This window comes from Trichococcus sp. TS_SC_9, from assembly GCF_056156325.1.
Map to the genome: position 1 here is coordinate 1,140,686 of NZ_CM149591.1, position 55,896 is coordinate 1,196,581.

General features: G+C 41.9%; 65 protein-coding genes and 1 pseudogene (2 of these 66 only partly in view). 49 read left to right on the forward strand and 17 right to left on the reverse strand.

What is annotated here, in order from left to right:
* The 9 genes from AC0J5I_RS05300 to AC0J5I_RS05340 form a co-directional block, all read left to right on the forward strand.
* Positions 1-557: the 3' portion of an ATP-binding cassette domain-containing protein gene (locus tag AC0J5I_RS05300; protein ID WP_475304418.1), read on the forward strand. Its footprint begins 301 nt before the window's first position; only the last 557 of its 858 coding nucleotides appear in the window; its start codon lies off the left edge, out of view; the stop codon is at positions 555-557.
* Position 558: 1 nt separating this feature from the next.
* Entirely contained in the window at positions 559-1,290 is a 732-nt protein-coding gene (locus AC0J5I_RS05305) for a hypothetical protein (RefSeq protein ID WP_475304419.1), read from the forward strand.
* A 387-nt stretch (positions 1,291-1,677) separates the two neighbouring features.
* Entirely contained in the window at positions 1,678-2,523 is an 846-nt protein-coding gene (locus AC0J5I_RS05310) for an FTR1 family iron permease (RefSeq protein ID WP_475304420.1), read from the forward strand.
* Positions 2,524-2,922: 399 nt separating this feature from the next.
* The gene (locus tag AC0J5I_RS05315; RefSeq protein ID WP_475304421.1) at positions 2,923-4,224 is read left to right on the forward strand and encodes an RNA-guided endonuclease TnpB family protein; all 1,302 of its coding nucleotides are present in this window, start codon (positions 2,923-2,925) and stop codon (positions 4,222-4,224) included.
* 244 nt (positions 4,225-4,468) lie between these two features.
* The gene (locus AC0J5I_RS05320; protein WP_475304422.1) at positions 4,469-4,711 is read left to right on the forward strand and encodes an SHOCT domain-containing protein; all 243 of its coding nucleotides are present in this window, start codon (positions 4,469-4,471) and stop codon (positions 4,709-4,711) included.
* A gap of 41 nt (positions 4,712-4,752) precedes the next feature.
* Positions 4,753-5,451: a triose-phosphate isomerase gene (locus tag AC0J5I_RS05325; RefSeq protein WP_475304423.1), complete on the forward strand. Its 699-nt coding sequence runs from the start codon at positions 4,753-4,755 to the stop codon at positions 5,449-5,451.
* Positions 5,452-5,776: 325 nt separating this feature from the next.
* Entirely contained in the window at positions 5,777-6,520 is a 744-nt protein-coding gene (locus AC0J5I_RS05330; RefSeq protein ID WP_475304424.1) for a MurR/RpiR family transcriptional regulator, read from the forward strand.
* A 40-nt stretch (positions 6,521-6,560) separates the two neighbouring features.
* Positions 6,561-7,541, forward strand: a complete 981-nt coding sequence (locus tag AC0J5I_RS05335) for an SDR family oxidoreductase (RefSeq protein ID WP_475304425.1) — start codon at positions 6,561-6,563, stop codon at positions 7,539-7,541.
* Positions 7,542-7,601: 60 nt separating this feature from the next.
* On the forward strand, positions 7,602-8,915 hold the full coding sequence (locus AC0J5I_RS05340; RefSeq protein ID WP_475304426.1) for a GntP family permease: 1,314 nt from the start codon (positions 7,602-7,604) through the stop codon (positions 8,913-8,915).
* A gap of 275 nt (positions 8,916-9,190) precedes the next feature.
* On the opposite strand, the gene AC0J5I_RS05345 is transcribed toward AC0J5I_RS05340, so the two are convergent.
* The 3 genes from AC0J5I_RS05345 to AC0J5I_RS05355 form a co-directional block, all read right to left on the reverse strand.
* Entirely contained in the window at positions 9,191-9,598 is a 408-nt protein-coding gene (locus tag AC0J5I_RS05345; RefSeq protein WP_475304427.1) for a hypothetical protein, read from the reverse strand.
* Positions 9,599-9,779: 181 nt separating this feature from the next.
* Positions 9,780-10,337 carry a 2'-5' RNA ligase family protein gene (locus AC0J5I_RS05350; RefSeq protein WP_475304428.1) on the reverse strand — a complete coding sequence of 186 codons (558 nt, stop codon included), beginning with the start codon at positions 10,335-10,337 and terminating at the stop codon, positions 9,780-9,782.
* A 491-nt stretch (positions 10,338-10,828) separates the two neighbouring features.
* Positions 10,829-10,993: a terminase gpP N-terminus-related DNA-binding protein gene (locus AC0J5I_RS05355; protein WP_475304429.1), complete on the reverse strand. Its 165-nt coding sequence runs from the start codon at positions 10,991-10,993 to the stop codon at positions 10,829-10,831.
* Between the two features lie 216 nt (positions 10,994-11,209).
* Here AC0J5I_RS05355 and AC0J5I_RS05360 point away from each other — a divergent pair, with 216 nt between their 5' ends.
* The 3 genes from AC0J5I_RS05360 (at position 11,210) to AC0J5I_RS05370 (ending at position 13,077) form a co-directional block, all read left to right on the forward strand.
* Positions 11,210-11,683: an RNA polymerase sigma factor gene (locus AC0J5I_RS05360; RefSeq protein ID WP_475304430.1), complete on the forward strand. Its 474-nt coding sequence runs from the start codon at positions 11,210-11,212 to the stop codon at positions 11,681-11,683.
* Complete coding sequence (locus AC0J5I_RS05365) at positions 11,680-12,114, forward strand: DUF3955 domain-containing protein (RefSeq protein ID WP_475304431.1); 435 nt, start codon at positions 11,680-11,682, stop codon at positions 12,112-12,114. Before AC0J5I_RS05360 ends, AC0J5I_RS05365 begins: the two co-directional genes overlap by 4 nt.
* Before the next feature lie 510 nt (positions 12,115-12,624).
* A complete protein-coding gene (locus tag AC0J5I_RS05370; RefSeq protein ID WP_475304432.1) occupies positions 12,625-13,077 on the forward strand; it encodes an HIT family protein in 453 nt (150 codons plus the stop codon).
* Positions 13,078-14,621: 1,544 nt separating this feature from the next.
* Here the strand turns inward: AC0J5I_RS05370 and AC0J5I_RS05375 are convergent.
* Together AC0J5I_RS05375 and AC0J5I_RS05380 are read right to left on the reverse strand one after the other, a co-directional pair.
* The gene (locus AC0J5I_RS05375; RefSeq protein ID WP_475304433.1) at positions 14,622-15,374 is read right to left on the reverse strand and encodes a hypothetical protein; all 753 of its coding nucleotides are present in this window, start codon (positions 15,372-15,374) and stop codon (positions 14,622-14,624) included.
* 339 nt (positions 15,375-15,713) lie between these two features.
* A complete protein-coding gene (locus AC0J5I_RS05380) occupies positions 15,714-16,004 on the reverse strand; it encodes a hypothetical protein (RefSeq protein WP_475304434.1) in 291 nt (96 codons plus the stop codon).
* A 246-nt stretch (positions 16,005-16,250) separates the two neighbouring features.
* Here AC0J5I_RS05380 and AC0J5I_RS05385 point away from each other — a divergent pair, with 246 nt between their 5' ends.
* Positions 16,251-16,334, forward strand: a complete 84-nt coding sequence (locus AC0J5I_RS05385; RefSeq protein ID WP_475305565.1) for a hypothetical protein — start codon at positions 16,251-16,253, stop codon at positions 16,332-16,334.
* Positions 16,335-16,654: 320 nt separating this feature from the next.
* A complete protein-coding gene (locus tag AC0J5I_RS05390) occupies positions 16,655-16,864 on the forward strand; it encodes a hypothetical protein (protein WP_475304435.1) in 210 nt (69 codons plus the stop codon).
* 460 nt (positions 16,865-17,324) lie between these two features.
* Here AC0J5I_RS05390 and AC0J5I_RS05395 read toward each other — a convergent pair whose 3' ends face one another.
* Both AC0J5I_RS05395 and AC0J5I_RS05400 read right to left on the reverse strand, forming a co-directional pair.
* Positions 17,325-17,672 carry a DUF1648 domain-containing protein gene (locus AC0J5I_RS05395; protein ID WP_475304436.1) on the reverse strand — a complete coding sequence of 116 codons (348 nt, stop codon included), beginning with the start codon at positions 17,670-17,672 and terminating at the stop codon, positions 17,325-17,327.
* Positions 17,673-18,136: 464 nt separating this feature from the next.
* Positions 18,137-18,361, reverse strand: a complete 225-nt coding sequence (locus tag AC0J5I_RS05400; RefSeq protein WP_475304437.1) for a hypothetical protein — start codon at positions 18,359-18,361, stop codon at positions 18,137-18,139.
* Between the two features lie 899 nt (positions 18,362-19,260).
* On the opposite strand from AC0J5I_RS05400, the gene AC0J5I_RS05405 reads away from it, so the two are divergent.
* From AC0J5I_RS05405 to AC0J5I_RS05425, 5 genes are all read left to right on the forward strand, one after another.
* Positions 19,261-19,527: a hypothetical protein gene (locus AC0J5I_RS05405; protein WP_475304438.1), complete on the forward strand. Its 267-nt coding sequence runs from the start codon at positions 19,261-19,263 to the stop codon at positions 19,525-19,527.
* A 182-nt stretch (positions 19,528-19,709) separates the two neighbouring features.
* A complete protein-coding gene (locus AC0J5I_RS05410) occupies positions 19,710-20,276 on the forward strand; it encodes a hypothetical protein (RefSeq protein ID WP_475304439.1) in 567 nt (188 codons plus the stop codon).
* 65 nt (positions 20,277-20,341) lie between these two features.
* A complete protein-coding gene (locus tag AC0J5I_RS05415) occupies positions 20,342-21,229 on the forward strand; it encodes an alpha/beta fold hydrolase (RefSeq protein WP_475304440.1) in 888 nt (295 codons plus the stop codon).
* A 78-nt stretch (positions 21,230-21,307) separates the two neighbouring features.
* Complete coding sequence (locus AC0J5I_RS05420; protein WP_475304441.1) at positions 21,308-21,841, forward strand: hypothetical protein; 534 nt, start codon at positions 21,308-21,310, stop codon at positions 21,839-21,841.
* Between the two features lie 67 nt (positions 21,842-21,908).
* Positions 21,909-22,478: a GNAT family N-acetyltransferase gene (locus AC0J5I_RS05425; protein WP_475304442.1), complete on the forward strand. Its 570-nt coding sequence runs from the start codon at positions 21,909-21,911 to the stop codon at positions 22,476-22,478.
* Positions 22,479-22,706: 228 nt separating this feature from the next.
* Here the strand turns inward: AC0J5I_RS05425 and AC0J5I_RS05430 are convergent, their stop codons facing one another.
* The 3 genes and pseudogenes from AC0J5I_RS05430 to AC0J5I_RS05440 form a co-directional block, all read right to left on the reverse strand.
* Positions 22,707-23,057 carry a DUF2178 domain-containing protein gene (locus tag AC0J5I_RS05430; protein ID WP_475304443.1) on the reverse strand — a complete coding sequence of 117 codons (351 nt, stop codon included), beginning with the start codon at positions 23,055-23,057 and terminating at the stop codon, positions 22,707-22,709.
* Positions 23,047-23,286 (reverse strand): helix-turn-helix transcriptional regulator, encoded by a 240-nt coding sequence (locus tag AC0J5I_RS05435; protein WP_475304444.1) that lies wholly within the window; start codon positions 23,284-23,286, stop codon positions 23,047-23,049. The genes AC0J5I_RS05430 and AC0J5I_RS05435 overlap by 11 nt, the downstream gene beginning before the upstream one ends.
* Positions 23,287-23,957: 671 nt before the next feature.
* A pseudogene (locus tag AC0J5I_RS05440) lies at positions 23,958-24,155 on the reverse strand (helix-turn-helix transcriptional regulator).
* Between the two features lie 164 nt (positions 24,156-24,319).
* Between AC0J5I_RS05440 and AC0J5I_RS05445 the strand changes: the two are divergent.
* From AC0J5I_RS05445 to AC0J5I_RS05455, 3 genes are all read left to right on the forward strand, one after another.
* Complete coding sequence (locus tag AC0J5I_RS05445; RefSeq protein ID WP_475304445.1) at positions 24,320-24,865, forward strand: hypothetical protein; 546 nt, start codon at positions 24,320-24,322, stop codon at positions 24,863-24,865.
* 229 nt (positions 24,866-25,094) lie between these two features.
* Positions 25,095-26,141 carry an alpha/beta fold hydrolase gene (locus tag AC0J5I_RS05450; RefSeq protein ID WP_475304446.1) on the forward strand — a complete coding sequence of 349 codons (1,047 nt, stop codon included), beginning with the start codon at positions 25,095-25,097 and terminating at the stop codon, positions 26,139-26,141.
* A 161-nt stretch (positions 26,142-26,302) separates the two neighbouring features.
* Positions 26,303-27,604 (forward strand): mechanosensitive ion channel, encoded by a 1,302-nt coding sequence (locus tag AC0J5I_RS05455; RefSeq protein WP_475304447.1) that lies wholly within the window; start codon positions 26,303-26,305, stop codon positions 27,602-27,604.
* Between the two features lie 234 nt (positions 27,605-27,838).
* Here the strand turns inward: AC0J5I_RS05455 and AC0J5I_RS05460 are convergent, their stop codons facing one another.
* Positions 27,839-29,386 carry an FAD-dependent oxidoreductase gene (locus AC0J5I_RS05460; protein WP_475304448.1) on the reverse strand — a complete coding sequence of 516 codons (1,548 nt, stop codon included), beginning with the start codon at positions 29,384-29,386 and terminating at the stop codon, positions 27,839-27,841.
* A gap of 572 nt (positions 29,387-29,958) precedes the next feature.
* Here AC0J5I_RS05460 and AC0J5I_RS05465 point away from each other — a divergent pair.
* The 5 genes from AC0J5I_RS05465 to AC0J5I_RS05485 all read left to right on the forward strand — a co-directional run bounded on the left by AC0J5I_RS05465 (position 29,959) and on the right by AC0J5I_RS05485 (position 32,186).
* Positions 29,959-30,207 (forward strand): GlsB/YeaQ/YmgE family stress response membrane protein, encoded by a 249-nt coding sequence (locus AC0J5I_RS05465; RefSeq protein ID WP_475304449.1) that lies wholly within the window; start codon positions 29,959-29,961, stop codon positions 30,205-30,207.
* Between the two features lie 146 nt (positions 30,208-30,353).
* Positions 30,354-30,536 carry a hypothetical protein gene (locus AC0J5I_RS05470; RefSeq protein ID WP_475304450.1) on the forward strand — a complete coding sequence of 61 codons (183 nt, stop codon included), beginning with the start codon at positions 30,354-30,356 and terminating at the stop codon, positions 30,534-30,536.
* Positions 30,521-30,976 carry a general stress protein gene (locus tag AC0J5I_RS05475; RefSeq protein WP_475304451.1) on the forward strand — a complete coding sequence of 152 codons (456 nt, stop codon included), beginning with the start codon at positions 30,521-30,523 and terminating at the stop codon, positions 30,974-30,976. The genes AC0J5I_RS05470 and AC0J5I_RS05475 overlap by 16 nt, the downstream gene beginning before the upstream one ends.
* Positions 30,977-31,165: 189 nt before the next feature.
* A complete protein-coding gene (locus tag AC0J5I_RS05480; RefSeq protein ID WP_475304452.1) occupies positions 31,166-31,720 on the forward strand; it encodes a hypothetical protein in 555 nt (184 codons plus the stop codon).
* A 217-nt stretch (positions 31,721-31,937) separates the two neighbouring features.
* A complete protein-coding gene (locus AC0J5I_RS05485; RefSeq protein WP_475304453.1) occupies positions 31,938-32,186 on the forward strand; it encodes a GlsB/YeaQ/YmgE family stress response membrane protein in 249 nt (82 codons plus the stop codon).
* Between the two features lie 221 nt (positions 32,187-32,407).
* Here AC0J5I_RS05485 and AC0J5I_RS05490 read toward each other — a convergent pair whose 3' ends face one another.
* Together AC0J5I_RS05490 and AC0J5I_RS05495 are read right to left on the reverse strand one after the other, a co-directional pair.
* Positions 32,408-32,809 carry a hypothetical protein gene (locus AC0J5I_RS05490; protein ID WP_475304454.1) on the reverse strand — a complete coding sequence of 134 codons (402 nt, stop codon included), beginning with the start codon at positions 32,807-32,809 and terminating at the stop codon, positions 32,408-32,410.
* A gap of 153 nt (positions 32,810-32,962) precedes the next feature.
* On the reverse strand, positions 32,963-33,814 hold the full coding sequence (locus AC0J5I_RS05495; protein ID WP_475304455.1) for a VOC family protein: 852 nt from the start codon (positions 33,812-33,814) through the stop codon (positions 32,963-32,965).
* Between the two features lie 286 nt (positions 33,815-34,100).
* Here AC0J5I_RS05495 and dnaX point away from each other — a divergent pair, with 286 nt between their 5' ends.
* The 15 genes from dnaX (at position 34,101) to AC0J5I_RS05570 (ending at position 46,719) form a co-directional block, all read left to right on the forward strand.
* On the forward strand, positions 34,101-36,044 hold the full coding sequence (gene dnaX / locus AC0J5I_RS05500; RefSeq protein WP_475304456.1) for a DNA polymerase III subunit gamma/tau: 1,944 nt from the start codon (positions 34,101-34,103) through the stop codon (positions 36,042-36,044).
* A 72-nt stretch (positions 36,045-36,116) separates the two neighbouring features.
* Positions 36,117-36,431 (forward strand): YbaB/EbfC family nucleoid-associated protein, encoded by a 315-nt coding sequence (locus tag AC0J5I_RS05505; protein WP_086986555.1) that lies wholly within the window; start codon positions 36,117-36,119, stop codon positions 36,429-36,431.
* Between the two features lie 118 nt (positions 36,432-36,549).
* Positions 36,550-37,146 carry a recombination mediator RecR gene (gene recR / locus AC0J5I_RS05510; RefSeq protein WP_086986556.1) on the forward strand — a complete coding sequence of 199 codons (597 nt, stop codon included), beginning with the start codon at positions 36,550-36,552 and terminating at the stop codon, positions 37,144-37,146.
* 35 nt (positions 37,147-37,181) lie between these two features.
* Complete coding sequence (locus tag AC0J5I_RS05515; protein WP_475304457.1) at positions 37,182-37,493, forward strand: YaaL family protein; 312 nt, start codon at positions 37,182-37,184, stop codon at positions 37,491-37,493.
* A 255-nt stretch (positions 37,494-37,748) separates the two neighbouring features.
* A complete protein-coding gene (locus AC0J5I_RS05520) occupies positions 37,749-38,189 on the forward strand; it encodes a MarR family winged helix-turn-helix transcriptional regulator (protein ID WP_475304458.1) in 441 nt (146 codons plus the stop codon).
* A complete protein-coding gene (locus tag AC0J5I_RS05525) occupies positions 38,189-40,006 on the forward strand; it encodes an ABC transporter ATP-binding protein (protein WP_475304459.1) in 1,818 nt (605 codons plus the stop codon). The genes AC0J5I_RS05520 and AC0J5I_RS05525 overlap by 1 nt, the downstream gene beginning before the upstream one ends.
* A gap of 287 nt (positions 40,007-40,293) precedes the next feature.
* Positions 40,294-40,935 (forward strand): dTMP kinase, encoded by a 642-nt coding sequence (gene tmk / locus AC0J5I_RS05530; RefSeq protein WP_475304461.1) that lies wholly within the window; start codon positions 40,294-40,296, stop codon positions 40,933-40,935.
* A 64-nt stretch (positions 40,936-40,999) separates the two neighbouring features.
* Positions 41,000-41,329 carry a cyclic-di-AMP receptor gene (locus tag AC0J5I_RS05535; RefSeq protein WP_106450970.1) on the forward strand — a complete coding sequence of 110 codons (330 nt, stop codon included), beginning with the start codon at positions 41,000-41,002 and terminating at the stop codon, positions 41,327-41,329.
* A 14-nt stretch (positions 41,330-41,343) separates the two neighbouring features.
* A complete protein-coding gene (gene holB, locus AC0J5I_RS05540; protein WP_475304466.1) occupies positions 41,344-42,333 on the forward strand; it encodes a DNA polymerase III subunit delta' in 990 nt (329 codons plus the stop codon).
* A 25-nt stretch (positions 42,334-42,358) separates the two neighbouring features.
* Positions 42,359-43,150 (forward strand): PSP1 domain-containing protein, encoded by a 792-nt coding sequence (locus tag AC0J5I_RS05545; protein ID WP_086630093.1) that lies wholly within the window; start codon positions 42,359-42,361, stop codon positions 43,148-43,150.
* Positions 43,151-43,209: 59 nt separating this feature from the next.
* Positions 43,210-43,560, forward strand: a complete 351-nt coding sequence (locus AC0J5I_RS05550; protein ID WP_068562380.1) for a DNA replication initiation control protein YabA — start codon at positions 43,210-43,212, stop codon at positions 43,558-43,560.
* Positions 43,561-43,729: 169 nt separating this feature from the next.
* The gene (locus AC0J5I_RS05555) at positions 43,730-44,482 is read left to right on the forward strand and encodes a tRNA1(Val) (adenine(37)-N6)-methyltransferase (RefSeq protein WP_475304473.1); all 753 of its coding nucleotides are present in this window, start codon (positions 43,730-43,732) and stop codon (positions 44,480-44,482) included.
* On the forward strand, positions 44,469-44,762 hold the full coding sequence (locus tag AC0J5I_RS05560) for a GIY-YIG nuclease family protein (protein WP_475304477.1): 294 nt from the start codon (positions 44,469-44,471) through the stop codon (positions 44,760-44,762). The genes AC0J5I_RS05555 and AC0J5I_RS05560 overlap by 14 nt, the downstream gene beginning before the upstream one ends.
* A 45-nt stretch (positions 44,763-44,807) precedes the next feature.
* On the forward strand, positions 44,808-45,680 hold the full coding sequence (gene rsmI, locus AC0J5I_RS05565; RefSeq protein ID WP_475304482.1) for a 16S rRNA (cytidine(1402)-2'-O)-methyltransferase: 873 nt from the start codon (positions 44,808-44,810) through the stop codon (positions 45,678-45,680).
* A 16-nt stretch (positions 45,681-45,696) separates the two neighbouring features.
* The gene (locus AC0J5I_RS05570; RefSeq protein ID WP_475304486.1) at positions 45,697-46,719 is read left to right on the forward strand and encodes a YdcF family protein; all 1,023 of its coding nucleotides are present in this window, start codon (positions 45,697-45,699) and stop codon (positions 46,717-46,719) included.
* A gap of 83 nt (positions 46,720-46,802) precedes the next feature.
* Here the strand turns inward: AC0J5I_RS05570 and AC0J5I_RS05575 are convergent, their stop codons facing one another.
* Together AC0J5I_RS05575 and AC0J5I_RS05580 are read right to left on the reverse strand one after the other, a co-directional pair.
* Positions 46,803-47,693, reverse strand: a complete 891-nt coding sequence (locus AC0J5I_RS05575) for a Cof-type HAD-IIB family hydrolase (protein WP_475304489.1) — start codon at positions 47,691-47,693, stop codon at positions 46,803-46,805.
* On the reverse strand, positions 47,693-48,568 hold the full coding sequence (locus AC0J5I_RS05580) for a MurR/RpiR family transcriptional regulator (protein ID WP_086986573.1): 876 nt from the start codon (positions 48,566-48,568) through the stop codon (positions 47,693-47,695). Before AC0J5I_RS05580 ends, AC0J5I_RS05575 begins: the two co-directional genes overlap by 1 nt.
* A 174-nt stretch (positions 48,569-48,742) precedes the next feature.
* Here AC0J5I_RS05580 and AC0J5I_RS05585 point away from each other — a divergent pair, with 174 nt between their 5' ends.
* The 7 genes from AC0J5I_RS05585 (at position 48,743) to AC0J5I_RS05615 (ending at position 54,588) form a co-directional block, all read left to right on the forward strand.
* Positions 48,743-49,747 (forward strand): D-isomer specific 2-hydroxyacid dehydrogenase family protein, encoded by a 1,005-nt coding sequence (locus tag AC0J5I_RS05585; RefSeq protein ID WP_475304492.1) that lies wholly within the window; start codon positions 48,743-48,745, stop codon positions 49,745-49,747.
* 15 nt (positions 49,748-49,762) lie between these two features.
* The gene (locus AC0J5I_RS05590) at positions 49,763-50,866 is read left to right on the forward strand and encodes an iron-containing alcohol dehydrogenase family protein (protein ID WP_475304495.1); all 1,104 of its coding nucleotides are present in this window, start codon (positions 49,763-49,765) and stop codon (positions 50,864-50,866) included.
* 3 nt (positions 50,867-50,869) lie between these two features.
* On the forward strand, positions 50,870-51,694 hold the full coding sequence (locus AC0J5I_RS05595) for a PTS mannose/fructose/sorbose/N-acetylgalactosamine transporter subunit IIC (protein WP_475304497.1): 825 nt from the start codon (positions 50,870-50,872) through the stop codon (positions 51,692-51,694).
* 31 nt (positions 51,695-51,725) lie between these two features.
* Entirely contained in the window at positions 51,726-52,595 is an 870-nt protein-coding gene (locus tag AC0J5I_RS05600; protein ID WP_475304500.1) for a PTS system mannose/fructose/sorbose family transporter subunit IID, read from the forward strand.
* Between the two features lie 30 nt (positions 52,596-52,625).
* A complete protein-coding gene (locus AC0J5I_RS05605; RefSeq protein ID WP_475304505.1) occupies positions 52,626-53,129 on the forward strand; it encodes a PTS sugar transporter subunit IIB in 504 nt (167 codons plus the stop codon).
* Positions 53,130-53,218: 89 nt separating this feature from the next.
* Positions 53,219-54,100, forward strand: a complete 882-nt coding sequence (locus AC0J5I_RS05610; protein WP_475304509.1) for a hypothetical protein — start codon at positions 53,219-53,221, stop codon at positions 54,098-54,100.
* Positions 54,101-54,135: 35 nt separating this feature from the next.
* Entirely contained in the window at positions 54,136-54,588 is a 453-nt protein-coding gene (locus AC0J5I_RS05615) for a PTS sugar transporter subunit IIA (protein ID WP_475304513.1), read from the forward strand.
* Positions 54,589-54,716: 128 nt separating this feature from the next.
* On the opposite strand, the gene mscL is transcribed toward AC0J5I_RS05615, so the two are convergent.
* Both mscL and AC0J5I_RS05625 read right to left on the reverse strand, forming a co-directional pair.
* Positions 54,717-55,112, reverse strand: coding sequence for a large conductance mechanosensitive channel protein MscL (gene mscL, locus AC0J5I_RS05620; RefSeq protein WP_475304516.1), 396 nt, complete (start codon positions 55,110-55,112; stop codon positions 54,717-54,719).
* A gap of 89 nt (positions 55,113-55,201) precedes the next feature.
* Positions 55,202-55,896, reverse strand: the 3' portion of a protein-coding gene (locus tag AC0J5I_RS05625; protein WP_475304519.1) for an NAD(P)/FAD-dependent oxidoreductase. 439 nt of this gene lie beyond the right edge of the window; the window shows 695 of its 1,134 coding nt (coding positions 440-1,134); its start codon lies beyond the right edge, outside the window — the gene reads right to left on this strand; it ends in the stop codon at positions 55,202-55,204.

Genomic DNA, 55,896 nt, shown 5'->3' on the forward strand with positions numbered 1-55,896 from the left:
TTTACGGAACCTTTGATTGGGAATTCGCCACAGAAATGATTACGGCTTTTGAACTAGACACAAATTTAAAATTTCGTAAACTCTCGACAGGCTACCGCAGTATTGCAAAGTTGATTACGGCCCTTTGTGTACCTTGTGATTATGTATTTCTGGATGAACCCGTGTTAGGCTTAGACGCTAATTACCGGGATTTATTTTATAGCTATCTAATTGAAGCTTATGAAAGCCGACCTCGCACATTCGTAGTTTCAACTCATTTGATTGAAGAGATTGCCAATCTGTTTGAGGAAGTCATTATCCTCGATCATGGGGAAATTTTACTGACAGATACCGTAGAAAATATTTTGAGGGATAGCAAGATGCTCTCAGGTCCTAAAGTACAAGTCGAAGCTTTTGCAGAGCATCTGAATGTGATGGGAAAAGAAGAACTGGGTGGATTGATAAATGTATATGTATCAGGAGAATTAAACCAAGCAATTCCTGAAAATATCACGGTTGTTCCGTTAAATTTGCAAACCTACTTCATTCAATTAACTAAAGGAAAGAAAGGTATTTAATATGAAAATAAAGACTGCTATCTCTTATCGTTTAACCTACCAGACGCGATCGCTATTAATCTATATGGCATACTTCATAGTATTCGCATGCTTGATGCCGCTCTTAGCTATCTTCCTTTCGGATACAACAGAAATCGTTCATTCGGATATAATTTTTAGTGCTATTTGTTTCATGTTTATCTTGGCCTTAATTGGGATTAATTCTGATTTTAAATTATTCATTCAGAATGGCCTTTCGCGTCAGAATATCTTTCTGACTAATATTTGGACGAACGCTTTGATTTCGGTAGGATTTTCTGGATTACTGGTACTTATTCAAAAGCTATTTGACCGCCCATTGATCAGTAGCTTCCGATTTGAAATTTTTCTGGTAGATTTATATAGTAAAAGTGCCTTTTTTCCAAGCTGGTTTTTGTTATTTTTCTTTCTTTTTTTTGCAAGCACAATTGGTGTTGTCGTAGGTACCTTTAATGAGTTATTTTCCGGCATCCAAAAAATTCTGATTTTATTGACGCTGATCATGTTTCCGACTGTCGTAGGTTTGCTTTTCCAAACTATTGATAAACAGATTACAAGGAATATTCTCGATTTTCTTAAAGAGATTTTAGGCATTTCCAGTACTGGGCTTAATATATGGCCGTTGATTGGCACCCTCTTGGTACTTATTACAATCAACTTGTTACTGAGCTTTCTTATGAATCAAAAAAGGGAAATTAAAAGAATCAATGGGTAATGAATCAAATTATTTTAGCAGGTAAAGCCAAAATTGCTTTACCTGCTATGTTTTTGAAAAACATCATATATCGTTAAGGGTAACGTGATTGACTGTCATAAGGTTCCCCTTCTCTGTTGTTTGGTTGTCTGATCTGGGTTCGAGCGCGTGGCATAAGTCTCCACCAAAGTAGTTTTGACGGGTTATTTCAGCATAAATTCAATTCCTATACAGTCCATCTTCTATATTTTTTTCTGACAACGCGTCGGATAGGACAGTATCTTTAAAATTAGAATTTTCTCATTGACAAGTCAAACAGATGCCCTCATAATGATGTAAATGAGAACCTTTCTCAATTAAGTTGTGAAATGATACGGCCTGGACTAATACATTTAAAGGAGAATCACTATGGATACATTTCTGCCCGCTTTTATCATGGGTTTTAGGGAAGGCTTGGAAGCATTCCTGATCGTCAGCATTATTCTTCAATACTTAAGGAAAAGCAAAAATGAATCTTTGCGGAAATATGTTTACTACGGTACAATCAGTGGTATTTTTGCCTCTCTTGGCATTGGAGGCATCCTTTACATTCTGTCCAAAGCGATCGACCGAATGGATCAGGTGGCGAAATTATGGGAGAGTGGAGCAAGTTTCGTTGCGTTGGCATTGGTGACGACGTTCATCTACTGGATGATTCAGCACGGCAGAAACATGGTTTCGACCGTGGAAAGCAGCGTCAGCCAAAATCTGTCTGCCTTCGGGATTGCCAGCGTTGCTTTCATAATGGTCGCCCGTGAAGGGGTAGAGGTTGCGATCTTCACTTTTGCCGGACAGTATGGCATCGTATCCCTGTTTGCAGGTATCGCAGCAGCTTTAGTGTTGGCAGTCCTTATCAATCATTCGCTGGTGAGAGTCAACTTAAGGATTCTGTTCAACATCACTCTGGCCTATCTGATCCTGCAAGCTGGCTTTTTGCTTGGTTATGGTATCCACGAAGGGCTATCGGCGCTTGGCTCCATGAACCTGTTATCCAGCGATAATCCTTTGTTCATAAAAGCTTTTGATCTATCTGAGACTATTTTCTACCATAAAGAAGGACTGCTTGGCTTGCCTCTGTATGTCCTGTTCGGATGGTATTCCAAACCGGAAATACTTCAATTTATTCTGCAATACCTCTACACTGGTTCGCTTTTCTACATTTGGCACAGGGAAATAAAAAAAGAAGCGAGTAAATTTAATTCGCTCGCGCAATAGCATAAATTCAATGGCAACGTGTATGGATAGGCAGCAAATTATAATAGGCTAGGACTGAAATCACACAATGATTTCAGTTTTGGCCTTTTTTTGTTGAAGGCATTGATGGAGATAGACTATATCCATTTGGAAGAGCAAAGTTCTCAAGTGAAGAATAGCAAGTACATATATTATATAGAAGTTAGAATTGGCGTTTAGGAGTTAGGCGAGAACCCTCGTGACTTCAGTCATGAGATGAATCACCCTTCGGGATTAGGGGTGCCAGATGCACCTCAAAGCCCGACAGTTGGCTGCTTTAAATGAATGATCCCCTTGTTTTAATGTACTGTAATCCATACGCTATCGCTTGGAAAAACGAACGTATTTTCGGTATAATGTGTATATGGGGAGGTGAAATCAATGTCAGTAGAAATAGTTAATCGTGGTTATGTGTATAGCGGAACACCAATATCTGATGAAGCAGAACGCTATTTCCGTCAATGCTTTGGTGCAGACCGATTGATGTATAACCTTCATGTAGCTCATTTGTATGCGTACCTTGAAAAAAATGGACACACCATCTGTGACAAGCTGCCTACTTTCAAAGAAATGGGGATGCCAACAGTCAAAGAGTTCAAGCAGGTTCGAGTGGACGACGATGGCAACAAATACCTGTATGAAGTGGATGCATTCGCTTCGAACGAAGCAAAACAGCATTTCAAGAGAGCAATGAATTCATTCAATAAGGATGCGTTCAAAGGACAATTCAAAAAGTCTGCACTGAAACGTCAGAAAACGCTTGGGATTGAGCCTACTTTCCGCGACCTTAAAGGGATGCCGAAATTCCATTCCCGCAAGAACAGCAAACTAAGCTATACCACATTCAACCAAAACGGCAATATCTTCATTGATGAGAACACCGTTCTCCATCTCCCGCTTGCCCAAAAGAGTAAATTGTCAGGAGTGGCAATCAAATTGAACACACATCGCCCCTTGCCAAAGGACAGTCGTATCAAGAACGTTACGGTAACAATGGACTCTAAAGGAAGGTTTGCGGTGACCATCAATGTCGCGTTTGAAATGGAAATTGAAAGCATTGGTCTCCCTGCTGCTGAACGCATTCTTGGGCTGGATTACTCCCAATCCAATTTCTTCGTAGACAGTGAAGGTAAGAAAGCCAATTATCCGCACTACTACCGAGTCATGGAAGAGCGTCTGGCAAAAGAACAGCGCAAGCTATCCCGCATGGTGCAACGCGCTAAACGATGGGAACGTCAGCGGTTAGTGGTAGCGAAACTCCATACGAAAGTTGCGAACCAACGGAAAGACTGGCTCCACAAGAAAGCCTACACCCTCGCGAATCGCTATGACATGGTTATCGTGGAAGACCTCGACCTTCGTGCGCTTGGACAAACCTTGAAGTTGGCGAAAAACCAACAAGATAATGGGTTCGGTAACTTTCGTCTATATCTCAAGTACAAACTTGAGCAACAAGGGAAATATTTCGTGAAAGCACCGAAAACCTTTGCTTCCACACAAATCTGTTCAGATTGTGGCGTCAAAAACATAGCCCTCAAGGGCGATATGTCCACTCGCGAATGGACGTGTCCCAATTGCAATGAACAGCACGACAGAGACCACAACGCCGGGTTGAACCTACGCAAATATGGACTCCGTTGGATTGATGAAGTATTGTTGGCACCATCAGTGGTGGTTGCTTAAACATAGAAACAGGTTCGCTTGGTACCTGACAGTTCCTCTCGCAAGGATCAAAGGGCGTGTCAATGGATGCGTAGTCCGCTGTATACAAACCAGAGCCTCGCAAGAGGCTCACAAGCCCGTGACTTCAGTCATGGGTTGTTGACTAATCGAGGGCCTTATAATTAACACTGTAGGGCGCAACTGGCTGCCACGGATCTCAGTAAGCGTAATTTATCACACTATCTAAAGAAGGGGAGCGGAAAAAATGATGAATTATTACGGATATAACATGATGGGTGGATGGGGAATTTTCCTGATGATTATCCTCCTGGTAATCTTAATAGTTATCATCGTGTATGCGGTGATGAAACTAGTCCAGGGAGGCAGTAATGCTGGCACAACTTCAAATCGCCGAGATGAGGCACTTGAAATCCTTAATCAGCGTTATGCAAAAGGCGAAATATCGGACGAAGAGTACCAACAAAAGAAGAAAATATTGAAAAGTTAGTTAGTGAAATCCGAGCATTTGTTAAAAGAGAGGAGAAAATCATGGCAAAAACTAATATCCGCACACCATTCTTTGTTTTTAACCCCAAATCCTATTTGTTTGGAGAAAATTTATTGGAGCTAGTCAGAGAAGCAGATACATTAGCAGAAGAATTTCCAATCTCAATTTTTGTAACCGCTCCCTTCGCCGATATTGGAGCCGTTTCATCAAATTCCAAAAATATTATTGTGACAGCTCAGCATTTAGACGGCATTTATCCGGATAAAGGAATGGGGCATGTGTTACCCGAATCACTTTATGAAGCAGGTGCACGTGCAGTATTTCTAAATCACGCTGAACGTCCCTTGCCTCTGAATGGGTTAGCTAAAGCAATAAAGCGCGCAGCTGAGCTTGAAATGATAACAATTGTATGTGCAGATTCTATTGCAGAGGCAAAGGCAATCACAATGCTAAGTCCCGATATTATTCTGTGCGAACCTTCAGACTTAATTGGTACCGGTAAAACAAGTGATGAGAGCTATGTTAAAGAAACAATCGAAGCTGTTAAAAGTCTTAATCCGAATGTATTAGTTATGCAAGCAGCTGGAATCAGCACGGCAGATGATGTCTATAGAACAATTTTGCTGCAAGCTGATGGAGTTGGATGTACCAGTGGCATAGTGAAGGCAAAAGACCCCAAAAAAATGCTAAGAGATATGGTTGAGGCAACTGTAAAGGCAGCAAATGAAAATAATAAATAAGGAAATGAGAGCCTATTATTTGAAAGAGCAAAACAATTTTCGACGGGCTTACAGAATAGTGCCTTTGGTGTGGCAATTCCCCGCACTGATGCTATACATGTCCATATAGGGCAGGACGAAATCACGCAGTGATTTCAATCCTGTCCTTTTTTTGTTGAGGGCGAGTTGTACCCTCACTTGAGCTGAGATAAATCGTGCTGCATCCTTCTAAAAGACTGATAAACCGGGCATATGCATCCTGAAAAGATCTAACATAACAACTTGAAACGTGTAGGAGTGTCTATGTTATAATCTAAGAAAAATGATGATTAGAAAGGAAGCAATCATGTTTACTTTTAGTCAGATGCAAAATTTAAATGAGTTAGAAATGATTGTTTATAATTATATACAAGAGAATTCCGAAAAAATTGCAAAGATGACCATTCGTGACCTCAGCGAAAAAACACATGTTTCATCAACAACTATTCTTAGATTTTGTTCGAAGATGGACTGCGCAGGATTCTCAGAATTCAAATTTAAGTTCAAACAATATTTAGAAGATACAAAAATTGAACCTGTTGATGAAGATGCAGCCCAAATGATTGATTTTTTTAAAAAAGTGAACACCATAGAATTTGAGGAAAAAATTACTGCAGCTGCTCAAATGATAATGAATAAGGAGCGATTGTACTTTGTTGGTTTAGGGACAAGTGGCACACTAGGAAAATACGGTGCACGATTTTTTTCGAATATAGGAAAAGGTGCGCAATACTTGGAAGATCCTTTTTATCCCACAGACAACAGCAAGTATGAGGACACACTTGTAGTTGCTCTGTCGGTTTCAGGAGAACAACGCCTGCTGTTTAAACAAATTGATGGCTTTAAAAAAGGAAAGGCCACAATCATTAGCATTACGAATACGAGCAATTCTACTCTGGCCAAAATATCAGATTTTAACTTTTCTTACTACATGCCCTCCATTATTTTGCCGGAAAAACATAATATCACTTCACAAGTCCCAGTAATCTACATATTGGAAATGATAGCAAGAAGAGTACAAAAAATGATCAATGAACGCAAGGATGCATAGTAGTTATGCTTTCTTGTTTTTTTTTTAAAACAAAGGGGGTTTGCGCTGGCAGAAAAGCAAGACTAGTCGTTGGTATAGCGATCTTTACATATTCGTAAAAGCGGATCTGTTTCATGAAAAAAATATATTTTCAATGACGGAATATGCTCCTAAATACCGCTACCCAACCACAATTATAAATAATCATGCTAAGATAAAATTAAATTTCAGGAAGCGTTTACTGGATGGAGAGGAAGGATTTATATTCATGATGAATAAAGAAAATAGGTTTGATCTGGAAGGAAAGAAAGCCATTGTTACTGGGGGCGCTAGAGGGTTATGCTTCTCAATCGTTGAAGGACTGCATGAAGCAGGGGCTGAAGTATTGATCATTGATTTGGACGTTGAAGGTAAGATCGCGGCAGAAAAACTTAGTGAAAATGGGAAAAAAGTACACTTCTTACATGGAGACTTAAGCCAGCTGGATAAAATTGAAGTGCTATTCGAAAAAGCCCAAAGCCTACTTGACGGTGAAATTGATATCTTAGTGAATGGCGTAGGTATTCAATATCGTTGCAAGGCTGAAGAGTTCCCGCTGGATAAATGGCAAAAGGTGATAGATATTAATCTTAACTCGGTTTTTGTATTATCCCAGTTAGTTGGAAGAAGCATGCTCGATCAAGGGCACGGTAAAATTATTAACATTGCCTCAATGACTTCTTTTTTTGGGAGTGAACTTGTTCCGGCCTATGCAGCAAGTAAAGGAGCTATTGCTCAACTTACTAAAGCTCTATCAAATGAGTGGGCCCATAGAGGTGTTACAGTAAATGCCATCGCCCCTGGATATATAGAAACAACACTGACTGCGGATATGAAAGCCAAAAATCCAAAACAATATGATGAAATCACTTCAAGAATTCCAATGCACCGCTGGGGAAAACCTGATGATCTAAAAGGAATTGCAATATTTTTATCAGGGGATATGTCTTCCTATATTTCTGGAGCTATCATTCCAGTTGACGGCGGCTATCTAGGGAAGTAACGCATGTTACCCGGATTATTTTCGATAATCACTGCTTAATAGGAGTATGGAGGAAATAGGTTGGACGTAGTAAGTAGTTTTGGTTTATTGGTAGCGCTGCTGATCGTTATGATAGGCTCGTTTAAGGATATTAATATCATTATTCTATCCCTTTTAGGCTCACTTGTAATCGCGCTGACTAGTCAGGCTGATATTTATACAACGTTATTTGGAGATAATGATTCATATATGTCAGGATTGACTAGTTTTTTTTCTGATTATTTCATTATCTTTTTGTTAGGATCGATTCTTGCAAAGTATATTGAAGCCAGTGGGGCAGCCCAATCAATTGCAAACGCTGTGTTAATGATTACTGGAAGAGAGAAGCCTTACGCTGTATTGATGGCCATCTTTGCCATTGGAGGGATTTTAACTTACGGAGGCATTTCAATTTTTGTTGTTTTATTTGTGGTTGTTCCTTTAGCCAGAAATATTTTTAGGGAACTGAATCTCCCTTGGCGATTAATCATCACGCCTTATTTTATGGGGGTAGCGACCTTTACAATGACAATGATGCCAGGTACACCAGCTATCCAAAATGTTATTCCTTCAAAAGCGTTGGGAACAACATTGACGGCTGCGCCAATACTTGGCATTGCGAGTACAATTGTCATTATTATCTGGACCATGTGGAGGATTCGTTTGGAATTAAACGATGCACAAAATAATGGAGAGGTTTTTGATAAACGATTTTATATTACGGACGAAAGTACAGAAGCTAATAGATTGCCTAATCTTTTTATAAGTATCCTCCCATTAGCTGTTTTGGTGGGAACAATTGTTGTCGGAAGCATTTTAAGGATAGAAAACATAATCACACTTGCGTTAAGCTTCTCAGTTATCCTTTGCACTTTTTTGTATAGGCGATTTATTCCTAGCCAAACAATTATTTTAAATCAGGGTGTACTCAATGGCCTGTCACCGGCTATTTTTCCTTCTTGCGCAGTAGGATTTGGAACGGTAGTATCCCATTCCTCCGGATTCAATTCTATATTGGAGTTTATTCAAACCTTGCCAATTTCCCCTTTGCTGAGCATTTCCTTCTTAACAGCAGCATTGTCCGGACTGATTGGGACTGCAGCCGGAGCATTAGGGATCATTACAGAATCTTTCTTGCCTCTCTATAATTTATCGGGATATAACCCAGAAGTTGTTCATAGGCTGCTATCCATATCCAGCGGTGTTATGCCTCCGCAATCGGGTGTCTTGCTAGCCATGTACTTACTGACAGGATTAAACCACAAAACTACTTACAAAAATATTTTCATAGCAATAAATGGCGGTGCCTTGCTAGCGTATGCTGTCTCGTATATTTTTGCTTTTATTTTATATTGAATGAATAATGATGGTCCGATGAAACAACACAAAATCGAATACAGACTAGAGTACTGCTCCCATTCCTTAATGGAGCGGTACTCTTTTATTTTACGTGTCTTTTTATGGTGTACTCAAAACAGACAATTGTAAAACATTGATTTTATTACATTTTTAATGTAGACGAGAAGTGTTGGTTAAATATTAACTAATAAGAGAGAAGATAAGGTAGGTTACGTATTCGTATCAATCATTGATTAAAATTTATCTCTTTCATAAATTATGGACAGCTGCTATCAAATCAGCTGTTCTCCCGAGTCTAAATCTATAAATTTATCTAACGTTATTTCAGATTTAAAGGTCTCCCCATATTCACCTCTACGGGTCTGTTGATCTAATTTAAAAGGTATATTATAAAATCGATCTTTAGCTGTTTTAGCTATCATATTATTTTTGATGAAATATGATATGACCTTTTTATGTGCATCTATATCATCACAATTAAGATAAAAGCAGGCTACACCTGTTTCGGCATTACTATGTTTGGCCTGTGTAACAATTCTATTCTTTACTGCGTTCTCACATTTTTCCGCTGCAACTTTTTTGTCCTTAAAAAAATACATCCACTTACCGACTTTATCGTCTTCAAATTCGCTAGTTTCTTCTAAATAATATACCCAGGGGATACTTTCTACTATTTTCATTTATATTCCTCATTTCTTTACAAATCTAAAGTTACCTACCTTCTCCATACCTCGTCACTACTTTCAGTAACCGCTCCTTTGTGGTAAATCGTTTGGCATTCATTGATTGCAGATGATACAGATGTGACTAGTGACACCGTAAAAATGTCCCTTAAACACAGCCGGGAAAATTTAATTTGAATTATTTTAGTTCCTTAGAAAAAATAACGGTGTCTTTTATTACCACACCGTCGTTATTAAGTTTAAGTTCTATTAGAGCAATTTCACTTAATGTACCGTATATTTTGTCTATATTTTTCCTACAATAGCTAAATGCTTGACCCATTTTATCTTCATCTAATCTACTTGCAATGGTGCAATGAGGACTCCATTTGCTAGGAAGATAAAAGGAAGTTTCATTTTCGTTGAATGTTCTGAAGTAATCGTGATGTCTGCTATGAAAATCAAGTAATTCAGTTGATAAATTCGGAGCAATGAATAGAGTCCCTGTACTAATAAAAGTTCCTAATACATTCAAGGTTAGATCTACCTTTTCCTTATCTCTATAGAATCCATCTGCTAATTGTATAAATCTATTTTTATCTAAAGCATCATAATCAGCAATAGTAATATGAGGTCTTTTTCCTGTGGTTTCAACGCCGTAGTGACTAATATTCTGTTCACTTAAGCCCTTCCATAATCTTCGGAAATTCACTTCTGTTTCATGATCTAAATAACCTACAAATGCATATGTATACATAAAACAGCCTCCTGTAATTGGCAAAATGTTGTGTTCAAACGTAAAGTTATTAATCCATTTCAATTAAACTAGGAAAGAACCTTTTCGTGTCACTGACTGTTAATAACTATGTTACTAGGGGTAATCTTGGCTAGCGGATATCATTACCTACTACAAGAAAAATAGAGATGGATTTAGTAAGTAAACGTCCTATATATCAACATAATAACTAGTTTAGCACTGACAAACCTTATTACAAACATAATAATAATTATATAAAGTCATATGGAATTAAAGGGTATACTACTTTCAACAATAAAATAAAAAGAAGTAGGGGATATAATGGGTTTTTGGTATTTTCTAATACTCTTTGTAGGTATCGCTCTTATTGTAGTAGGTATGTTAAACAAAGATGTTTCACGTTCAGTTAAAATTGTAAGTATGTCGCTCCTTCAGGAACCAAGTCCGCTGAATTCCCTTAATCTCTTTAAGTTCAGTTTCCTGCATTTTGCTCAATCGCCGATGTCTACCTTGAGAAGGTCGAGGGATCGATGGGTCACTGCTACTATCCCACCTTTCCGGTAAGAAGCGACATAGCCACCAATTGTTTTGCGAGTATGTCCAATACTCTGAGTCATTTCCTTCATCTGATACCCACTTAAGTGAAGGTAGACCACTTGATAACCTGGATTCCCGCTAACACATACCTAGGAACAAGCGAAGAGCCTACCAAATCAACGTTTGGATAGTATTTCGAGGTTCCATGTACCTAGAACACAATGATATCCAGGATTTCCCCGTCCTTATTATAAATTTGGGGCTTAAAATATTTATTTAAAATTTGTAACGAATTTAATACTCGTTAGTCTTATCTATGAAAGTGAGGTGGTGACATGCCAGAGTTTGAGAAGATATATTCCGAATATTTCGATGATGTATATAAATACGTTTATTCCTTATGTCAAAATTCATTAGTGGCTGAGGAAGTCACACAGGATACTTTTTTCAAAGCGCTAAAAAGTATTGATTCCTATAAAGGAGAATGTAAGCTACGTGTATGGCTCTGTCAGATTGCAAAAAATACTTATTTTACATTTTACAGTAAGCAACAGCGATTAGTGACCTGCAATTCCATTGAACAGGAGCAAACCTGTGATTTTGAGAATGGATTTATTAATCGAGAAGAATCCTTCGAAATTCATAAAGCACTGCACAACTTAGAGGAGCCATATAAAGAAGTTTTCTCATTGCGAATTTTCGGAGAACTGTCATTTCGGAAAATAGGCGAGCTTTTTGGAAAAACCGAAGGTTGGGCACGCGTCACCTATTACCGTGCAAAAGTAAAATTGAAGGAGGATTTATTATGAAAATATCATGTGATATCATTAAAGATTTGCTGCCACTTTACTATGACAATGTATGTAGCACGGATAGCCGCAAATTGATTGAAGAACACCTAGAAAATTGCGAAGAATGTAAAGCTGAGTTAAAAAAATATGATATAGAGATAAAAGGAGTAAATAACATGGAAGAAGCAAATTTATTGGGGAAAATCGCTAAAAAGTGGAAAAATGACAAAAAAACAGCTTTTTTAAAAGGCACAGCTTTGGTTTCAATGATTGGTAGCATTCTATGCGCTATTGCATATAACGTCAATGGAAGCTATATAGATAAGGACGGTTTTTTAGTGGAATCATTCGGATTTATCCCATTAGGATTCCTGTTTGCATTTATCGCTTTAGTTTCAGTAATAATCTTAGCATCTATCGCAATTATCAGACGCTACAAAAGACGCTAAAATATTTCAAAATAATGTACCCGCTCAAAGTAGAGCCATAAACTTTAGTGGTGTAACTTCCAATGTAACGAATAAAAAAGCAAGGCACCTACGATTTCAAATTCGTAGAATGTCTTACTTTTCTTTATGCTTCCACAAAAATAATCAGTTCTTTATCATTTGCCTCAGCTATTTTTCGGTCTTGGTGTCGACGCAATCAATTCCATTTCCCCAGATAAGCCAGACGAAGATGAAGATGATTAAGGATACTTGGGCTGTAAAAAAGATGATCCTGTCCTGAAAATGAATCAAGTCGTTTTTCTGGATAACGGTATCGCATTTGAGCACTCGCAGACCCGTCGCCGATACGATAAGGGCCATATGTCAGTGCTAAATAAATTCTACTTGATGCTGACAATTAATGGATTTAATTAATGTTACAAATCGGTAAAATGTTTATTAGAATAGTAACACAAAAATACTGAAAACCAGTAATTTTTTATAACTTAAAGAAGAAAAGAGGAGATTTACATGGAATGGTATGAAAATCGAATTTTATCTGCAATAAATGGGACTAATCCAATGCTGATAAAAGAATTAAAAGGTGGCTATGCTGTTTTTGGAGATGTTCAATTTTTACCTGGCTACTGTGTGCTTTTACCCAAAAAAGAAGTCAACTCTTTGAATGTCCTTTCATTAGAGGAACGCGAACAGTTTCTTTCCGACATGAGTATTCTAGGAGATGCTATTATTCATAGTTGCACACCTATTAGAGTTAATTATGACATTTTAGGAAATACTGATAATTTTCTGCATGCCCATGTTTTTCCACGTTATGAATGGGAAAGTGAAGAACGAAAAAAAATGCCTGTATGGCTATATGATAGTTCCAACTGGCACAATAAAGAAACCGCCTACAACCCTATAAAGCATGATGAAATACGTAATAGCATTCTAAAGTATTTGAACAACAATTATGAATAAAATTTGGAAGGACAGCTGCGTCAACTCGAAGAGGAACGCTGCGACCGGGTCTACTTCGAAAAAAATTACGGGAACGAAAAGTGATCGCCCCGAATTCCAAAAAATTCCTTCAAGAAATTGAAACGGGGGATACACTGGTGTAACGAAGTTGGATCGCTTCGCTCGCAGCACGCAAGACGCATTGAACGCAATCTGATTGTGGAGCGTACCCAGGAAGGGAAAGAACTGGCTAAATAGAAACCAGACTACCGAGAAGGGCGACCAAAGAAATTCAATCAGCAACAAATCAATCTGGCCATGAACCTATTGAAGAATCATTCCTATAAAGAGTTAGAGTAAATGACTGGCATCAGCAAAAGTACCTTGACGCGCAATAAGAGAAAAATGCAATTAAGTACTAAGAATTAGATAAAATGAGGATTATGCTCAGAAATATAGTGAGTGTGAGAAATAGCGCCACTAAATGTAGGAAATAGCTACCGATACCAGTGGCTTTCTCTTTCTTCGTAGGCTCATAAAATCGGCAAGATGCAAGAAAATTGTAACTTTAGCTAAATAGATCGGCAAGCTGATGTTGAAACAGACGTTTGAAGAGTCTTCGGGTTGGGATAAGATTGAAAGAGAAGCTTTTAGAGAGCTTCAAAAGCCTCTTTAACAAAGTTAAGTTGGGTATCCTAGATGAGCTGGGTTATTTGCCTTTTACCAAGGACGACGTCAATTATCTATTCTATCTAATCAATGACTGTATGAGCCCAAAATAATTATCAACAATGCGCAAATGAATTTGATATATAAAATCTATTTATAGGGAATACTGCCGTTTTTACTCATGTTAGAATTCAGGTAACATCGTATACTAATTTCAAGTTGAAAAAATATGAATCATTCAGGCTTATAAAAAGGGTTATAATTAAATGTCTCTAAACACATGCGTTTATACTTCCAGTAACTCTTCCTTTTTCTTCCTACGACATGGATACGGTCCATCTTCTAATGGTATTGAGAAAATGATAGAATGGAGAGTTAAGATGAAAACGAGTCCAAAAGTTTTTAAAGTTTCATTGTTAACAGCACTAGTTTTGGGGGACAGTTATTCCAGGAACGACTGCTAGTTGTTTGCAAAACAAACAAAATAATTAAGGGAGGTACTAGGAAAATCCTGACACTATATTCAATAAAACGGTCTTTTAATAGGATTTAATGCGTACTAATAGTCTCTAAGTATAACAAAAACAAAGAAGCCATCTCACTTATTTTGAGAAGGCCCCTCTGTTTGAATATTCATAAAAGTTAATTGATACTCTTTATAATCCAACTTATGCACACGAGTACAATAATACTTATACCAAAAACCTCACTAATATGATTATTTTGCTTGAAACTACCCAATGAGATAGCAGCACCACTTATTATTAAAAGGAGATGGATAATGTTTGAAAAGGGTAATGGTTGACGAGGTATTATCACAAATTTTAAAAGGAAAAGAAAGAATAGTAGGATATATATGAATAAGTATATTTTTTTCATGCTCTCTCCTTTATACATTAATACGGCCTAGCTACAAAGAACCACGATCCTATATTTTGCAACAATATATTCATGCTTTCCCCTTTTATTGCCCCTACTACTCTCACGTTTTGGAAGCGGTAAGCATACTGTTTGTTCCCGGAACTCCCACCATCAGGAACAGGGGTTTCTGTTCTGTATTGCGAATATGTTACCGACCCCGAGAAGAAGTATCCTGCTGCTAGAGAACCTAGACTAACGGCACTCGCCCAATTGGAAACTTGAGCAGCAATAGTCGTTTGGGGAATGCTAAGGTGCAATAATGCTCCAACCCCTATTACACCTCCAATCACTGTTGCCAAAGCACCTACACTATACACCATATCGCTTAAAGATACTGATCCACTAGTGTAGAATATAGGATTCCAACTGTAACTTGATGTGGCCATTGAAGTAAAGCTTGAATTCATTCCATTTAATGCATTATCAGTATTATATTCAGTTTTCTCCAAGTGGAGGGGCTCACCATCTAAAACTAAGAAATCATCCCCCTTATTATAAGTCAAGGTATGAACCTCGGTTCCTGTTTCTGTCTCTAAGGTAAAAGCGTTTTCTTCAAAAATATAATTGTATACAACCCGTTCGTATTCAAAGTAAACTGCAAAATCATCTTCATCACTTTGTCCTACCAAAGGGTCGTCAGTTAGAATCTCATAGCTAGATTTTTCATTTACACCAGGTGCTTCTTCGGCAAACGCTAAAGTCGTTGGAATCCATACATTTGCTAACAATCAGGACGTACTTAAAACAATAGTATTTTTTAATTGATGTTTCATGCGTGTATCTCCTTTATCATTTTTAAATACTTTATTTCACTAAAAATATCTAACTTATTTACAATTTATTACGGGAAAATAATAACATAAAATCAATATTTATAATCAAAATATTCATATAGTAATATTTTGATTATAAATATTGATTTCCCACAACTTTTTAAATTTTTGACTATTTCAAAATCTTGAGTTAAGAAGATAATTGAAATAATAGACCTACTTTCCTTTAAAGCAGGCCTATTATTTCAATTACTTGCATCTTTAGGGTGTACTACTTTTTATCAGTTGTATTGTCTATTTTATTCTTAACTTTCGTCTAATCCCGGCTACTTTACTGCCTAGTAATCGGTTTGCCAAGCGGATTTTTAATGTGACGTATAAATTAAAAATACCGCCAATGGTGACTGAAATACTTACATTGATCAAAGAACCAATCCGATCTTTTTTATCAGTTAATTGGTAGATTCCTTTTTGTATAAGAAAAACAAGCAAAGCCATGGCGATAGTGGTCAATAAAATTACGCTGATTTGTTTGAATAACTCATTAAAATTCAAATGAGTTATTTTATCTATCGTAAAAAGCATCAGACCAGCCGTCTCGTGGGCCAGTACACAGTTGTTTCTTCTCCTATCATTGACTTTTTATATATTTATTGAGTATAGTTTTTTTTGCCAGAAGTTAAATAAAATTGGCGGACTCAAAACTATTAAGTTGAGAGAGGATGCCTATAAAAACTGTTTCTTGTTGCAAAAGAATCCCCCTAGCTAATCTAGTAGGAGAATTCCAGACTTGGACTATCTAGTAGGGATACTAGCGGCCATTATGAATCAATCAAAGAAATGCTGGTATTCATTAGAGAAAGTAATTTTATAGCGATGACACAATTAATGGATTACGCAATGGACGAACGATGAGATGATTAGTTTCCGCTTCTTACAAATAATTCTGGATTTTGCTTACATAGTTGGTCACTATATTAAATCAAACAGATATACAAAAAGAAGCATGGATTAATGAAATCAAATAACAATAAAAATTTTTATTAGACAAAGGAGCTTTAAAATGACAAAAATGAAATATTTGAAAGTTATATTTTTATTTATTATTGTTTCTTATATTATAGTTAATATATTCTGGGAAGATTCATATAAAGTTGAAACCTTTTTTACAATTGTAGCTGCTATAAATTTATTTTTTATTTAGATAATGAGTACAGATTAAGCATTATTTATTATTGTACATGAAATTGGATAAAATCATGTATCCGGAATCCTACACCCGTAGGGTTCTTTTTGATATCGTTCAGATGGTGCAGCGGCTTGATCAGAAGGAAATTGGTTTAATCGTATTGAATTTAACCATTCTGAACCATGGTTTAGGAGATCCCAATCTGCAGAAGCTGATTCGGAACATGCTCGTGCAGTTGCTTTCCTGGACCGCCTAAAATGAACGGGAAGAAATTAAGCGTAAGCAACGGCAAGGGATTGAGATTGCTAATAAGAAGGGCCACTACAAAGGCCGTCCGGTGAAGTATGCTGCTGATGCCAAGGATCCGAAAGACCGCATGACCTATCAGGTGATCGTGAACAAATTGAAGCGGGAAGAGCCCATCAAGAAAATTGCATAAGAAATGGACGTAACCAGGGATACTGTATATCGTATTAAGAAGGAACTTCTTTTGCCTTAAACGTCCTAAAGTGTTCATAACATACCGTATATTTTGTTTATATTTTTCCTACAATAGCTAAATGCTTGCACCATTTTATCTTCAGCTAATCTACTTGCAATAGTGCAGTGTGGACTCCATTTGCTAGGAAGATTAAATGAAGTTTCATTCTCGTTAAACGTTCTGAAGTAGTCGTGATGGCAGCTATCAAGTAGTGTGTAGATATTCACCTATCCAATCAAACATTCAAATTATAAAAAACTGCAGAAAAATAGGCGATGTCAAAGAAGATTGGGAATAAAAGGATACTAGAGCTGGTTCTGTTTCCGCCGAAAACATTCATTGTAGGGTCTTTTTTCTTACATCGTACCACTCTGTACAGCTGAAAAACCAAGCCTGCAACAGGAAGCCCGATTAAGAATGCCAGCTTTGGGAGATAGTCATCCGCTTGTCCTAGTTCGTTAATATGGATGGCGATTCGGTCAGGCAAGTACGAATAAGAAAAGACCCCGCTGATAAGAGGAAGAAGCAATAATGCAAATGAGCTTTGAACACTTAATATTGAGAAATGCTGAGTATGATTCATTTTCGCTCTTCTTTCTGTTCGTTTTTTTGTTATTAAATTCATAAGTCGTTTGATAAAGGCCCATCAGTTGGAAAAAGCATAAGTGCGGCCTTCAAATGCCATAAAGTCTAAATTTTTTCTTTCAAAAGAACGGGAGCCGATCAGGATAGGTTCTCCTGAACCGGTTTCGATTGAGTGAAAAGCATTGATCGTGTCCGACTTTGAAACAGAAAAATGAATCTCCGACTGTCCTTTGTACTTCACGGTAACGGGCCACAAGTAACTTTGGGAGAATTCGTTATACTCAGGAAAATCAACGTAGGGTGGTATGTTATCGTCCTTACCGCTTCGCTCCCTTATCTCTATAGTTATTTATGCAAGTAACTTAAAAACGTTTTATGTTGCTGGCGTGTACTTTTTGTCGAAATTTTTTTGGTTGGCTGGGATGGTAATTTCCAATGGCGTAGCTTAGTAGTCCCACATTACTACGTATTTTCTTTCTTTTTTCTCAAAACCTTTTCTGTAATCTTTAGAGCCACTAAAACGAGCATTAGTATGCCGCTAATATTAAAGAAGTAAACATATCTAATGTCTGTAATGCCATTGTTGTAGAAATTTCCATTATATAAAAGCCAGACACCGCCTATTAAATAACCGGTTATTGTATTCCAACGACCTAAAAATCGCCACATTTTTCTGAGAAAATTCATGCCAGTACCCCTTCTCTGAAGTTCTAACTATAGAAAAAATAAATTATTTGTTACAATAGTAACATAAAAAATGTTTGGGAAAAAACATATTTATATGAGTGTGTAAATGAGGGTTTCCCTGATTGTGAAAAAGCACAAACTTAATGCATACGTATTAGCTTGTACTTCACTCACTGATAGGAGCTGCCGAATATCCGAGTGATCCTACAATTATAACCAGAGTGAAGCAATCATTTTACGGCTCTAATTACCCATTAAACAATTACCTCTTAAGATTATTATGAATAGGAGAAAAAAATGAAAAGAGACTTTTATAGATACATTCCCTTGTTGGCTGGTAGCATGCTAGTACTTATTGGTATTAGAGATAGACTGAATGAGCCACTATTTTACTGTATTTCAATCGGATATATCGCACTGATTGTTATTTTGATGTGGAAAAGCGGGAAAAATAAAAATAGTGGGAAATCCAGTTAAGTTATCAAGAGAGCAATGGAATATTGCGATCGAATAGATCCACCTAATTCGAAAAGAAAGAAGGTGTGAGAATTAGTACGCGAGAAAATCAGAAAAAGTCCGATAATGAAAACAATGATAATATGGCCAGTTCCATTTATTCCAAAGTACAGATTGATCAGGGGGGCAACCATGTTACATAGAATTAGAATGGAAGAAGGTAGTTTAGTATGATACATCTCGTTTTCTTTACTCTGGTAATACCATTTACCCTGCTGCTACACGAAGTTGGACATGGTATTGGAGTGGTGCTGACATCCAAGTCGAACCCCCATATCTACTTAGGAAGCAGCGGGGAAGATAACAGGGAGGATTTTCAGGTCGGAAGATTCCATTTTCATCTTCAATGGGCGTACTTCGGGTGTTGCATATGGGATGGCCGAATGGACAAATTGCAACGATTTTTGTGTCTCTTAAGTGGCCCATTGATGAACCTATTCCTCATGGGGATAACCGTACTGCTGCTTCGTTTAGAATTTGAGGGTTGGACGCGTACGCTTCTAGCGGGGGTTGCCGATCTGAATCTAGTCATGCTTGTGATTAACCTTATTCCTTTTAAACTTCCTAAAAAAATAGGTTCCTTTCAGTCAGATGGTTTGCAGTTACTCAGATTATTAAAAGAGAGGGCAAGTATAAAAGAGAACATCTGAAGTAATAAGTGAGAACGATTCTTATGCAGATTTGTTAAAAAATAGGAGTGACACATGGTTTTATTAAGGCAATTCTCAAAGTATATTTTCCCCATTGAGTAAAACAATGATACCAAAGAAGAAATAATTGTGTACTCCAAAAAGGGACAATATAAGGACTTGTTACTGAGAGGAAAAAGAATATGTCTAAAGAGCATAATGTCGATTACCATTCTGATTTTAAAGAGGCAATAGAAAACAATGCTGTGCTGGTGAACTGTTTAATTGAAGGTGAAAAATATCCGAAGAAGCCATACCGAAAAACACGATGGAATCTTAATTTTCAGGAAAATTCTCTTTTGATTACTGAAACCATTCGAAAAAATGGAGAAAATACAGTGATGAACATTGACTTCAACCAGGTAAGGGAGATAGAAGTGGAAATAGCTAAACAATTCTTAGGGGAATTTCCAGGTCCTTTTGCAACAACTTTTTTAGTTTCTAAGCTGAGGATAAAATATCTTCTGACCGATAAAGAAATTGTCCTTTTGTGTGAGGGCTTGGCGGCAATCCCACCTGTGATTGCTTACCTTAAAAAAAGTGAAGTGCCTATCCGGGATGTGCTGTCATTGGAAGAGTTGTTCAGACAAAAGGGCGTCCAAGCTGCTAAGGAGTACCTTGAAAAGCATTGCGATAAGTTGGCGCAAGATAATGGATTAGAGGCTACTGTGTACCAGAATCGTAAGACTATCTCGCTGCACTTGCGGTAATTTTGAAAGCGTTCTTAACACAAGTGTAGCCAATTGCTGTAGGGTGACAAAAGAGAGGGCAACCAATGAATAGAATTGTACAATATTTTCCAGCGCTCCCTGTCTATGAGGAAGAACATGAGAAAGGTGATCTAATTTGGTTCCTTCATGGTTTAGGGGACACTCATTTCACGTGGGATGAGATCTTCAACGATTTGAAAAGTGATTTCCGCTTGTTGTCCATGGATTTGCTAGGTCATGGTAGCTCATTGGAGTATTTTAGTGAACAATCTGAATATATGGACGATGCAGTTAGTTTCTTAAAAAAAATCACAGAGCAAGTTTCTAAAGACCTTCCGTTCTTCCTTGTGGGGCATTCTTTGGGAGCGGAAATTGCATTGCAATTCGCAGCAACCTTTCCTGATCTTGTTAAAGGAGTGGTATTGCTGGATGGCGGCTATATTCAAAATGAAGATATCGCTGCTGATTTGGCAATCGATTTGAAGCAGGTACAGGAATTTTATAAAAGCTATCAGTTTTCAAGTTGGGAAAGCTATCTGGAGAACGAAAAAGATTATTACCAAAGATGGTCTGATTACGTCCAGAAAGCTGCCGTAGTCAAAATGAAGGAGGATGAAGACAAGCGAATTATATCAAAAACAACGCTAGCCACATACGAAGCAGCAATAAGATCGTTGCATAAATACCCATCCAAGGAAATTTATTCAGAAGTTGAGTGTCCAATCCTATTGCTAAGAAGCTCACTACCGGAAGCTTCAAATGCTATGAAAGAAGTTGCTGCCAAACGATTGATTCGTGCTGCTTCAGATGCGACAGATCATATAATTCCGAATACTGGGCACAATATTCACATTGATTCCCCACTAGAAATCGCAAACCAGATTAGAAAATGGATCGAAGTCCATAAAAAGTGCGATAGGAAAAATCTTAAACGGGGAAATGTCTGGGAATAGGGAAAATATAGGTAATGATAATAGTGAGAACGCTTTATAATAAGCGATGGTTGTATGGTAGTAAAAGGAGGAACCAAATTGGATAAGATTGTAATATTGGTGGTCGTCCTAGGGATATTGGGCTATTCCTGGCAACAATCAAAGAAGTATTTATCTCCAACGTCCAGTTTCAATGCAATTGTCACGTTTGACCCCGAGCATTACACAGACATACGGTGGTTTGAAGTCTTTCGAAAGCTTACACATTGGGAGAAATTTGGAGCGTACTCATTCAAAGGAAATGTAGCAACGAATGCTGAAGACATCATTCATTTAATTCATAAGGAGCTTGAGGTTCCTTTGGAAAATTTCAAAGTCAAAGTATTTCCAATAGAGAAAACAAGCTTCGATTATATCGTAACTTTTAAAAAAATTCCGCGGCCTGAAATTGAGGATTACCCTCATTTAGCGGAATTGGCTATCTGGAATACATACGGAAAAAGCAGTTATCGATTGTGGCTGGGAATGTCAGTAGAACAATTCAGGGAAGTCATCAGCCAGGAACTGCATATCCCGGACGACAGTTTTACAGTCTATTGCCCCGCAAACCTCGTGTGGACAAGGTTTTTGTAAGGACACTTAGGAATACTGGTATGAATGATGCTGTATTCAATACATATCAGTAGAGGGGGAGGGAAGAATGTTAGCATATAGGATTGATGAAGAGGTTTCTTTGAGAATGTTCAATGAAGGCGATGCCGAGGAATTGTACAATTTGACAATTCTTTCCAAAGAACATTTAAGCGAATGGCTCGGTTGGCTCGATCAGATCGTGAGTTTAGAAGATATCACTCAATACATCAGAACAAGATTAAAAATATTTTCAGAAGATGGGGGCTGCCTAAAATCTTTCGCTATTATTTATAAAGGGAAAATCACGGGCACGATAGGATTTAACACCATTAATAAAGGGAATAAAAGTGGGGTTGTTGGTTATTGGCTCGGTGGGAATTTTCAAGGTAAGGGGATTATGTCCCGGTCTTTTAAGGCTGTGATTGACTATGGGTTTAAAGAACTAGGCCTTAATAGGATTGAAGTATGCGTCGCTACTGAAAACGAAAAAAGTAGAGCAATCCCGGAACGGTTTGGCTTTAAAGAGGAAGGCACATTAAGACAAGCAGAGTGGCTGTACGACCATTATGTAGATCACGTAGTTTATGGGCTTTTGAAGGAAGAATGGAAAGAGGAACTTAATATGGACTTAGCGTAATTATAAATAAATGCTTTTTTAGCCCGTCCGCTGTCAACAGCTTATGTAGGTGGCTTTCTGTTTGCTGCATATCAAACCGCCTGGTGTTTGTTATGTTGGATGATGAATTGAGCCTTATAGTTGCTATTGTGAAATACAGAATAACGGAATGAAGAACGTCAAAGAGGCGTTACTCATTCCGTTTTTACATGAGAGATTACTATTACTGCACGCCATTTTGTAATGAAATTAACTAAAATCGTTTTTAAATTGAATGTAAAAATAGATGTCTCCAGCCAGAGCGGCTAATGCATATTTATAAACAAAGAATTGCATGACTAAATACTCTTTAGGGAAAATAATGTCGCATACCAAAATCGTTATCAAAACGACATAGGCCCAATGTTTATGATATTGATTGGTTCGCTCGTCTGGTTCACCGATTGTTTTTACAAGTCTTATATATGCAATCGCTACAACTAACAGTAACACCATTGGAATTCCCACAAAAATATTCCAGTTAGTTGAACTAGCTTCCGCCCATTCTTTCAAAGGATAAAAGAATGCACCAGGGATATCAGAGATTGATTTAATTTCCATTGTTATCAGTTCCTTTCTCGTAAGTAAAAATGTCTGATACAGATACGTCAAAAAAATCTGCAATTCGAAATGCTAATAATAGCGTCGGGACGTAATTGCCTTTTTCCATGACAAAAATGGTTTGTTTAGAGACCCCCACTTTATCAGCTAATTCCTGCTGAGACATTCTGGCAAGTACCCGATATTCATAAACGGTGTTGCCGATTGAATCACCAAAATCTTTTTTCAATGCTATCACCTCAGATAGAATCATAATATATAGATTGATAAAAGTAAAGTAAACTTTGATAAATGATATAAGTAATTATATAAAACTTGTACATATGCTTAATTTACACAGTAATGTGTCCTTAAAAATGAGATAGTTAAATAATAGGGAAGGGCACAATGCCGTATGCAGGAACTGAAAAAGGAATGCAGGACGTCACACTACGACGCTCTCCATTCCTTATAATAAATCGATTACGTTACAAAACAGTAGGCTAAATTTTTTTCTGCTGCTTTGATAAATTCCATAAAAACACACTCAATGATATAAAACCAAAACTGAATAATTTTAATACGAACAAGGGTTCATCTAACACAACAAAAACCAGCATAAACACTATGAGTAGATAGCTGCTCGTTTCGAAGGTCTTTGCTTTTGAAACCTGCAAGATCAATTGGTTCCTTTCATCTTTACTCTCAATCTGTTCAAGATCATATTGTTTTGGATCCTTCTTGAAAAATAGTATTCTCTTCGTTTGCCATACTCAATGAATAAATGCGGATAATCCCGCAGAGAGAAATGCAAGGGTTAAATGTTCCGGTATTGCGAAGTAATGATGAAAGCCTCCTAGTATCTATAACACGGCGCTGATAATATATGAAACAATTGCCAACCTTTTTTTTTAACCATAATTATTCCTCCTCATAAATAAAAATATCTTCAATGGGTGCATTAAAAAATTTTGACAATTTGAAAGCTAAATTGAGTGAAGGATTCTAACGACCTTTTTCAAGGGATATAATCGTCTGTCTTGATACAAGCATCTTTTCCGCCAATTGCTCTTGGGACAGTCCTTTATTTTTTCTCAGTTCCTCCAATTTATTTTCCATTCAACTCTCCCTTTTTGTAAAGTTTGCTTTACATGGATTTGTCAATTCATTCCCAACATATTATTTTTAATATAGGGACGGTAGCGATATACTAAGATAGTCTTAGAAAACGTTTGAATTTATTGGCGTCATTCATTTTGTCACTATTAGGAGGATGTTTATTTATGATTACTAAAGAGAGTCTTGGAAAAAGTGCCGATTTAAGAAGAGGGGAAAATAGTGAGTTTTGGGAAGAATTTGACAAAACACTGCAAAAGCAACGTGTTGAAGTCACTTTCAAAATGGATGGACATTTTTATCCAAGGACAATGAATTCGGTAGGTTCTCCGTATTTATGTGAATTTTCAAACAAAGAAATCAACTTTTTTGAATTTAAACCGCAATCACTGAACTGGAAGAACAGTTTACGTATGAAATTAACTCATTTGGTTGATGAAATTGAGCTGATAAAAGTGGATACTCAAAAGAAACTCGATTTAGTAATGGGGATTTTACCGTCGGATAGTGTGACATTAGAAGTGAAAATCTATTTTAAAAACGGGCAAGTTTACCAACTATATTCGAAAAGTATTTCTGCAGCCGAAAAAATTTTTGAGTGGTGCAATAATAATGGCCTGAAGGTAAAGGATGCAGAGGGGATCGAGATATTATTTAAAGAATCCAATAATCCCGTAGATGAAATTAGAAATAACCGCATAAATAGAGACTAAGGATTTAAAAAAATTACAAGCTGAAGGCATCCATCAACGAAATTTATGATGGACGCCTTTTTATTTTTGCGAACAGCCTAGTGCTTAAACAACAAATCACTCCTAACTTATTGTTTTTAATATGGGTATGTTAGGAATATACTAAGAGCAGCGGAGAGAACAGTTTGTTGGCTTCATTTATTCGTTTGCAATATTACCGCGAGTGACATTTATTGAAAGGATGATTTTAGTGAATAAATCCAACCGTAGACTCGTTCGTACTCTCTTTAAAGTGGAAGTGATCAGCTTATTAACGCTTAACATTTTGGCAGGAACACGGTTTTTTAGAACAAAAATTAGCCCTGAAGCACAAGAGGCGACAGCTTCTATCCTTAAAACAGAGAAGAATAGGATTGAACTAGCCATCAATGCTCATGACGGTATGCAACTCTCAACAGCTATGTTCACAACGGATAATCCAGAAGCTATTGTTCAAATTTTGCATGGTGCTACAGAACACAAGGAATTATATTATAACTTTGCCCATTTTTTAAATAATAATGGATATGCCGTAATCATTTCTGATCTCCGGGGACATGGGAAAACAGTTAACAACAGTTATCCTTACGGGCATATGAACAGTGTGGATGAGATGATTGATGATGTGTACCGAGTGAACCAATATGCGAAGAAAATATATCCTGATAAACCACTATATATAGTAGGGCATTCTTTGGGATCAATCCTCGCAAGATGCTATCTTCAGCAACATGACACCGAAGTAGACAAGATTGTCATGACAGGAACCGCACGATCGATTGACAAGACAAAACTTGGGTTATTTATCGGTAATTGGGCAACATTTTATTCCGGCGCATATAATCATAGTAAGATACTCCATCTCATTGGAGGATCAACTATATATAAAGCATCATCATTTGAGGCAAACATGGTGACCACAGATAGGGATTTGTATGAAAAAATGAGTGCTGATCCTCTCATGCATTTTACATGGACAAACAACGGCGCATTAACTATGTTTGAAGCAGCCAGCGATCTCAAGCAATACAAAAAATATAACGTGCAAAACCCCAATCTTGAGATTCTAAGTCTTTCTGGTACAAAAGATCCTGTCACGGGTGGCGACATGGGGCTGAGGGATACCGAGCAAACACTCAGAAAAATTGGTTATTCCCACATTTCAATCAAGCAATATGAAGAAAAACTGCATTCTGTTTTGTTTGAAACAAACAGAGACACCGTTTACCAGGATGTGCTGTATTTCCTCAAAAAGTAACTTATCATTATTTTGATTCTTAGTGTAAGTGAAATTCATATTTTTCTTAATATCGCGTAGAAAAAGGTAAAACCATTTCATTTCTTCTTCAACTTTTTGTCTGCTATACTTAGCATATGGAAAAATATTCCATAAATTTAGATATAAAAGGAGGAGAAAGAATGGAACAATTTACAAATTCTTTGCAAGGGTTATGGGTCACTTTCGTCGCTATTCTTCCGAAACTCCTAGGCGCTCTCTTATTGTTGGTATTAGCTTGGATTGTTGCTACACTGGTTAAAAAAGCCATAGTAAAAGGCCTCGATGCTATTGGCTTTGATAATAAATTAGTAAAATGGGGTGTGTCACCCACATTAGAAGATGCCCAACGCATTATTAGTTCCTTAGGGAAAGTATTTTACTATCTGATTTGGCTCTTCTTCATACCTGGTATTCTTTCGCAAATTGGCCTCGCCAATATTGCACTCCCAATCACAAATATGTTTGATAACTTCATGGCCTTTCTGCCAAAACTCTTCGGGGCAGTCATTATCTTGGTTATTGGCTATTTTGTAGCCAAATTCGTCAAGGAACTGGTTCAAAGTCTGTTGGAATCAATCAACGTCGATCGCTGGATTTCTAAATACACGCAGACTCCCAATCAAACTGCACAACCCACCGGACCTTCCACACACAAGCAGAAGAATACGATTGCCCGAGTCTTGGCCAACGTTGCGTTTGTTACCGTACTGATTCCCGTCTTGACTATGGCATTAGAGACATTGCAGATCCGATCTATCTCAGAACCGATTGTGAATGTATTGAACCAAGTCCTGGCGGCTATCCCAAATATTCTTGTGGCCGTAATCCTATTGGTTGCAGGAACGTTAATTGCTAAATTTGCAGCAGATCTTCTGGAAGGACTGTTGGAAAACGCTGGAATCAACCGATTCTCTCATTACCTCAATCCTAACGGAACTTCTCGTCTAAATCTCTCGCAAGTAATCGCAAAAGTTTTGCAGGCCGTAATCATTATCTTCTTCACGGTTGAAGCTTTGAACGCGTTGAATTTGGAAGTGCTGAATACAATAGGAGTGGCTATCATTAGCTACTTGCCATCTGTCCTGATTGGCCTCATTATTTTAGGGCTAGGGATTTTTGGGGGAAATGCGCTCTCTGCTTTCTTGAAAGAATCTACCGGAAGCTCTATGATAGGCGATGTGGTCAAGTACATCTTGTATGTCTTGGCTGTTTTCATGACATTAGACCAACTCCAATTTGCCTCGATGATTGTAAATACGGCCTTCCTGTTCATTATGGGCGGCCTCTCAGTTGCCTTTGCTCTGGCATTTGGTTTGGGCGGCAAAGAATTTGCCAAACTGCAGCTTCAAAAACTTGATCAAAAAATTGAGAAAGAAGCAGCTAAACCCTCTGTTACGGCACAGAAAACGGAAACAGAAGAAAAACTGGATCCGCGCATCTAGCACCACTCCATAAGGAACAGTAATTCAATAATATATTTGTTGGCATTCCGGATCCATTTGGATTCGGGATGCTTTTTGGTTCGGAGGAGAATGGAACAATACAGTCATCTGTTAGAAGGAAGAGCACACCCTAGCGCAGAATTATTAGGAATAAAAATATTTTTCAAAAAAAGATTGTATCAGTCTCAGGAAGCAGTGTTCCGGTACTGATGCAATCTTCTGTTTTTTGTGCTGTTACTCTTCGTTATCCAATTTTTTCAACGGATGGACGGCAGGTCCATCCAGAACTTCCCCCGAATAGGAGAAGCGGGACCCATGGCACGGACAGTCCCAAGAACGCTCCGCATTGTTCCATTCCAAGCCGCACCCCATATGCGTACACGTTGTATTGACAAAGTGTATTTGGCCCATTTCATCACGATATCCACCCACTTTTTTGCCGTCTACTGATACTAGTCCGCCTTCGTCCGATTTCAACTCTTCTGGAGCCAGCGTGGCGCGTGCAGCTTTGGACACGACGAAATCTTTGCCAACAGTAACATTTTTTTTGACAAACTGTTTGATGTCTTCTACTTTAAGCTTTCCTCTCATAGGATCGAATAAATCCTTATATCTATTCGGTTCCTCCAGTATTAAATCTGTCAGTAGTTTGCTGGAGAGGGCACCCATAGCCATACCCCATTTATTAAATCCAGTGGCCACTAGAATATCTGGGAAACCCTGAGATATTTGACCGACATACGGTATCTTATCCAGCGTCGTCATGTCCTGAGCAGACCAGTGAAAAGGTATTGCTTGTATTGGAAAGAACTTCTGCACAAATTTTTCTAAATTTTGGTAATGCTCTTGCGTATCGGATTTACTTTTTCCAGTGGGATGGCTATCTCCCCCTATCAGTAATAATTCCTCCCCATTCAAGTCAAGAATAGATCGGAGCGAACGGGTAGGAGATTCCACGCTGATGTACATGCCCTCTGGTACTGTGCTCATCACTTTAACGGCGAGGGCATAAGAGCGGGAAATGGAAAGTTTGGAGAAATACAGCCCATTGAAGTCATTGAAGGGATAGTGGGTTGCCACAACTACCTTTTTGCAGTTTAGTTTTGTACCATTCTCCATAATGACGGTTGTCTCATCTTTCATCTCCACGGCGCGTGTTTGCTCATATATTGTACCCCCAAGACGCTGGATCTCATTTAAGAGAGTAGCTAGGAATTTCACAGGATGAAATTGTGCTTGGTCCGGCATTGTGAGTGCCATTATTGTATCAAACGGTAATTCTTCTAAACGGCCTTCTGTCAAAAGAGCCTTTATGCCAAGGCTTTCATAAGCTTGGGCCTCTTTTTTGATTTGCTGGCTACCCTTAACAGTCGTGGCGTATACAACTGCCTTTTTCTTTTCGAAATCGCAGTCTATTTCTAATTCTTCGGTTATTTTCTGAATAAGAGTGAGTCCTTCGATATTTGCGTCATAATACAGGCGCGCATTTTCTTTATCGAAAGTGTGAATAAGTTCATCATAAATGAGTCTGTGTTGTGCTGTAATTTTTGCGGTAGTGTGGCCGGTGATACCGGAAATGAAGTCCCGGGCTTCAATGAGGGTCACTCGTTTACCTGCTCTTGTCAATAAATACGCAGTCATGATGCCAACTATGCCGCCGCCGATGACGCCCACTTGAGTCTCATTGTCTGCGGTCATAGGCGGAAAGTGTGGGGTAGGATGGGTACTCCAATAGGATTCAGGGAAATTAGAGAGGTCTTGATCAGCAGAAGTGTGCTTCATAATAGAATTCCTCCTTATAAGTTTATAAAAACCTTGTCTTGATTATACTCCTCCTTCTGACGGGAAGATAAAGATACCCTTCAGACGCAGGAGATTGGCACCATAAAGCTTGAGCTTACTAAACGAGAGAAAATTTACTAAATATAAAACTATTTAATTCCTAGTGAAGGGTTCTTATTTCCCTAGTAGAAAATAAGTGTACTACACTATGAATTACCAAGATAAAGGAGTGAACTACATTAATCGAAGAAGCGAAAGCAGCCTATGTAGCCTATGATGAAGAAGCACGTTGGAATCTTCTTGTAGAAGCCGAACAACTTGCCATCTGACAGCATTATATTCACATTCCCACGTACCAATTTGTGGAAGCCTATTTTATTGAGAGATAGTGTGAAAGATTTACATATTCCGGTATTTGGTCCGGATAGCTACAGATGTCCTTTAACTTCTTTCCGTTCGAGTGTAATTTCTTTTTAATATAGTTTCTTTTTTATATAATTGCAGTGTAAATAGCAACAAAGAATAGTTAATTGATTACTGCGGGCAGGGCGATATAAGAAGGAGGAATAGACATGGAATTTCTTTGGTCTTTAATTGTCGGTGGCATCTTAGGTGCACTTGCAGGAGCTTTTTTAGGTAGAGATGTACCCGGTGGCATTATCGGAAACATCATTGCTGGTTTCATTGGTTCATGGTTAGGGATAACTTTATTTGGAGCTTGGGGGCCGGCAATTGGAGGATTCTACATCGTTCCTGCGTTAATAGGGGCCATTATACTGATTCTCATTCTCTCGCTTATACTTAGAACCACGAGAAAGTAAAAATGAGTACGTAGCCAAGAGACAACTAGTTCCCATGTAATACAAAAATAACGATAGTAGTACAGACAAAATAATGGGTCGTATTACTATCGTTATTTCTGTTTTAAGAAAGTTTACTACTATTCCAGTAAAAGGTAAGTTGTAGGATGATTGCTGTCATAGCTCCTATTTTATGGGGTCTAGGGCTGCTGTCTGCGATTGGCGGAGGATTAATACACATTTTTCTAGTTGTTATTTTTGTTTTAGTTGTTGTTCAGTGGATAAGTGGGGGAAATTGTGACTATCACTTCGTGCACAGAATGGAGGAAATGGCATGGTTAAAATATTAGAAGGGATTTACTTTACACAAAGGGAAGCAATGGCCGCTATAGACCGTCTAAAGACTGAAGGGTACAGCCGGAGCGATATCTCTGTCGTGGCAAATACAGAAGTTCAGAGTAATTTTTTTAACAATATGCAGGTCGATACGACAATAAACGCTCAAGCTATCGATAATTTAGATGAGGATCATCGTTCACTTTGGGAAAAAATCAAGGATGCGTTCACATTAGATGATGCTTATGACGAAGAGACTTATAAGGATTCGCAGTATGCTTCTGTCAGTACTCTGCTTGATAAATATCGAGATGAGATTAATCGCGGTGGTATAGCGGTATTGATTGAAGAAGAGCCTCCAACCACTATTTACACCGAGGACTTGGGAGCTAATCCACGGGACATTATAGATCGCACCCATGAATTTGATCCCAATCGAGATAACCTTCTCTAATTACAATAGAAAGTCTTACTTAAATTGTATAGGAATTTTTGTGAAATTATTAATAAGAACATTGTATTTTACGTCTATAACTCTCTACTCACCCTGTTTTTCATAAGTGTTAATCTTTGCTAGTGAAGCTAAATTTCTATACAATGAAACTGTAACAGAGTCACGAAGAAGAAAGTGGAGGTAATAAATATGGCTAAGTTTGTGAAAGGCTCCTACCGTACCATTTCAGAAGTTCATACTGTTTTAGAGGGTTTACGACAAGAAGGGTATACTGAATCACATATTACACTTATAACGAATGAAGCTAAGAAGTATGATGAACTGATCAATTCCACAGAGGCTACAATAAAGTTAGATGACACTACCGACGAGCATCTTACTCTCTGGGAGAAAATCATGCATGCTTTCCCTATCTTCACCAGCAGTGATTATGCGAGCAACAAACAGGATGCTGATTTGGAACCAGAAGAAGACACGCTACTGGAAGGGTATCAGAGGCAATTAGATGACGGTGAAATCGTTGTGATCGTGGACGATATCTTAAATAAAGAAGCCTCATTACATTTGGACAATATGGATGCAACAGATACGGTGAGTGCGGTTAAGTCCAACCAAATTCTTCAAGAGACGCCGGAGACAGATTCTCATCCTGATGTTGAGTCAATGGCAGATGTTTTGGAGCAGGAAACAACGGTTGTTCCAGGTAACGCTGATACAGATGAAGATTCACGTATTGAAAGCTAAATAAGGCAAGCACCCAAAACTCCCGAATCAATTCTTCGGGAGTTTTTACAGTGTTGTAAGAGCATTATTTGATAAATTCAAGTTTTTTTCGAGAACCATCTCGCTTCGAGTGCAAATACTTTATAATATAGGTCATTCCTTATATAATTGCAGTGTAATGAGCAAAGTATAGATGCATGGTTGCTGCAGGCTTCTTTATAAGAAGGAGGAGTAAAAAATGGACTTTCTTTGGTCTCTAATTGTCGGTGGGGTCTTGGGCGCACTTGCTGGAGCTTTTTTGGGTAAAAATGTTCCTGGTGGTATTATCGGGAATATCATTGCGGGTTTCGTTGGTTCATGGTTAGGAGTAACTTTATTCGGAGCTTGGGGACCTGCAATCGGAGGATTCTACATCGCACCTGCATTAATAGGAGCTATCATCCTGATCCTCATAGTTTCCCTTATCATGAAAACGATGAGAAAATAAGTTTGTTCTGTACATCGATCAAAGGCGTAGTATCAGAACGACTTCAAAAACACATAATATTAGTACCCTCAACCGTAAGTACAGTTGTTGGCTAATATTATGTGTTTTGTATTTTTTCTAGAGTAAAAGAGATTAAGTGCCCAAGGTTGCTCGGGGACATCATCCACATCGACACAGTTGTGTCAAAGGGTAAATACAGGAACTAATAAAGTTACTTTTAATCATCTTACTATTTCAACCTGCACAATCCCCATGCCAGGAATTTGCGGGGGCAAGGACATCGTGGTAGGCGCATGGTCGATCAAGATGACATTCACTTTATCGCCTTTTTCTATGTCTGATAGGGACACATTTTCGCCAGAGGATTGGTCAATCAAGAGGACATCTTCCATTAACAGTATGACTTCATCGAAAGAAGCAGCTTCTGACGAGTCTACTGGAACTAAATCAGCCAGAAACAAACCATTGTTATGCGTTTCGCCACTATCGATAACAGTTCCGGAATAAAGCACGGTCGCCTCTCCGGTTTCCACATCTTCACTATGGGTGCTTGCTTGCGAGCTGGCTGCGCCGCATCCGCTTAGCAGAGCCGTAGTGATAAAGCATAAGATTAACTTTTTCAAAAAAAATTCCCCCTTTGTCCAGTTAGTTATATTATACCTGAGTTTAAAGAAACTATTCCTATGCTGGCTATAGTTCTGCAATTTATCCAAGACATCCAAAAAAGCGTAACCGGCAGAACTGCTTTCCGGTTACGCTCTAAGATTCTGATGCAATTACTCCGCTTGGTGAATGCCAGCGTGGATTTCGATGCCGCTGTTGTCTTTGAAGATAAGCGTGTTGTCCTTTTCTTCAAACGAAACGGCTCCGTGAACCAATCTGCCCTTCAACGCTTCATAAGCGGTAATGTCGGCAACCACCCAAGTGTAGTACGCCAAGCCTGGTTGATTTTCTTCAGCGGCCGGCAGATGTTTTCCAGCCCACATGTTCGAACCGAGGTGGTGATGGTAGTTTCCGGCTGCGAAGAATTTTGCTTGTCCGAAAAAGTCCGACTTCAATGAGATGCCAAGTACGTTTTCGTAAAATTGCTGGGTTTCGACCAGATCGTGAACGGTCAGGTGGACGTGTCCCATTTTCGTACCGGAAGGGATGCCATCATAAATTTTGACCATCGCACCGATTACGCCATCCGCATCCATCGCTTCGGTAACGCCTTCGATTTTGCCATCCGGACGGACATTCCAAACCGACAACTCTTTGTCGCGGTAGACCTCGATGCCGTTGCCTTCCGGATCGTGGAAGTAGATGGCTTCGCTGTAACCATGGTCGCTCGCGCCCTCCAGGTCATATTTTTTCGTCAACAAATGATAAAGGAATGATCCGAGGTCGGCTCGCGTCGGCAAAAGAATCGCCAAGTGGAAAAGTCCGGTCGTTCTTTTGCGGGCAGCCGGAGATTTGAGCTCAATCAATTCAACCAATGGCGTCCCATCTGCAGCGACTCCCAATACAACCGAATTTCCCTTTTCTTCCATTAAATCCAAGCCAAGTGCTTCCTGATAGAATTGCGTCATTTTCTTCAGATCTTTGACTTTCAAGGCAACTTTGCCCAAATCCCAAAATGCTGTCATATTCATTTTCCCCTTTATTGTTGTTTTTATTTGAAGTGTATTCTTGCCGGAATAGTATCACAAATTTAATTAATACGAATTCGAACTATTCGATAGATTTACTATAATGCCTAACTTACTTTTTGTCAACTGTTATTATTTCATCCTTTTATCGGAGCTGAATGCCCTCCAAACTAAGCAAAATTCGACCTTAAATTACGCAGGAAAGCCGCAGAGCGATGCCTTTCTATTTTCCTGTTTTTCCCTTATAATAGATGGACGAAGCAAAAGTGAAAGAGGGAAAAGGATGAGCTATCAAGCACTATATCGGGTTTGGCGCCCGCAGCGGTTCGGAGACATCGCAGGTCAGGAAGCGGTCACGCAGACGCTGAAGAATGCCTTAATACAGGGGAAAACGAGCCATGCTTACCTTTTTACCGGCCCACGCGGAACAGGTAAGACGAGTGCAGCCAAGATTTTTGCGAAAGCCATCAACTGTCATCATCGCGTCGATGGGGAGCCGTGCAACGAATGTGAAACGTGCAAGGCAATCACCGAAGGGCGCTTGAATGACGTCATCGAGATTGATGCCGCCAGCAACAACGGCGTAGAGGAAATCCGGGATATCCGCGACAAAGCGCGTTATGCGCCGACCCAAGCCGACTACAAAGTCTACATCATCGACGAGGTGCACATGCTCTCGACCGGTGCCTTCAATGCGCTCCTTAAGACGCTGGAGGAGCCGCCTGAAAATGTCATCTTTATTTTGGCGACGACGGAGCCGCACAAGATTCCGTTGACGATCATATCCAGAACGCAGCGGTTCGACTTCAAGCGGATTTCCTATCAGGACATCATCAATCGGATGGCCTATATCCTGCAGGAGGAGAAGATCGGTTATGATGATCAGGCGCTGCATGTCATCGCGCGCTCCGCGAACGGCGGGATGCGGGATGCGCTCAGCCTGCTCGATCAGATCATATCCTACGGTTCGGATGCGGTCACTTTCGAAAATGCGGTAAAAGTTTCCGGCAGTCTGACGGAGGAAATGATGATTTCCTTCTCCAGCGCGTTGCTGCATGAAGAGACGGAATCGGCGCTGCAACTGCTGCAGGAAATACTGAGTGCAGGCAAAGAGGCCGGCCGTTTCCTCGAGGAAATGATCCTGTTTGCGCGGGATGTGCTGGTCTATCAGCAGACAAAAGGCAAGGCCTTTGCGGACAATACGCAACAATACAGTGAAGCTTTCCAGACTTTCTCGCAGGAGGCACCGGCAACATTCCTCTACGAGATGATCGAAGCTTTTAACGAAACCCAAGGGGAGATGCGTTTCTCGACGCAACCGGACATCTATTTGGAAGTGTTGGCCGTGAAACTGTCCCAATCCAAGGCGCATGTACAGGCGGCAGCTCCGAGCGCACAAGCGGCGCCGAACGGAGAGATCCAGAAGCTGGCGCACGAATTGGAGCTCGTCAAAAAAGAACTTGCGAAGCTGCAGGAACTGATTGCTTCCGGGAATCTTACCGTTTCCCAGGAGGGGGCCAAAGCAGCACCGGCCAAAAAAGAAACGGCTCGTTCGTCAAACACGTCAGTCGGATTCAAACCCAACATGGGGCGGACTTACCAAATTTTGGGCGAGGCGACGAAGCAAGATCTTGCCCGGGTGCGTGATTTCTGGACGGATATCCTGGACGTGCTCTCGGTCACCCAGCGTGCTGTTCTGAAGCAGGCCAATCCGGTGGCGGCGAGTCCGACCAGTTTCATCCTGTCGTTCCAGTATGATATCCTTTGCCAAAAGGCGACGGAAGATGCGGAGCTGCAGGCGGCCGTAGATGCGGCAACGCAGCGGATGCTGCAGCGTCCCGGCGAATTGGTGTGCTTGACGGAAGAGCAATGGACATCGGTGCGACGCAACTATATCCAGAACCGGAACGACAGCCCGGCTGCTGAATCCGTTGGTGAACCGAAAAAAGCCACGCCAAAACAGGCGGTGGCACCATCGGCTGCGCCTAAACAGCAGGATTCGGCAACTGTCGATGAGGCTAAGCCTGTCGATTTGGATCTGCCGCCGGAACCACCGATGCCGGAAATGGAAGACGGTTACCGCGGTGACTATCATCCCGGGAATTTCGCCGATGATTTTTCGGTCGAGACCGATCCGATCGTGATCGAGGAACAAAAGGAACAGGAAGTCGTCGATCAGGCGGTGAGCCTTTTCGGAGACGAAGTCGTGACTGTCGTCGAGGACTGACGGAAGCAATCAAGCAGTAAAGGGAAATAAATACAATAAACTATAGTACACAAACAGAGAGGGAGTCATACAATGCGAGGCGGAATGGGAAATATGCAAGGCATGATGAAACAAATGCAAAAAATGCAGAAAGAAATGGAGCAGACACAAGCAGAACTCAATATAACGGAGTTTGTCGGTGCGGCATCCAATGATTTGGTCAAAATCACGATGACCGGCAACAAGAAGGTGACCGATGTTGTCATCGCACCTGAAGCGGTCGATCCGGAAGATGTGGAAATGCTGCAAGATCTGATCCTGATGGCGACTAATGACGTACTAAGCAAAATCGATGAAGCAACGAAAGCGAAGTTGGGCAAGTTTGCCAGTGCGATTCCGGGCTTCTAAGCCAGGCTACAGGCAACAATCGAAATGAATGAGGGGAGCGAGGGTGAGACAAGTCGGGCAGTGTTGACTTTAGTCCCAGCCTCCTTTCTTTTGAGAGAAGAAAAGGGGATTTATCGAAATGCAATACCCAGAACCCATAGCGAAATTAATCGAAAGTTTTATGAAACTGCCGGGCATCGGGCAAAAAACGGCTGCCCGGTTGGCCTTTTTCTGTCTGGATATGGACGAGGAGGCTGTGCTGGCGTTCGCCGACGCGCTGATCCGTTCCAAAAGGGATTTACACCAGTGCGCCATATGCGGTAATATCACCGAATCCGATCCATGCAACATCTGTGCGGACAATACGCGGGATATGTCCATTATCCTGGTGGTTGAAAATCCCCGCGACATCATGTCGATGGAAAAAATCCGGGAATACCACGGGTTGTACCATGTGTTGAACGGGGTCCTTTCGCCGATGGAAGGGACTGGCCCGGAAGATTTGAACATCGCCAGCCTGATCAAACGGTTGCAGGACGAGACCGTCAAGGAAATCATCATCGCGACGAATGCGACAGCCGAAGGGGAAGCGACGGCCATGTACCTTTCGCGTCTGATCAAGCCGGCGGGCATCAAAGTGACGCGTCTGGCTTACGGGCTGGCGGTCGGCAGCGACATCGAATACGCGGATGAGATGACTCTCTTCCGTGCCATCGATGGACGCCGAGAACTGTAACAAGGGAAGGAACAACGGGGGGAACTGAGATAAAAATGGCATTCCATTTGAATATCACAAACAAGAAGCAAGGGCACTTAAAGCAGAAATATGACGAAAAGTTGGTCGACTTGATCAGCGATGTCCATCAACATTACACCACCTTGGCCCAACTGCAGCAGAATGCCTATGATTTGCCGGAAGAGTTGCGTATCTTCGAGAAGATAGCGGAAGCGAAATATCTGTTCCTGCTGCGTGAAGCCAAAGAAAGACAGCTCCAAGCGGATATTTCCGCGCCGAAAAAAGCCAAGCAATTCCGTTGGCGCAAGCGCACGAACCGCGCGGAAGACATTTTTCATTCGGAATGACAAAAAGCCAGACCGGCGGCGGTCTGGTTTTTTGTGTGCTTTGAACATTCACGGGTTGAGCGAAAACATGAATAAATTTGAAGTATTCATGTTTAGAGACCAAAATGTTGTCGAGAACATGGATAATCAACAGATATCCATGTTTTCCGCTTGTCGGAACACCTAGCGCAGGCATTTCTGTTGCAAATTAGTTAGGTACCTAATATAATATGGAGGAATAGATAGGTACCTAAGTATCTGGGGGAGGAAATCATTATGGAAGAACAAAATAAAGATGTCATCGGTAGCGCTATGAAGCTGATGCGCACGTTGCGGCGCAAGGAGAATCCGGCCAAGCACGAATCGCGCGGAGCGGGAAAGCTTTTGCGGATATTGCAGGAAAACGACGGGATGAGTTCACGGGAATTGGCGGACCGGATGGGAATCCGGCCGGCATCCTTGACGGAGATGCTGAACCGGCTGGAGGCTGATGGGATCTTGACGCGCCAGCCAGACCCTGCTGATCAGCGCAGGAACAGGATTTTTATCCAAGAAAAGGGGTATGTTTTATTGAAAAAAATGAAGGCAGTGCGCCAAACGGAAAGGGAGCACATCAATCAAAGCTTGACGTTGGATGAGCAGGAACAATTTGTTGCGCTGTGCGAAAAACTGACAAAATCCTTGGAGGACTTCAGAAACAAAACGGGTGAGCAATAATGGGCGGCAACGGGTTCAAAGGCGGACGCGGGGGTTTCCTGACGGACGAGGAAAAACAGAATAGCCCTAAAATCACATCACAATTATTGAAGCGGATGTTCAGTTATCTCATCCCTTATTGGAAGCAGCTCATCGTTTCCGTGCTGGCAATCATCACCTCATCGGTATTCGGCGTGTTTCCGACGATCCTGACCGGACGCATCATCGACGAAGGGCTGCTGCAGCAGGATATGCCTGTGCTGATCCGTCTGATTGGCCTCTCATTCGGGGTGTTGATCATCGCCAATCTGATCAGTGTCGTGGAGAGTTATGTCAATGTCTGGATGGCGGAAAACATCACCTATGATATGCGCAATAAGATGTACAGCCATCTGCAGCGGATGTCGCACCGGTTCTTCACGACCAGCAAGCAGGGCGACATCATCACCCGCATGACCAGCGATATCGGCGGTGTGCAGAGTGTGCTGACGGGTACTTGGACAAGCATCCTGCAGAATTTTGCGACATTGACGGTTGCGCTCGTCACGATGTACACGAAGAGCCCTTTGCTGGCGACTATTGGCATCGTGGTGGTGCCGTTGTTCATCCTGCCGACGAAGCGTGTTGGCAAAAGGCGTTGGGAAATCACTTTGGCTTCGCGTAAGCACAATGACGACATCAACCAGATCTTGAATGAAACCCTTAGCGTCAGCGGGCAATTGCTTTCGAAGCTTTTCGTCACGGAAAACTACGAGTTCGACCGCTACCAGGAAGCCAACAAACAGATGATCCGCTTGAACATCAAGGAAAGCATGGCTGGCAAATGGTTCCGGGTCGTGATCAACGTCTTCACGAACATCGGCCCGATGTTGATCTATCTGGTCGGCGGAATCCTCATCATCGAATACGGCAACACGGATCTGACGATCGGAGACATCACCGTGATGGTGGCGCTCCTGGGCAGGATGTATGGGCCGGTCAATTCCTTGCTGAATATCCAGGTCGATATGATCCGTTCGATGGCGCTTTTCGACCGCATTTTCGAGTATTTCGATCTGCCTGTGGAAATCGACAATGATCCGGAGGCGATCAAGCCAGAGTCGTTTACAGGCGAGTTGGTTTTTGAAGAGGTTTCCTTCCATTATGATTCGGAACAGCCGATTTTGAATAACGTCAGCTTCGAACTGAAGCCGGGATCGTCCGTTGCCATCGTCGGGCCTTCGGGAGCGGGCAAGTCCACTATCATCAACCTGATTCCGCGCCTCTATGATGTGACGGGCGGAAGGATCCTGTTGGACGGCGTCGACATCCGCAAACTCGATCTGGCCTATCTGCGTCAACACATCGGAGTGGTGACGCAGGACACGTACTTGTTCAACGGCACAATCAAAGAGAATCTGCTGTATGCCAAAGCCGACGCTACGCAGGCCGAAATCGAGAAAGCTTGCAGTGAAGCCAATATCCACGAGTTCATCAGCGGCTTGCCGAAAGGCTACGACACCATCGTGGGCAATCGCGGCATGAAGCTTTCCGGCGGCGAAAAGCAGCGGCTTTCAATCGCACGGATCATCCTCCGGAAACCGGGGCTGATCATCTTCGACGAAGCGACTTCCTCTTTGGACTCCATCTCGGAGCATGCCATCCAACAAGCGATAGCGCCGATCCTTGCCAAAAGCACGAGTCTGATTATTGCTCATCGTCTTTCGACGATCCTGTCGGCTGATGAAATCTTGGTGCTGGAGAAAGGCAAAGTCATTGAACGAGGAGATCACGAGACACTCGTCAAAAAGGGCGGCATCTACACGACTCTGTACAATACCCAAATGAAGCAAACATAGATTATGAAGAGGGCAGCCCATATGGAATGAGGTTGTTCTTTTTTTGTGGGGATTGGTAGATGTTGGCAGAAAACATGAATAAACCGAAAGTATTCATCTTTTCGGCCTGTCGGCACACAATCCAGGCACAACCGGAGCCAAAAGCAGTTTACTTGTTCCATTTTCGAAAAGAGCCGACAACAGCAATTAATTGTTGCGAAATTGACAAAGGTATATCAGTTTCATCTGTATAAAAAATCTTTCATTTAGCGTATAATGGAAGTATTAGAATCGTAGGAGTGTGCAAAGTGAGAGGGATTTTCATCACAATCGAAGGGCCGGATGGCTCAGGGAAGACAACAGCGTTGCAGCAAGTAGTGCCGCGTCTGCAACAAGAGATGAACCGCAAAGTAGTAGCGACGAGAGAACCGGGTGGAAGCCCGATCGCGGAAAAGATCCGCTCGTTGATACTGGATCCTTCGCATACGGACATGGATTCTAGGACAGAAGCTTTATTGTATGCGGCAAGCCGTCGCCAGCATCTGATCGAAAAGGTGTTGCCCGTTTTGGAAAGTGGAGACGTCATTTTTTGTGATCGTTTTGTCGATAGTTCCATCGCTTATCAAGGTTACGCAAGAGGCATCGGTGAAGAGGGTATCCGTGAAATCAACCAATTCGCAACAGAAGGTCTCGAACCGGATGTGACGTTGTACATCGATGTCCCGGCGGAAGTAGGCATTCAAAGGATCCATGCGAACTTGGACGAACGGGAATATAACCGTTTGGATCAGGAAAAGCTCGACTTCCATGAAAAAGTCCGAGTTGGCTATCAGCAATTGGCGAAGGCTAATCCAGAACGGATAGTGGTCGTCGATGGGACGATGAGCCGTGAAGCGGTAGCGGAAGCGTGCTATCACATCATCAAAAACAGATATCCAAGCTATTTTTAGAGCAAGATCATTTGCCAAGCATCACTGATCGACCTTTTCAACATACAGAAAGTGGGGATTTGTTATGAAATTAATTATGGCTATAATTCAAGATAAAGACAGTGCTATCCTGTCCGATGAGTTGGTGGAAGCGAACGTCCGCGCTACGAAATTGCCTTCTACAGGCGGTTTTCTGCGCGCCGGCAATACCACCTTCATGATCGGTGTGGATGATGAACGGGTCGATGAAGTCTTAAGCATCATCAAAACCAATTGTGAAGCGCGCGAGCAGTTCGTAGCGACTCCAGTAAGCATGGATGTGCCGTTGGACAACGCAATCGCCTATCCGATGGAAGTGCATGTAGGCGGAGCGACCGTGTTTGTTTTACCGGTAGATAGTTTTTACAGATTCTGATGACGAAGGAAAGGATGGATGGTGTGACACAGCTTTTGATGAGGCAACAGCCGGAACTTCTCGAAAGATTCCAACGTACGATTCGTGAGAAACGACTGGTCCACGCCTACTTATTTGAAGGAGCGCAGGGAACGGGCAAAGAAGAGTTGGCGCGTTGGATAACTCAGATGCTCTTTTGCGAGGAGTTGCAGGCTGATGAGCCTTGCGGGCACTGCAATCATTGCTTGCGGATTGCGGCGGGGGAATTTCCCGATATGACGGAAATCAGGCCGGATGGCAACACCATCAAAGTCAACCAAGTACGCGAACTGAAGGCCGAGCTTTCCAAAAGCGGGATGGAAGGCAGCCGCAAGGTCTATCTGATTTATGACGCCGAAAAAATGACGGTCAGCGCTTCGAACAGTCTGCTGACGTTCTTGGAGGAGCCGCAGAAAGATACGTACCTGATTTTGATGACCACGGCCAAGGAAAATATCCTGCCGACCATCCGCTCGCGTTGCCAAACCGTCCATTTCCAGGTCGTCAATAAGCAGGCGCTTGGGGAAACCTTGGTGGCTCAGGGGATACAGCATGAAAATGCAGCGTTGTTGGCGGCCATCACCAATAACCAAGAAGCAGCCTTATTGCTGAACCAAGAGGAAAGCTTTCATGAATCCAAGAAGCGGACATGGGCTTGGTTCCAACTGATGACCGATAAAAATCCCCAAGCCTTTGTGTTTGTGCAGACTGACTTGATGGACGGTCTGAAGGACAAAAATGATGGGCACTTCTTTTTGGACTTGCTATTATTCTATTACCGTGATTTACTGTATACCAAGTACAGCAATAAGCAAGCTATCGTCAACAAAAATCACGGAAAAGAGTACGAGCGCATTGCAGAAAAACTGCATCCTCAGGAAATCACCCGGCATATGGAAAATATCCTCAATGGAAAGAAACATCTGGAAGCAAATGTTCAGCTCCAAGGGGTACTGGAAGAGATCGCGCTCGGGAATAGCCTATAGATAAAGCTTCTGGAGGAGAAAGAAAATGAAAAACGTAATTGGTGTTCGTTTTATGCCTGTCGGGCCCATCTCTTATTATGAAGCAGGCCAGACAAAGTACCGAATGGACGAAAAATTGATCATAAATAATGGGAATGCTGTCGATATTGGCCAAGTCGTCATTGTCGATAAAAAAAGCAATGAAGAAGGCGGCATCCTTTCGCATAAAAACATCATCCGCGTTGCGACCGAAAAAGATCTCGAGCAGGATGAAAAGAATCGCGCGGAGGCGAAAGAAGCCTTCGCGGTATGCAAGACGAAAATGAAGCAGCTGAAATTGGAGATGAAGCTGATCAAAGCGGAATACACTTTCGATCGCAGTCGTTTGACTTTCCATTTCAGTTCGGAAGGCCGAATCGATTTTCGGGAATTGGTCCGCGAATTGGCGGCTGTTTTCCGTACGCGGATTGAACTGCACCAGATCGGTGTCCGCGATGAGGCCAAGATTCTTGGAGGAATCGGACCTTGCGGAAGGACACTGTGCTGCTCGACTTTCTTGGGTGACTTTGTGCCGGTTTCGATCAAGATGGCGAAGGACCAAGGTTTGTCCTTGAATCCTACCAAAATATCCGGTTTGTGCGGCCGTTTGATGTGCTGCCTGAATTATGAGAACGATACGTACGTCTCCCTCAGAAAGGCGATGCCCGATTATGGTCAGGAAGTGATGACGCCCGAGGGTAAGGGGAAAGTTGTGGAATTGAATGTGCTCAGTCAAGTCGTCAAAGTGCGTCTGTTCGAGCACAACAAAACAGTTGAGTTTGCCAGTTCAGAATTATAGGATTTAAGGATCTGCACGATAGGATTGAAAAATAAGTATGGAAAATGCGAGTGGATAAAATGGATAAACGTGCCTTGTATGACCAATTCCATCGGGTGGAAAGCCGTATTTCATCGATGGGAGCAGATGTTAAAGAGATTCAAGAGAAGATGGATGACCTGATAGAAGAGAACGCAAATCTTCAAATCGAGAACCAGCATCTGCGTGATCGGATCGATTTCCTTACGAAGGAAAAAGAGGACGCGCAGAAGCAAGAGCCAGAAATGTCGAAGTCCCGTCTGAATTTACAGAAGCTGTACGAGGATGGTTTTCATGTCTGCAATGTTTATTATGGTTCCCGCCGTCTGAATGACGAACCCTGTGTTTTCTGTATCGATGTTATCTACGGCGAAAGAGATCGGAAAAACTGACAATATCCCGCAACTACGGATACTGTCAACAATTGATGGATGCATGAATGGCAGAGGCGGGGACAGAAGTCCTGGCCTCTGTTTTGAGGATAAATGTAATGGATATAGCGGGCTGAAGCTTATTCCAGTTGCTGCATGTTTGATGATATATAAACAAAGGGGAATAGGAATGGAAAATGTATTGAAGGAAGGCGAACGAGTGGATGTGCTGAAAAGGGAAAACATCCAGATCATCCAAAGTTCAGCCGTGTTCTCTTTTTCGCTGGATGCGGTGCTGTTGGCGGATTTCGCGGAATTGCCGCGCGTGAAGCCGGCAAAGATAGTCGATCTCTGTGCCGGGAACGGGGCAGTCTCGTTCCTGTTGACAGGAAAAACCAAGAATCCGATCGTCGGGGTGGAACTGCAGGACCGATTGGTGGATATGGCCCGCAGGACAGTCCAGCTGAATCAGTTGGAGGAGAAGGTTTCCTTCCTGCACGCGGATGTGAACGAGGTGACCCGCTTCATCAAACCGGATTCCGTCGATGTCATCACCTGCAATCCGCCCTACTTCAAGCTGACCGAATCCAGTTTCACGAATGAATTGGATGCTTTTGCGATCGCGCGGCACGAAATCCATCTGACGCTGGACCAATTGATGAAACAGACGAGCCATCTGCTGAAGATGAAAGGCAAGGCCTACTTTGTCCACCGACCGGATCGTTTGATGGAGATCCTGGAAACGATGCGGAACAACCGGATTGCGCCCAAAAAACTGCAGTTCATCTACCCGAAACAGGACAAGGAAGCGAACATGATCCTGATCGAAGGCATCAAGGATGGTAAAGAGGACGGCTTCCGTGTGCTGCCGCCGCTCGTTGTGTACAATGAAGAAGGGGAATACAGCCAGAAGGTAAAGGATGCCCTCTATGGCGAGCAGTGAGCACTACTTTTATGTGCTGCATTGCGGAGATGACTCGTTCTATGCCGGCTATACGACGGACACGCTTCGGCGTGAACAGGAGCACAATAAAGGCATCGGCAGCAAATATACCAAGGCGCGTCGCCCTGTCCAAATCATATATAAGGAAGTCTTCGGTTCCAGAACAGAAGCGACCAAAGCGGAGGCGGCATTCAAGAAGCTGAGCCGCAAGCAGAAAGAGAATTTTTTGAAGGTGCGCGGTACCCATCTGCCAGGTTCTGAACCAGGCGGGATTCAATAGGTCGCCAGAGCCACCAAAATGAATCGAAATCAGAGGAGAACAAAGATGCAACTGCAAAAAAGTTATGAACAGCACGAAAGCGGCACACTTTATTTAGTGCCGACTCCCATCGGTAATTTGGAAGATATGACCTTCCGTGCCATAAAGATACTGCGCGAAGTGGATCTGATTGCGGCGGAGGACACGCGCAATACACGGAAACTATTGACGCATTTCGAAGTGGACACGCCCCAGATCAGCTTCCACGAGCACAATACCCAGGAGCGCATTCCGCAATTGGTGGAAAGACTACTCAGCGGGCAATCCATCGCCCAAGTGAGCGATGCGGGGATGCCTTCGATCAGCGATCCGGGCCATGATTTGGTGCGCGCCTGCATCAACGCAAACGTGCCGGTTGTGCCGTTACCTGGAGCCAATGCCGGTGTGACCGCATTGATTGCTTCCGGATTGGCGCCGCAGCCGTTTTACTTTTTCGGCTTTCTGGAGCGCAAGAAGAAAGATCAGTTGGCGCAGTTGGAGTCGTTGAATAATAGGGAAGAGACGATGATTTTTTATGAATCGCCTTACCGTCTGAAAGAATTGCTCAAAAATATCGCAACCGTGATGGGTGAGGAGCGCCAAGTCGTCATCTGCCGCGAATTAACGAAACGCTTTGAGGAATTCATCCGGGGTTCGGCGGAAGAATTGGCTGCTTGGGCCGAAGAAACGGAAATCAGAGGGGAAATCTGCCTGATGATAGCCGGCAATGATAACCCGGAAATGCCTGTTGAACAGACATTTGATGACCTCAGCGTCGCCGAATTGGTGGAAAAGCTGATGACGGAACAGGGGCTTTCTTCCAAAGATGCGATCAAAGAGACCGCAAAAATCAGGGATCTGAAGAAACAGGAAGTGTATCAAGCTTTCCACGGCTTTTAAACAGGAGGGATGACCGTTGCTATTCTATTTATTGAGCGCATTCTCGTTAGGTGGGGGGTTGACGCTCCGGAGGATGGAAAGAAACAGGCAATTCCAGAGTTACTTGCTGGTTGCGGCGCTTCTATTCCTTTTCGTGGGAATGGTGCAGGGCAACAACTCCCCCCAAGTGGCATGGATCCGTTATGCGGTGATGCTCTTCCGCGTTCTGTTTGGCTTGATTTCACCGTTCGCGTTCCTGTTTTTTGGCCTGGCGCTTGTCTTCAATGGGGTGCTGTTAATCAAAAAAGAGGGGTGGGCCAAACGGTACGGCCTGCTGTTTGCGGTGGGCGCCTTTATTTTGTTGATGGATCTGCTGTTCCTGCTGAATTATTTTGTGTTCCATCATTACCTGATCTGGCGCTTCATGCGCTTGATGGGCTACTTCATCATCTATTTCGGTGCGGTGCTGATCTTGTTTTTCATCGCAACAGCCTTTTACGGCCTTATTCCGGTTTCCCTCGATAAAGATTTCGTCATTATCCTGGGAGCGGGATTGTTGCCGGATGGCGGCATCAGTCCGCTGCTGCAGAGACGGTTGGACAGAGCAATCCGATTTTTCAGACATCAGACAGAGCGTGCACAAAAACGGCCCTGTCGTCTGATTGTGAGTGGAGGTACAGGCGTGGACGAACCTTTTTCCGAAGCCTACGCCATGAAACGCTACCTGATGGAGAACGGCATTCCGGAAGAAGTGATCCTTGAGGAAGATCAGTCCGTCAATACGTACCAGAATTTTCTCTATTCCAAGGGGATGATGGATGCGTACAAGGAAAGCTACAAGTGCCTCTTCATCACGAACAACTTCCATGTTGTCCGCAGCAGTCTCTATGCGCATCGAGTGGGATTGGAAACGGATGGCTTGGGTGCCTGGACGCCGCTTTATTTTCTGCCCTATGCTTTTCTGCGCGAATTCATCGCCCTCATATTTCTGCAGATCAAAGGGCATACGCTGTTGCTGGCGCTCGTGCTGGTGTTTGGATTGTGGAGGATCTATTTTTAAAATCATAAGCGCCGATTCTGGTGCATAAAAAGCCGTATACTAGCGAAATTTCGCATGGTATACGGCTTTTTATGTTCTATTGTTTAAAGTAATCCTTCTGATATCAATTGATTCAAGCCATGATAGACTCCTTCGTCATCATTGGAAGGCGTTGTGTAGTTTGCTACGCTCTTGGCTTTCGGCAGTGCGTTAGCCATTGCGAAGGAGTAGGGTCTGTCGGCAAGCATCGATATATCATTCTCGCTGTCGCCAAAAACAACCACTTCTTCATTGGAAATACTAAGTTTTTCCAATAAGGTATCCAAGGCTTTGCCTTTGTTGATGCCTTTTTTGGTGATTTCAAGTTTCCTTTCATCAGAAAAGACCAACTCGTACTCGTCATGCAGACCTAAATGAGGCAATGACTGCGTCACGGCCTCCATAAAATGCGGGTCCTGGCTGATTGAAATTTTATTGCAAGAAGTTGGCGCTTCGTTCAGATCAAGAATCAGTTTTTGTTCCGGATAGCCATCGCGCATATCGCATAACCAACTGTACATGCCGCTAGCCCAAGGATAATCGTCGGGCAGTCTCATTTCGCCGCGGATCTTCTTCTTTAAGGCATACAGTGAATCCGGCAAATAGGTGTACAGGCCAGCGTCTTGGGAGAATTGGATTTCAACATTGAATGTGCGGAATACGGATGTGACTCTTTGGATGTCTTCTGAATCCATTATCCCCAATCTTTCCCTTGTTTGGGAATGGAAATCATAAATGGAACTGCCGTTTACATCGATCAAATAACCTTGGTGGGAATCCATCTTCAGCTTTAGGGCATCCGGCATCAAACGCAAATAACTTCTTCCGCTGGCCAATACCAGTGTGATGCCTTTTTGTTGGAGTGACAGGAGGAGTTCCTGGGTTTTGGGACTGATGGCGTGGTCAGCGGTCAGTAGTGTGCCGTCCATGTCACAAACGATTGCTTTAATGGGCATTATCTATCCACCTCTATTTTTGTTGTCGAAAGAATTTCGCGTATCGTGTCGATTGATTCTATATTGGTATGCTCATCATGATAAAGATACGATAAGTAGATGATGTCCACTACTGTGATATAAAGTAATCTGGCTGAAAGTGCCTCGGATTGGAAAATGGATTCTTCTGTTTCGACTACGATACTGACATCACTCAATCGGTTCAAGGCGCCTGGCGGATTCCCTGTCAGACAGATGATCTTGGCTTTATTATGTGCCGCTACTTCCGCTATCTTGATAGTTTCTGCCGTCTTTCCTGAGTGCGAGAAAAGGAAGACGCAATCATTTTCCGTTAATTTAGAAGTGTGCATCAGCTGCATATGATAATCCGAAACATAGTTTACGGGGATTGCGGTTCGCAAGAACTTGTGGTAGGCATCGAGCGCAATGACTGCGGAGGAACCAAGGCCAAAAAAGTGAAGCGCTTTCGAATTTATGATAATATCAAGAGCTTCTTGCAGGGCCTCCCCTGATAGTTTACTCATCAAGCTTTGCAACATAATTTGTGAGGATTGAATGACTTTTTTAGAAATATCGCTCGGCGTGTCCGAAGCAGTAATATCGGTAAATACGGCTAACTGGTGCGTGCGTTCTTCAGACATACGATAGTTTGATGCGACACTGATTTTGAAATCCTGGAAGCCTTTGAAGCCTATTCTTTTCACGAATTTAAAAATCGTCGATTCTGAAAAATCGGTTTCTTCGGCTAGATTGGACAACGTTTTATTCACTAAGTCCATGCCCAAGCTCACAAAATAATCGGCAATCTTTAATTCAGTGGCTGAAAAAGTTTCGTAGTGTGGTTTCAGGATCATTTGGATATAATTTTTTGACATATATGAGCACCTCCTTGAGAATAGTATAGCATATTCGCGATTAGTAATAAATATTTTTTATTTTATCTTTACAAAGTAAAAAATATTTATTATAATCAGAATATAAATTACGAAAACGATTACAAAAAAGAATGTGGCTGACATAAAGTTGTACAAGTGGAGGGGTAAAGAAAAATGACTCAAGAAAATAAGATAGCCATCGTCAATTCAAGCAGTTTTGGGAAGATGTTTGACACGCATGTGGAAAGACTTGAAAAAATCGGGCAGGTCGATCGTTTCGATTTTGATAGCTCTATTGAGGGAAAGCAACTAGCTGAATCATTAATAGGGTATAATATTATTATCGCGAGTGTAACACCATTTTTCACTAGCGAGTTTTTTGAGCATAAGGATGAACTGAAGTTGATCACACGTCATGGAATCGGGTACAACAATATAGATCTGGAAGCTGCCAAGGCACATGGTACGATCGTCACGATTGTTCCACCTCTGATTGAGCGCGACGCAGTTGCAGAAAATAATGTCACGAATTTACTTGCGCTGATGCGGCGCACAACTGAGTCGGCCCAGGAAGTCAAAAATGATGGCTGGGAAAATCGAGCGCGGTTTATTGGAAACGGTTTATGCGGAAAAACGGTAGGCGTCATTGGTGTTGGCAATATCGGCAGCCGGGTCGTCGAAATTCTGCACTATGGATTCCGGTGTGAAGTGCTGGGAGTCGATCCGAACAAGAGCGCGTTGGAAATCGATATTTTCGGCGGCAAGAAAGTCGAATTGGACGAACTTCTGGAGCGGGCCGAGGTCATTTGCCTCTGCGCAAGCCTGAATGAAACGAACTACCATCTGATTTCCAAAGAAACCATTGCGAAACTGAAGGACGGTGTCTACATATCCAATACAGCTCGTGGGGCACTGGTGGATGAAACGGCAATCATCGAAGCGATCCAAACCGGGAAACTGCGCGGATATGCAACAGATGTACTGGAAGTTGAACCGGGACACAGTGACCATCCTTTCCTGGCGTATCCGAACATCATTTTGACGCCGCACACGTCCGCGTACACAATGGAGTGCCTGGAAGGAATGGGAGACAAATGTGTTTCTGACTGCGAAGCGATAGTGGAAGGGAGGATGCCGCAACGGGTAATGCAACCAGTAAGTCCTTATATTACAAAATGAGGGAGGTGGATAAAGTTGGATACGGTTGTAAATGTAAAAGTTGGCCCGCAATTCTATAAGTATGGGCAAGGCGCTATGGAAATGATCCCTGAAATAGTAAATGAATACGGTGCGAAACGTGTGTTGCTTGTTCATGGCACGATTTCATGGGAGAAAGCAAGGCCGTATTTGGAATTTTTGGATGAGAACTTCACAATCCAGTACGAGAAATACAACGGTGAGTGCAGCTATAATGAAGCGAATCGCTTGGCCAAGTTAGTAGCTGAAAACGAGATCGACTTTATCATCGGCGTCGGCGGAGGGAAATTGTGTGATCTGGTTTACTACGTCGCTTCCTTGACGAAAAACCCTTTCGGTGTCGTTCCGACGCTGGCAAGCAATTGCGCACCTTGGGCTCCCTTATCTGTAATGTACAAAGATAACGGACTCGCTGAAGGCAAAACCGAGCATTACAAAAGACAGGCAGCCTTTCTGATCACTGATCCAACGCTGGTCATCGATGCGCCAATAAAATTCTTTATCGCAGGCATCGCGGATACTATAGCCAAATGGTATGAATCCGATATGATATTGGAGCAGCCGCAGTTCGAAGCGAATAATTTCTTGATGCTCGCCCGGCATTCTGCGCGAATCTGCAAGGATGTCATCGCTGAAGATGGTGTGAAGGCTATCGAGGATATGCGCAATGGAACGGTATCTGCAGAGTTCATAAAGGTGTCTGAAGTCATATTCGGGGTTGCGGGACTGGTTGGGGGATTTGGCGACAAATATGCCCGAAATACTGCCGCTCATGCCATTCATGATGCGATTTCAGCTTATCTGCCGGGAGTCCACAACTACTTGCATGGCGAAAAAGTGGCATACGGCATTTTCTATCAGTTGGCTCTGGAAGGCAAATGGCAAGTGATTGACGAATTGATTCCGATGTATGAAGCTTTAAGTTTACCTAAATCATTAACCGAAATGGGCGAGTATCCTTTGGCTGAAGAGGAACTCAACAACATAGTCGAACTGGTCAACAAAAAGCAAAAAGTGCATTTGTTGCCGATGACGATCAATGAAGAAGTCTTGAAAAAAGCAATAATAGATTTAGAAAAATACATAAATACGGAGGTATAGGCAATGGAAAATATTACCGCAATGCAAAGTTTGTTAATTGCACTTTGGGTAGGGGCAGTCATGTCGCGTGCATTTTTAGGTGGAGCGACATTAACGTTACGTTTTTCCCCTTTGATGACGGGTTTGATCGCAGGTATTGTAATGGGTGACGTTCAACAAGCAATGATTATCACAGCAGCAATTCAGCTGATTTACATGGGGGTTTTCTCTCCAGGGGGAACGATGCCTTCTGAACCATCAATCGCAGCAGCGATCGCGGTGCCGGTTGCTTTAATGGGTAACCTGCAGCCTGAAGCAGCGATAGCTGTAGCTGTACCGGTAGGTTTATTGGGTGCTTATCTGTACCAATTCAGATTTTTCATCAATACATTTTTGGGTAAATACACCGATAAAGCCGTCGAAGACTTGAATGACGGTGCAATCGTAAGATCGATCATCCTTTATCCGACAATCGCTTCTTTCCTTTTGTTTGTGCCATTAGTATTCGTTGCTTTATACTTCGGAGCACCCGTTATTGCTGATGTCATCACCGCACTGGAAGGTACGGTTGTGTTCCATATTCTTACAGTTGTCGGTGGCGGTCTAGCGGCTATCGGTATTGCAACAACGATTTATGTTATCGGCCGTAAAGACTACATGGTTTTCTTCCTGTTAGCATACTTGATGAGCGTTGTGCTGGCTTCCTTATCAATCACGATGGTAACCTATGCCATTGTCGGAGCTTTAATAGCAGCCATTTTCGTGTTAGGCAAGGGACAAGCTCCAAAAACATCTTCTGCTTCCGCTGGTAGTGCAGCGCTTGAAGATGACGATGATGACGATTTCTAAAAAGTAGGCAAATTGAAAGGAAGATGAAAAAATGATAAACGCTAATCTAGATGCTAAAGAAAAAAACATGTTAGCACCAGAAGAAATAACCGCTAAAGATGTTACGAAAACCTATTTACGCTGGCACTTTGCAAACGAAATTCCTCACTCCTTCGAACGTTATTTGGCTCCATCGCTCCTTTATGCGATGATGCCGATTCTGCGTAAACTTTACAAAGATGAGGATCAATTAAGAGCTGCCTACAAACGCCAATTGCTGTTCTTCAACACGCAATTGTCATGGGGTGGCGGAGTCATCACAGGGTTGATGTCTTCGATGGAACAAGAACGCGCCAAAGAAGGTGTGAATGGCGAAGAAGTTACCATGACTGATGATCTGATGTACAATACTAAAGCAGGTTTGATGGGCGCTTTGGCAGGGATCGGTGATTCGATCGACTCAGGAACTGTACAATACATTTTTATCGCTATCGCTGTTCCTTGGGCACAAATGGGTAGCCCGATCGGCGCCTTGTTCCCATTCATCGCTTTTGCTCTTTACCAAGTATTGTTGGGTGTATTCTTTGCACGCAGCGCATTCAAGACAGGTAAAAATGCAACGGGTGTGATGCACAGTGCTGGGATTCAAACTGTTATCGAAATGTTGTCTATCCTAGGGATGTTCATGATGGGGATTTTAGCCGGAAATTATGTTAAAGTTACTTCAAGCTTAGAATTTGCAATCTCTGGACGACCATTTATCCTTCAGGAAATGCTGGATAAGATCATGCCTGGTATGTTGCCATTGGCTGTTGTTCTGGGTGTATACTTCTACTACATCAAAAAAGGTCTGAAAGTAACGCGTGCGTTAGTAGGCTTGACGTTGATTTTGATTGTTCTGGCAGGCATAGGTATTCTATAAAAAGGTCATTGAGAAAGGGAAGTGTGAAAAATGGGAGTAGTAAATTTAGCGCGTGTAGACGAGAGGCTGATCCATGGTCAAGTCATGTTGACTTTGTCTCAACGGGATGGCGTCAATTCAATCTTTGTAGTTGATGATGTGGTTGCCAAAGATAAATTCATGAAAGATCTGTACAAGAGTGCGGGTAGCCGTACCGGACAAAAAACAATTGTCATGACGGAAGAAAAGTGCAAATTCTATTGGGATGAGTTCAACTTTAAGGAGTACAGCGCTATCTTGATCACGAAAACAGTGACCGGAATTTATAATCTGGTTAAACATGGTGTTCCGATTAAGGATCTGAATATCGGCGGAATCGCCAAAAAAGGTGACGATGATATTTTGGTCACTAAATCAGTTTATCTGAACAAAGCAGATGCGTTGAAATTAAAAGAGTTGAATGAAGACTATGGCGTTGAAAACATCTATTTCCAAGCAACACCATCTTCGTCAAGTTCCAGTTTAGCGGATGTATTAAAGCAATTCGGTTTATAAAATAATTCCTGACGGAAAAGCAGTTATTGCAAAATAGCTGCTTTTCTCAATCGGGAAAATAGTGACCAAAATGACAGGTGGCAGATACTATGCAGCAAAATGAAAAATTTAAAGATTGGCTATTTCGATATCAGTCTTTTTATCGTGTACGCCGTACGGATAAAAGCAAACGGCGGTTTATCTCGGCATTGGTGGCGGATATTTCTGACATGCGAAAAGATGTGCAGGTGATCGAGTACAATCGCCACAAAAAATATGCATCAAGGAACGTTTACGTTGGCGATATCGAAAAAGCGGATCGGATCATTTGCACGTATTATGACACGCCAATCCAACATTTTGGTCCTTATGTTTTATTTGATCGGGAAGCACAGGAAAAACGGACAACCAGTTTCATTATAGTCAGTTCTGTCCTGATGCTTCTGGTGGGTATTGCCGGAACGCTCTTTTATATGCAAAACGCATCCGGTGCTGTTGATTTGATTTCTGTCCGCACCTTGTTCATCGCTCTTGCTTACGGTGTCTTTTTTTACTTGCTGGGCAAGATTGCGAAGGGGTCAGCAAACCGAAAGACGTTGATTCGAAATACTTCGTCCGTCCTTGCTATGTTGGCAATGATAAACGAGGCAAAAGGAGCGAAAACAGCTTTCGCTTTTGTGGATGAAGGCAGTTTTGGAGAAAGTGGTCTGGAAGCAATGCGTACGCCTGGGAATAAGAAAGCGAAGATTTTCTTTTTGGATTGCGTAGGCGCAGATGCCCCGCTGCATGTTATCGGGAATGATGTTCCTGAGGCGAAATTGGCGGAATTGAGTATTGATCATCGGTCATCAGACGAAAAGATCACTTATATCTTCAGTGCAAAAACTTCAGAAAAAGAACGAAAAACGCAATTCTATCTGGATAATTCGGATTTGAGCCGAAAGAATTTAAGTATGGAAAATATTACAAAAGTTGTGGAATTGTTCAGATAAGAACTGAGCCTTTCCGTAACCAAGGAGGATTATCAATGTTAGGGATCGTTATTGCAACACATGGTTCATTGAGCAACGGACTTAAAGATTCAGCGGAAGTGATCTTTGGCCCGACCAATAATATCACAACAGCAAACTTGAATCTGGGAGACGACGTGCAGGCATTAGGCGCAACAATTAAAGAAGCTATCCATGAAGTCAATCAAGGTGATGGGGTAATCGTGCTTGTGGATCTGGTGAGCGCCAGCCCGTACAACCAATCGGTACTTGTGACGAATAGTCTGGAGAAACCGCTGCAGGATTCTGTATACATCATTGGCGGGGTAAATCTTCCGATGCTGTTGGAAGGGATCAACCATCAATTAATCGGGACGCCGGTGCAAGAAGCTGCCGAAGCTGTTATCGCTCAAGGGAAAAACAGTATCAGTGATTGGCATGTATCCATGGTTACAGACGATGACGATGATGAGGACGACGACGCTTTTTAAGAACAATAAAATGAACCCTATAGAATGGACACAAAAAAGTGTCTTCTATAGGGTTCATTTTTGTTTACTAATAAGTGGAATCTAAACCTGCCCCCTGTATATTACCAGAGAGCAGGTTTTGTTGAGCACTATTCGGCTTTTTGGCTTTGGTTCACCATCAAATCGCGAATCTCTTTCAGGTAAAGTTCGACAACCGGTACTTCGGCTTCAACTTCCACTGGTTCTTCAGCAGGCATTCTGCTTTTGAGTTTGTTGATTACTTTGATCATCAGGAAGAGGACAAGTGCGATCAACAAGAAGTTCAGTAAGGCTTGAAGGAAATTACCGTAAGTGAAGTCTGCTTGTCCGATTTTGAATGAAAGGCCGGTCAAGTCTGCGTTGCCGGTCAAGGCTACGATGATCGGTGTGATGATATCTTTTACTAATGAATTGACGATTGCTGTAAATGCACCCCCGATGACAACCCCGACGGCAAGATCAAGTACGTTCCCACGCATGATGAATAATTTGAATTCTTTCCACATATTTTACACCTCCGTTTAAGATAATTATATTTCAACTTCATCGGGATAGCAAAAAATAGTGCGCTAGCGGATAATATTTTTATGATTTTCTAGCGGTCGGTCGATTTGACGTAAGCGGCGACTGGATAATCCTCGGTGGGTAAGCTGCTTTCTTTTCCCTGAGCCAATTCGGCCAGCAGATAGCCGATCAGTGGGCCGGAAGTCAGTCCGGATGAGCCGAGCCCGCTTGCCGTGAAGCAATTTTGCAGGCCAGGCACACAGCCGAAGAAGGGGCTGAAGTCGGAAGTGTAGGCCCTTGTGCCGACCCGGATATCCGCGCTTGCTGCATCTTTCAGATGGGGAAGCCAAGTGTAGGCTTGTTCCAACATCGGATCCGTAACGGAAGAGTCAGGCTGCAGGTCATAGCCTTTGTCGTTCTCATGGCTTGCGCCGACGATTGTTTTCCCGTTGCCGAACGGAAGCAGGTCGATTTCGCCTTGGGGCATGATGACCGGATAATTTTGCGGATCGGTGTCTCTATTTTGTTGGAGGACGACCAGCTGCCCTTTTTGACCCCTGACGTCGACCGTGTACCCGAGCGGCAGGAGGATCTGGGGCAGCCAAGCGCCGACCGCCAGGATGACCGCATCGAAGTTTTGCAGTGATCCGTCCGGAGTCAGGATGGACAAGGTGCCGTCGTTACCTTTGGCGAGGCAGACGGTCTCTTTGTGGATGCTGCCTCCGAATTGGATTGTCGCCTGCAATAGCGTCTTCGTCAATTCCCTGCCGTCCACACGAGCGCCAC

Bases quoted from the DNA above. Each gene is read 5' to 3' on its own strand.
- AC0J5I_RS05305 (WP_475304419.1), top strand. From the start codon at position 559: ATGAAAATAAAGACTGCTATCTCTTATCGTTTAACCTACCAGACGCGA.
- AC0J5I_RS05310 (WP_475304420.1), top strand. From the start codon at position 1,678: ATGGATACATTTCTGCCCGCTTTTATCATGGGTTTTAGGGAAGGCTTG.
- AC0J5I_RS05315 (WP_475304421.1), top strand. From the start codon at position 2,923: ATGTCAGTAGAAATAGTTAATCGTGGTTATGTGTATAGCGGAACACCA.
- AC0J5I_RS05320 (WP_475304422.1), top strand. From the start codon at position 4,469: ATGATGAATTATTACGGATATAACATGATGGGTGGATGGGGAATTTTC.
- AC0J5I_RS05325 (WP_475304423.1), top strand. From the start codon at position 4,753: ATGGCAAAAACTAATATCCGCACACCATTCTTTGTTTTTAACCCCAAA.
- AC0J5I_RS05330 (WP_475304424.1), top strand. From the start codon at position 5,777: ATGTTTACTTTTAGTCAGATGCAAAATTTAAATGAGTTAGAAATGATT.
- AC0J5I_RS05345 (WP_475304427.1), bottom strand. From the start codon at position 9,598: ATGAAAATAGTAGAAAGTATCCCCTGGGTATATTATTTAGAAGAAACT.
- AC0J5I_RS05350 (WP_475304428.1), bottom strand. From the start codon at position 10,337: ATGTATACATATGCATTTGTAGGTTATTTAGATCATGAAACAGAAGTG.
- AC0J5I_RS05360 (WP_475304430.1), top strand. From the start codon at position 11,210: ATGCCAGAGTTTGAGAAGATATATTCCGAATATTTCGATGATGTATAT.
- AC0J5I_RS05365 (WP_475304431.1), top strand. From the start codon at position 11,680: ATGAAAATATCATGTGATATCATTAAAGATTTGCTGCCACTTTACTAT.
- AC0J5I_RS05370 (WP_475304432.1), top strand. From the start codon at position 12,625: ATGGAATGGTATGAAAATCGAATTTTATCTGCAATAAATGGGACTAAT.
- AC0J5I_RS05380 (WP_475304434.1), bottom strand. From the start codon at position 16,004: ATGCTTTTTACGATAGATAAAATAACTCATTTGAATTTTAATGAGTTA.
- AC0J5I_RS05395 (WP_475304436.1), bottom strand. From the start codon at position 17,672: ATGAATCATACTCAGCATTTCTCAATATTAAGTGTTCAAAGCTCATTT.
- AC0J5I_RS05400 (WP_475304437.1), bottom strand. From the start codon at position 18,361: ATGAATTTTCTCAGAAAAATGTGGCGATTTTTAGGTCGTTGGAATACA.
- AC0J5I_RS05405 (WP_475304438.1), top strand. From the start codon at position 19,261: ATGGACAAATTGCAACGATTTTTGTGTCTCTTAAGTGGCCCATTGATG.
- AC0J5I_RS05410 (WP_475304439.1), top strand. From the start codon at position 19,710: ATGTCTAAAGAGCATAATGTCGATTACCATTCTGATTTTAAAGAGGCA.
- AC0J5I_RS05415 (WP_475304440.1), top strand. From the start codon at position 20,342: ATGAATAGAATTGTACAATATTTTCCAGCGCTCCCTGTCTATGAGGAA.
- AC0J5I_RS05425 (WP_475304442.1), top strand. From the start codon at position 21,909: ATGTTAGCATATAGGATTGATGAAGAGGTTTCTTTGAGAATGTTCAAT.
- AC0J5I_RS05430 (WP_475304443.1), bottom strand. From the start codon at position 23,057: ATGGAAATTAAATCAATCTCTGATATCCCTGGTGCATTCTTTTATCCT.
- AC0J5I_RS05445 (WP_475304445.1), top strand. From the start codon at position 24,320: ATGATTACTAAAGAGAGTCTTGGAAAAAGTGCCGATTTAAGAAGAGGG.
- AC0J5I_RS05455 (WP_475304447.1), top strand. From the start codon at position 26,303: ATGGAACAATTTACAAATTCTTTGCAAGGGTTATGGGTCACTTTCGTC.
- AC0J5I_RS05460 (WP_475304448.1), bottom strand. From the start codon at position 29,386: ATGAAGCACACTTCTGCTGATCAAGACCTCTCTAATTTCCCTGAATCC.
- AC0J5I_RS05465 (WP_475304449.1), top strand. From the start codon at position 29,959: ATGGAATTTCTTTGGTCTTTAATTGTCGGTGGCATCTTAGGTGCACTT.
- AC0J5I_RS05470 (WP_475304450.1), top strand. From the start codon at position 30,354: ATGATTGCTGTCATAGCTCCTATTTTATGGGGTCTAGGGCTGCTGTCT.
- AC0J5I_RS05475 (WP_475304451.1), top strand. From the start codon at position 30,521: ATGGTTAAAATATTAGAAGGGATTTACTTTACACAAAGGGAAGCAATG.
- AC0J5I_RS05480 (WP_475304452.1), top strand. From the start codon at position 31,166: ATGGCTAAGTTTGTGAAAGGCTCCTACCGTACCATTTCAGAAGTTCAT.
- AC0J5I_RS05485 (WP_475304453.1), top strand. From the start codon at position 31,938: ATGGACTTTCTTTGGTCTCTAATTGTCGGTGGGGTCTTGGGCGCACTT.
- AC0J5I_RS05495 (WP_475304455.1), bottom strand. From the start codon at position 33,814: ATGACAGCATTTTGGGATTTGGGCAAAGTTGCCTTGAAAGTCAAAGAT.
- dnaX (WP_475304456.1), top strand. From the start codon at position 34,101: ATGAGCTATCAAGCACTATATCGGGTTTGGCGCCCGCAGCGGTTCGGA.
- AC0J5I_RS05505 (WP_086986555.1), top strand. From the start codon at position 36,117: ATGCGAGGCGGAATGGGAAATATGCAAGGCATGATGAAACAAATGCAA.
- recR (WP_086986556.1), top strand. From the start codon at position 36,550: ATGCAATACCCAGAACCCATAGCGAAATTAATCGAAAGTTTTATGAAA.
- AC0J5I_RS05515 (WP_475304457.1), top strand. From the start codon at position 37,182: ATGGCATTCCATTTGAATATCACAAACAAGAAGCAAGGGCACTTAAAG.
- AC0J5I_RS05520 (WP_475304458.1), top strand. From the start codon at position 37,749: ATGGAAGAACAAAATAAAGATGTCATCGGTAGCGCTATGAAGCTGATG.
- AC0J5I_RS05525 (WP_475304459.1), top strand. From the start codon at position 38,189: ATGGGCGGCAACGGGTTCAAAGGCGGACGCGGGGGTTTCCTGACGGAC.
- AC0J5I_RS05535 (WP_106450970.1), top strand. From the start codon at position 41,000: ATGAAATTAATTATGGCTATAATTCAAGATAAAGACAGTGCTATCCTG.
- holB (WP_475304466.1), top strand. From the start codon at position 41,344: ATGGATGGTGTGACACAGCTTTTGATGAGGCAACAGCCGGAACTTCTC.
- AC0J5I_RS05545 (WP_086630093.1), top strand. From the start codon at position 42,359: ATGAAAAACGTAATTGGTGTTCGTTTTATGCCTGTCGGGCCCATCTCT.
- AC0J5I_RS05550 (WP_068562380.1), top strand. From the start codon at position 43,210: ATGGATAAACGTGCCTTGTATGACCAATTCCATCGGGTGGAAAGCCGT.
- AC0J5I_RS05555 (WP_475304473.1), top strand. From the start codon at position 43,730: ATGGAAAATGTATTGAAGGAAGGCGAACGAGTGGATGTGCTGAAAAGG.
- AC0J5I_RS05560 (WP_475304477.1), top strand. From the start codon at position 44,469: ATGGCGAGCAGTGAGCACTACTTTTATGTGCTGCATTGCGGAGATGAC.
- rsmI (WP_475304482.1), top strand. From the start codon at position 44,808: ATGCAACTGCAAAAAAGTTATGAACAGCACGAAAGCGGCACACTTTAT.
- AC0J5I_RS05575 (WP_475304489.1), bottom strand. From the start codon at position 47,693: ATGCCCATTAAAGCAATCGTTTGTGACATGGACGGCACACTACTGACC.
- AC0J5I_RS05580 (WP_086986573.1), bottom strand. From the start codon at position 48,568: ATGTCAAAAAATTATATCCAAATGATCCTGAAACCACACTACGAAACT.
- AC0J5I_RS05585 (WP_475304492.1), top strand. From the start codon at position 48,743: ATGACTCAAGAAAATAAGATAGCCATCGTCAATTCAAGCAGTTTTGGG.
- AC0J5I_RS05595 (WP_475304497.1), top strand. From the start codon at position 50,870: ATGGAAAATATTACCGCAATGCAAAGTTTGTTAATTGCACTTTGGGTA.
- AC0J5I_RS05600 (WP_475304500.1), top strand. From the start codon at position 51,726: ATGATAAACGCTAATCTAGATGCTAAAGAAAAAAACATGTTAGCACCA.
- AC0J5I_RS05605 (WP_475304505.1), top strand. From the start codon at position 52,626: ATGGGAGTAGTAAATTTAGCGCGTGTAGACGAGAGGCTGATCCATGGT.
- AC0J5I_RS05610 (WP_475304509.1), top strand. From the start codon at position 53,219: ATGCAGCAAAATGAAAAATTTAAAGATTGGCTATTTCGATATCAGTCT.
- AC0J5I_RS05615 (WP_475304513.1), top strand. From the start codon at position 54,136: ATGTTAGGGATCGTTATTGCAACACATGGTTCATTGAGCAACGGACTT.
- mscL (WP_475304516.1), bottom strand. From the start codon at position 55,112: ATGTGGAAAGAATTCAAATTATTCATCATGCGTGGGAACGTACTTGAT.